This window comes from Streptomyces sp. TG1A-60 (assembly GCF_037201975.1).
GTDB lineage: Bacteria > Actinomycetota > Actinomycetes > Streptomycetales > Streptomycetaceae > Streptomyces.
The window spans coordinates 6,728,005-6,785,557 of sequence record NZ_CP147520.1; the positions used below are offsets into that span (position 1 = coordinate 6,728,005).

49 protein-coding genes and 7 pseudogenes (2 of these 56 running past the window's edge) are annotated in these 57,553 nt (G+C 71.5%); 38 read left to right on the plus strand and 18 right to left on the minus strand.

Translation table 11 applies throughout. From position 1 onward, the window contains the following. From WBG99_RS29430 to WBG99_RS29485, 12 genes and pseudogenes are all read left to right on the plus strand, one after another. On the plus strand, positions 1-853 hold the 3' portion of the coding sequence (locus WBG99_RS29430) for a WYL domain-containing protein (RefSeq protein ID WP_338899195.1). The gene continues 125 nt to the left of window position 1, outside the view; only the last 853 of its 978 coding nucleotides appear in the window; the start codon falls outside the window, past its left edge; the stop codon is at positions 851-853. Positions 854-867: 14 nt separating this feature from the next. After that, positions 868-1,889: pseudogene (locus WBG99_RS29435) on the plus strand (WYL domain-containing protein). 53 nt (positions 1,890-1,942) lie between these two features. Continuing rightward, positions 1,943-2,203: a hypothetical protein gene (locus WBG99_RS29440; protein WP_338900524.1), complete on the plus strand. Its 261-nt coding sequence runs from the start codon at positions 1,943-1,945 to the stop codon at positions 2,201-2,203. Positions 2,204-2,212: 9 nt separating this feature from the next. Continuing rightward, positions 2,213-2,407 carry a hypothetical protein gene (locus WBG99_RS29445; RefSeq protein WP_338899196.1) on the plus strand — a complete coding sequence of 65 codons (195 nt, stop codon included), beginning with the start codon at positions 2,213-2,215 and terminating at the stop codon, positions 2,405-2,407. 257 nt (positions 2,408-2,664) lie between these two features. After that, positions 2,665-2,952, plus strand: coding sequence for a Sec-independent protein translocase subunit TatA (gene tatA, locus WBG99_RS29450; RefSeq protein ID WP_338899197.1), 288 nt, complete (start codon positions 2,665-2,667; stop codon positions 2,950-2,952). A gap of 47 nt (positions 2,953-2,999) precedes the next feature. Beyond that, positions 3,000-3,959, plus strand: a complete 960-nt coding sequence (gene tatC / locus WBG99_RS29455; protein WP_338899198.1) for a twin-arginine translocase subunit TatC — start codon at positions 3,000-3,002, stop codon at positions 3,957-3,959. 141 nt (positions 3,960-4,100) lie between these two features. Beyond that, on the plus strand, positions 4,101-6,950 hold the full coding sequence (locus WBG99_RS29460) for a DEAD/DEAH box helicase (protein ID WP_338899199.1): 2,850 nt from the start codon (positions 4,101-4,103) through the stop codon (positions 6,948-6,950). A 650-nt stretch (positions 6,951-7,600) separates the two neighbouring features. After that, the gene (locus WBG99_RS29465; RefSeq protein ID WP_338899200.1) at positions 7,601-9,238 is read left to right on the plus strand and encodes an ATP-binding protein; all 1,638 of its coding nucleotides are present in this window, start codon (positions 7,601-7,603) and stop codon (positions 9,236-9,238) included. Then, on the plus strand, positions 9,235-9,642 hold the full coding sequence (locus WBG99_RS29470; RefSeq protein WP_338899201.1) for a roadblock/LC7 domain-containing protein: 408 nt from the start codon (positions 9,235-9,237) through the stop codon (positions 9,640-9,642). Before WBG99_RS29465 ends, WBG99_RS29470 begins: the two co-directional genes overlap by 4 nt. Further along, a complete protein-coding gene (locus WBG99_RS29475) occupies positions 9,639-10,049 on the plus strand; it encodes a DUF742 domain-containing protein (RefSeq protein ID WP_338899202.1) in 411 nt (136 codons plus the stop codon). Before WBG99_RS29470 ends, WBG99_RS29475 begins: the two co-directional genes overlap by 4 nt. Further along, positions 10,030-10,653 carry an ATP/GTP-binding protein gene (locus tag WBG99_RS29480; RefSeq protein ID WP_338899203.1) on the plus strand — a complete coding sequence of 208 codons (624 nt, stop codon included), beginning with the start codon at positions 10,030-10,032 and terminating at the stop codon, positions 10,651-10,653. The genes WBG99_RS29475 and WBG99_RS29480 overlap by 20 nt, the downstream gene beginning before the upstream one ends. A 134-nt stretch (positions 10,654-10,787) precedes the next feature. Continuing rightward, positions 10,788-12,263: a cytochrome P450 gene (locus WBG99_RS29485; RefSeq protein ID WP_338899204.1), complete on the plus strand. Its 1,476-nt coding sequence runs from the start codon at positions 10,788-10,790 to the stop codon at positions 12,261-12,263. A gap of 18 nt (positions 12,264-12,281) precedes the next feature. Here WBG99_RS29485 and WBG99_RS29490 read toward each other — a convergent pair whose 3' ends face one another. Both WBG99_RS29490 and WBG99_RS29495 read right to left on the minus strand, forming a co-directional pair. Beyond that, positions 12,282-13,223, minus strand: a complete 942-nt coding sequence (locus tag WBG99_RS29490; RefSeq protein WP_338899205.1) for an RluA family pseudouridine synthase — start codon at positions 13,221-13,223, stop codon at positions 12,282-12,284. Between the two features lie 46 nt (positions 13,224-13,269). Then, the gene (locus WBG99_RS29495; RefSeq protein ID WP_338899207.1) at positions 13,270-14,355 is read right to left on the minus strand and encodes a hypothetical protein; all 1,086 of its coding nucleotides are present in this window, start codon (positions 14,353-14,355) and stop codon (positions 13,270-13,272) included. 671 nt (positions 14,356-15,026) lie between these two features. Between WBG99_RS29495 and WBG99_RS29500 the strand changes: the two genes are divergently transcribed. Then, the gene (locus tag WBG99_RS29500; RefSeq protein ID WP_338899208.1) at positions 15,027-15,851 is read left to right on the plus strand and encodes an N-formylglutamate amidohydrolase; all 825 of its coding nucleotides are present in this window, start codon (positions 15,027-15,029) and stop codon (positions 15,849-15,851) included. On the opposite strand, the gene WBG99_RS29505 is transcribed toward WBG99_RS29500, so the two are convergent. Then, on the minus strand, positions 15,846-16,187 hold the full coding sequence (locus WBG99_RS29505) for a hypothetical protein (RefSeq protein ID WP_338899209.1): 342 nt from the start codon (positions 16,185-16,187) through the stop codon (positions 15,846-15,848). The genes WBG99_RS29500 and WBG99_RS29505 overlap by 6 nt on opposite strands. An 18-nt stretch (positions 16,188-16,205) precedes the next feature. Between WBG99_RS29505 and WBG99_RS29510 the strand changes: the two genes are divergently transcribed. Then, the gene (locus WBG99_RS29510; RefSeq protein WP_338899210.1) at positions 16,206-16,544 is read left to right on the plus strand and encodes a YciI family protein; all 339 of its coding nucleotides are present in this window, start codon (positions 16,206-16,208) and stop codon (positions 16,542-16,544) included. 268 nt (positions 16,545-16,812) lie between these two features. On the opposite strand, the pseudogene WBG99_RS29515 reads toward WBG99_RS29510, so the two are convergent. Together WBG99_RS29515 and WBG99_RS29520 are read right to left on the minus strand one after the other, a co-directional pair. Further along, positions 16,813-17,657: pseudogene (locus tag WBG99_RS29515) on the minus strand (siderophore-interacting protein). A gap of 176 nt (positions 17,658-17,833) precedes the next feature. Further along, positions 17,834-18,765 (minus strand): annotated as a pseudogene (locus tag WBG99_RS29520) (5'-3' exonuclease). Positions 18,766-19,320: 555 nt separating this feature from the next. Here WBG99_RS29520 and WBG99_RS29525 point away from each other — a divergent pair. Together WBG99_RS29525 and WBG99_RS29530 are read left to right on the plus strand one after the other, a co-directional pair. Then, positions 19,321-19,902, plus strand: coding sequence for an XRE family transcriptional regulator (locus WBG99_RS29525; RefSeq protein WP_338899211.1), 582 nt, complete (start codon positions 19,321-19,323; stop codon positions 19,900-19,902). Between the two features lie 192 nt (positions 19,903-20,094). Next, the gene (locus WBG99_RS29530) at positions 20,095-21,024 is read left to right on the plus strand and encodes a LysR family transcriptional regulator (protein ID WP_338899212.1); all 930 of its coding nucleotides are present in this window, start codon (positions 20,095-20,097) and stop codon (positions 21,022-21,024) included. 163 nt (positions 21,025-21,187) lie between these two features. Here the strand turns inward: WBG99_RS29530 and WBG99_RS29535 are convergent, their stop codons facing one another. The 3 genes from WBG99_RS29535 to WBG99_RS29545 form a co-directional block, all read right to left on the minus strand. Continuing rightward, positions 21,188-21,868 carry a gamma-glutamyl-gamma-aminobutyrate hydrolase family protein gene (locus tag WBG99_RS29535; RefSeq protein WP_338899213.1) on the minus strand — a complete coding sequence of 227 codons (681 nt, stop codon included), beginning with the start codon at positions 21,866-21,868 and terminating at the stop codon, positions 21,188-21,190. 29 nt (positions 21,869-21,897) lie between these two features. After that, positions 21,898-23,337, minus strand: a complete 1,440-nt coding sequence (gene eat, locus WBG99_RS29540) for an ethanolamine permease (protein WP_338899214.1) — start codon at positions 23,335-23,337, stop codon at positions 21,898-21,900. Between the two features lie 138 nt (positions 23,338-23,475). Further along, positions 23,476-24,222, minus strand: a complete 747-nt coding sequence (locus tag WBG99_RS29545; RefSeq protein WP_338899215.1) for an FCD domain-containing protein — start codon at positions 24,220-24,222, stop codon at positions 23,476-23,478. An 85-nt stretch (positions 24,223-24,307) separates the two neighbouring features. Here WBG99_RS29545 and WBG99_RS29550 point away from each other — a divergent pair, with 85 nt between their 5' ends. Genes WBG99_RS29550 through WBG99_RS29565 form a run of 4 tightly spaced genes read left to right on the plus strand, consistent with a single transcriptional unit; the run spans position 24,308 to position 28,862 of the window. Beyond that, entirely contained in the window at positions 24,308-25,666 is a 1,359-nt protein-coding gene (locus WBG99_RS29550) for a glutamine synthetase family protein (RefSeq protein ID WP_338899216.1), read from the plus strand. Between the two features lie 45 nt (positions 25,667-25,711). Then, positions 25,712-27,106 carry an aldehyde dehydrogenase family protein gene (locus WBG99_RS29555; RefSeq protein WP_338899217.1) on the plus strand — a complete coding sequence of 465 codons (1,395 nt, stop codon included), beginning with the start codon at positions 25,712-25,714 and terminating at the stop codon, positions 27,104-27,106. Further along, on the plus strand, positions 27,103-27,894 hold the full coding sequence (locus tag WBG99_RS29560; RefSeq protein ID WP_338899218.1) for a 3-oxoacyl-ACP reductase: 792 nt from the start codon (positions 27,103-27,105) through the stop codon (positions 27,892-27,894). Before WBG99_RS29555 ends, WBG99_RS29560 begins: the two co-directional genes overlap by 4 nt. A gap of 44 nt (positions 27,895-27,938) precedes the next feature. Beyond that, on the plus strand, positions 27,939-28,862 hold the full coding sequence (locus WBG99_RS29565; RefSeq protein WP_338899219.1) for a DUF2510 domain-containing protein: 924 nt from the start codon (positions 27,939-27,941) through the stop codon (positions 28,860-28,862). A 19-nt stretch (positions 28,863-28,881) separates the two neighbouring features. Here the strand turns inward: WBG99_RS29565 and WBG99_RS29570 are convergent, their stop codons facing one another. Next, a complete protein-coding gene (locus WBG99_RS29570; protein ID WP_338899220.1) occupies positions 28,882-30,084 on the minus strand; it encodes an amino acid deaminase/aldolase in 1,203 nt (400 codons plus the stop codon). 2,002 nt (positions 30,085-32,086) lie between these two features. Here WBG99_RS29570 and WBG99_RS29575 point away from each other — a divergent pair. Both WBG99_RS29575 and mycP read left to right on the plus strand, forming a co-directional pair. Then, a complete protein-coding gene (locus WBG99_RS29575; protein WP_338899221.1) occupies positions 32,087-32,911 on the plus strand; it encodes a hypothetical protein in 825 nt (274 codons plus the stop codon). A gap of 89 nt (positions 32,912-33,000) precedes the next feature. Continuing rightward, positions 33,001-34,179 carry a type VII secretion-associated serine protease mycosin gene (mycP, locus tag WBG99_RS29580; protein ID WP_338900525.1) on the plus strand — a complete coding sequence of 393 codons (1,179 nt, stop codon included), beginning with the start codon at positions 33,001-33,003 and terminating at the stop codon, positions 34,177-34,179. 197 nt (positions 34,180-34,376) lie between these two features. Here the strand turns inward: mycP and WBG99_RS29585 are convergent. Then, positions 34,377-35,105: pseudogene (locus tag WBG99_RS29585) on the minus strand (hypothetical protein); the annotation flags it as partial. A gap of 145 nt (positions 35,106-35,250) precedes the next feature. Here WBG99_RS29585 and WBG99_RS29590 point away from each other — a divergent pair. Further along, complete coding sequence (locus tag WBG99_RS29590; protein WP_338899222.1) at positions 35,251-36,012, plus strand: SseB family protein; 762 nt, start codon at positions 35,251-35,253, stop codon at positions 36,010-36,012. Positions 36,013-36,078: 66 nt separating this feature from the next. On the opposite strand, the gene WBG99_RS29595 is transcribed toward WBG99_RS29590, so the two are convergent. Next, positions 36,079-36,435 carry a DUF1844 domain-containing protein gene (locus tag WBG99_RS29595; RefSeq protein ID WP_338899223.1) on the minus strand — a complete coding sequence of 119 codons (357 nt, stop codon included), beginning with the start codon at positions 36,433-36,435 and terminating at the stop codon, positions 36,079-36,081. 328 nt (positions 36,436-36,763) lie between these two features. Between WBG99_RS29595 and infC the strand changes: the two genes are divergently transcribed. The 9 genes from infC (at position 36,764) to WBG99_RS29640 (ending at position 46,928) form a co-directional block, all read left to right on the plus strand. Beyond that, a complete protein-coding gene (gene infC / locus WBG99_RS29600; protein WP_338899224.1) occupies positions 36,764-37,480 on the plus strand; it encodes a translation initiation factor IF-3 in 717 nt (238 codons plus the stop codon). Between the two features lie 106 nt (positions 37,481-37,586). Further along, complete coding sequence (gene rpmI / locus WBG99_RS29605) at positions 37,587-37,781, plus strand: 50S ribosomal protein L35 (RefSeq protein ID WP_003977225.1); 195 nt, start codon at positions 37,587-37,589, stop codon at positions 37,779-37,781. A gap of 101 nt (positions 37,782-37,882) precedes the next feature. Next, positions 37,883-38,266 carry a 50S ribosomal protein L20 gene (gene rplT / locus WBG99_RS29610; protein WP_033531708.1) on the plus strand — a complete coding sequence of 128 codons (384 nt, stop codon included), beginning with the start codon at positions 37,883-37,885 and terminating at the stop codon, positions 38,264-38,266. Positions 38,267-38,567: 301 nt separating this feature from the next. Continuing rightward, positions 38,568-39,425 carry an RNA methyltransferase gene (locus WBG99_RS29615; RefSeq protein ID WP_338899225.1) on the plus strand — a complete coding sequence of 286 codons (858 nt, stop codon included), beginning with the start codon at positions 38,568-38,570 and terminating at the stop codon, positions 39,423-39,425. Positions 39,426-39,478: 53 nt separating this feature from the next. After that, positions 39,479-40,615: an ATP-binding protein gene (locus WBG99_RS29620; protein WP_338899226.1), complete on the plus strand. Its 1,137-nt coding sequence runs from the start codon at positions 39,479-39,481 to the stop codon at positions 40,613-40,615. 135 nt (positions 40,616-40,750) lie between these two features. After that, positions 40,751-41,881, plus strand: coding sequence for a phenylalanine--tRNA ligase subunit alpha (gene pheS, locus WBG99_RS29625; RefSeq protein WP_338899227.1), 1,131 nt, complete (start codon positions 40,751-40,753; stop codon positions 41,879-41,881). Further along, positions 41,881-44,385: a phenylalanine--tRNA ligase subunit beta gene (pheT, locus tag WBG99_RS29630; RefSeq protein WP_338899228.1), complete on the plus strand. Its 2,505-nt coding sequence runs from the start codon at positions 41,881-41,883 to the stop codon at positions 44,383-44,385. Before pheS ends, pheT begins: the two co-directional genes overlap by 1 nt. A 558-nt stretch (positions 44,386-44,943) precedes the next feature. Beyond that, complete coding sequence (locus WBG99_RS29635) at positions 44,944-46,284, plus strand: transcriptional regulator (RefSeq protein WP_338899229.1); 1,341 nt, start codon at positions 44,944-44,946, stop codon at positions 46,282-46,284. A 98-nt stretch (positions 46,285-46,382) separates the two neighbouring features. Continuing rightward, positions 46,383-46,928 (plus strand): NUDIX domain-containing protein, encoded by a 546-nt coding sequence (locus WBG99_RS29640; protein WP_338899230.1) that lies wholly within the window; start codon positions 46,383-46,385, stop codon positions 46,926-46,928. Between the two features lie 26 nt (positions 46,929-46,954). Here WBG99_RS29640 and WBG99_RS29645 read toward each other — a convergent pair whose 3' ends face one another. Beyond that, positions 46,955-47,212, minus strand: a complete 258-nt coding sequence (locus WBG99_RS29645; protein WP_338899231.1) for a hypothetical protein — start codon at positions 47,210-47,212, stop codon at positions 46,955-46,957. Between the two features lie 204 nt (positions 47,213-47,416). Next, entirely contained in the window at positions 47,417-48,292 is an 876-nt protein-coding gene (locus WBG99_RS29650) for a 3-hydroxybutyryl-CoA dehydrogenase (protein WP_338899232.1), read from the minus strand. A gap of 196 nt (positions 48,293-48,488) precedes the next feature. On the opposite strand from WBG99_RS29650, the gene WBG99_RS29655 reads away from it, so the two are divergent. Then, positions 48,489-49,727: a family 10 glycosylhydrolase gene (locus tag WBG99_RS29655; RefSeq protein WP_338899233.1), complete on the plus strand. Its 1,239-nt coding sequence runs from the start codon at positions 48,489-48,491 to the stop codon at positions 49,725-49,727. A gap of 28 nt (positions 49,728-49,755) precedes the next feature. Here the strand turns inward: WBG99_RS29655 and WBG99_RS29660 are convergent, their stop codons facing one another. After that, on the minus strand, positions 49,756-49,953 hold the full coding sequence (locus tag WBG99_RS29660) for a DUF1918 domain-containing protein (protein ID WP_338899234.1): 198 nt from the start codon (positions 49,951-49,953) through the stop codon (positions 49,756-49,758). Positions 49,954-50,044: 91 nt separating this feature from the next. Continuing rightward, positions 50,045-50,743, minus strand: a complete 699-nt coding sequence (locus WBG99_RS29665) for a DMT family transporter (RefSeq protein WP_338899235.1) — start codon at positions 50,741-50,743, stop codon at positions 50,045-50,047. A gap of 2 nt (positions 50,744-50,745) precedes the next feature. Between WBG99_RS29665 and WBG99_RS29670 the strand changes: the two are divergent. The 3 genes and pseudogenes from WBG99_RS29670 to WBG99_RS29680 all read left to right on the plus strand — a co-directional run. Next, positions 50,746-50,961: pseudogene (locus WBG99_RS29670) on the plus strand (PLP-dependent aminotransferase family protein); the annotation flags it as partial. Positions 50,962-51,023: 62 nt separating this feature from the next. Beyond that, positions 51,024-51,452: pseudogene (locus tag WBG99_RS29675) on the plus strand (GNAT family N-acetyltransferase); the annotation flags it as partial. Between the two features lie 168 nt (positions 51,453-51,620). Beyond that, entirely contained in the window at positions 51,621-52,196 is a 576-nt protein-coding gene (locus WBG99_RS29680; RefSeq protein WP_338899236.1) for a histidine phosphatase family protein, read from the plus strand. Here WBG99_RS29680 and WBG99_RS29685 read toward each other — a convergent pair. Further along, positions 52,141-52,658 (minus strand): annotated as a pseudogene (locus WBG99_RS29685) (DUF6314 family protein). The gene WBG99_RS29680 and the pseudogene WBG99_RS29685 sit on opposite strands and share 56 nt — an antisense overlap. 143 nt (positions 52,659-52,801) lie before the next feature. Between WBG99_RS29685 and WBG99_RS29690 the strand changes: the two are divergent. Continuing rightward, the gene (locus WBG99_RS29690; protein ID WP_338899237.1) at positions 52,802-55,285 is read left to right on the plus strand and encodes an alpha-L-arabinofuranosidase C-terminal domain-containing protein; all 2,484 of its coding nucleotides are present in this window, start codon (positions 52,802-52,804) and stop codon (positions 55,283-55,285) included. Positions 55,286-55,442: 157 nt separating this feature from the next. Here the strand turns inward: WBG99_RS29690 and WBG99_RS29695 are convergent, their stop codons facing one another. After that, a complete protein-coding gene (locus WBG99_RS29695; protein ID WP_338899238.1) occupies positions 55,443-56,225 on the minus strand; it encodes a LysR substrate-binding domain-containing protein in 783 nt (260 codons plus the stop codon). Between the two features lie 105 nt (positions 56,226-56,330). On the opposite strand from WBG99_RS29695, the gene WBG99_RS29700 reads away from it, so the two are divergent. Further along, positions 56,331-56,735, plus strand: coding sequence for a DUF5997 family protein (locus WBG99_RS29700; protein WP_338899239.1), 405 nt, complete (start codon positions 56,331-56,333; stop codon positions 56,733-56,735). A gap of 74 nt (positions 56,736-56,809) precedes the next feature. Here the strand turns inward: WBG99_RS29700 and WBG99_RS29705 are convergent, their stop codons facing one another. Continuing rightward, positions 56,810-57,553: the 3' portion of an SPFH domain-containing protein gene (locus WBG99_RS29705; RefSeq protein WP_338899240.1), read on the minus strand. 582 nt of this gene lie beyond the right edge of the window; the window shows 744 of its 1,326 coding nt (coding positions 583-1,326); its start codon lies beyond the right edge, outside the window; its stop codon occupies positions 56,810-56,812.

Sequence of the window (57,553 nt, forward strand, 5' to 3'; positions counted from 1 at the left end):
CAGCGGCGCAGCGGGCAGTGACGACTCCTTCAACCGCATGTTCGAGCGCGACAAGGACGATCTGCGCGAACTCGGCCTGGTCATCGAGACGGTGGAGAACCTCGACGGCGAGGTCGGCTATCTGGCCCGCCGCGACAGCAACAGCCTCCCGCCCATCACCCTCGACGCCGAGGAGGCCGCGGCCCTCGGTCTCGCCGCGAAGGTCTGGCAGCAGGCCCGCCTCGCCGGTGCCGCGAGCGGCGCCCTGCAGAAGCTGCGCGCGGCCGGGCTGCCCGAGGACGTCCATCCGTACGAGGCCCATGGCGCCCTGGAGCCGCGGATCCCGGTGCACGAGGTCGCCTTCGAGCCGCTGATGCTGGCCTGCCGTGACCGCCGTCCCGTCGTGTTCGAGTATCGCAAGGCCACCGCCGCCCGCCCCGAGACGCGGCATGTGGAGCCGTGGGCCCTCGAGTGCTGGCGCGGCCACTGGTACCTCGCGGGCTGGGATCGCGACCGGGGCGCCGAGCGTGTCTTCCGGCTCTCCCGGATCACGGGCAGGGTCCGCAGCCGGGCCGGTGGCTTCACCGTCGAGATCCCGGACGTCGTCACCGTGCGCGAGACGGTCGCGAGCTGGGCGGGGGAGACCGCCGACCGCTCCGCCCTGATCCGGCTGCGTTCCGGCGCCGGCTACCCGCTGCGGGCGAAGGCCACGACCGTACGGGAACTCGGAGACGGCTGGGACGAGTTGGAGATTCCGTACGGGCACGGTCTGGACGCCTGGCTGGTCGAGTTCGGGCCCGACGTGGTCGTCCTGGAGCCCGCCGAGCTGCGGGCCGACGTGGTGGACCGGCTGCGTGCCGTGGCCAAGGGCTGAGGGGACGTAAGAAAGTGGTGGGAAAACCGGCCCGGCCGGCGAACGCCATCGACCAGACCCGGCGGATGCTCTCCCTGGTGACGTATCTGCGGGAGCGGCCCGGCGCCCGGGTCGAGGATGTCGCGCGCGCTTTCGGGATCACCGAGGACGAGCTGGTCTCGGACCTCGATGTGCTGCCCATGTGCGGAACCAGCTTCCGCGGCGGAGATCTGCTCGACATCGACACCGACGGCGAGCGGATCTGGTGGCACAACCCGGCCGCCCTCGGGGCGGAGGCCGCCGAGCCGCTCAGGCTGGCCGCCGACGAGGCCACGGCCCTGTTGGTGGCCGCCCGCGCGGTGGCCACGCTGCCGGGGCTGCGTGAGAGCGACCGGCAGGCCCTGCTGCGGGCCACCGCCAAGGTCGAGACCGCGGCCGGGGAGGCGGCGGGCGCCAGTTCGCGTCTGTCGGTCACCTTCGAGGCAGAGGGCGGGGTCTTCGCGGACGTCGACCGGGCGATCTCGGAGCGCCGAAGGCTGTGGATCCGCTACTACTCGCCCGCGCGTGACGAGGTCACCGAACGCGAGATCGACCCGATCCGCCTGGTCAGCGTCGGTCACACCTATGTCGAGGCCTGGTGCCGGCGCTCCGAGGCCCGCCGCACCTTCCGGCTCGACCGGGTCGCCGAGATCAAGATCCTGGACGAGCCGTCCGCGCCGCCGGAGATCGAGCTGCGGGATCTGTCGGAGGCCCTGGTGCAGCCCGCGGCCGAGGATCCCGAGGTGGTCGTCGAGGTCGGCCCCGGCGGGCGCTGGGTCGCCGAGTACTACCCGCACGACAGCGCCGAGGAGCTGCCGGACGGCGGGCTGCGCATCAGCCTGCGCACCCCCGACCCCGCATCCCTGCGGCGCCTCGCGCTGCGCCTCGGGCGCGACGGCCGGATCGTCTCCCCCAGGACCTCGCCGACAGTGCCCGCCGCGCGGCCGGCGAGGCCCTGGCGGCCTACGAGGAGATCGCACCGGCGTACTACCAGGAAACGGAGGAGCGAGGGCTGTGAGTGGCGGGTCGGTTGTGTCCGGTGTGAAGTCGGGTGTGCAGGAGATCCAGGAGATGACCGCGGCTGTCGCCTTCGCGGGGATGAAGAGGGCGGTCGACGTGGTGTTCAGGGCCGGCTGCCCCGACTGCCGGGCCCATGTCGAGCTGGGCGCGAGCGCGCTGCGGCTGGCCATCGGCGCCACCAGCAAGACCACCTTCTACTCCTTCACCTGCCCCGAGTGCGGCATCGCCGTCCGCAAGCCGGCCGGCGAGCGGATCGTCGAGCTGCTGACGGGGGGCGGGGTGCGGACCCTGCGGCTGCATTCGCCGGGCTAAGGTCGGCGCATGTTCTGGGCGATGTTCGCGGTAGCTATGGGGTTCGTGGGGCTCGTCGTGCTCGGGGTGCTCGCCGTCCGGGTGTTCCTGGAGGCTCAGCGGCTGGGTCGGCAGGTCGCGGAGTCGGCGGAGCGGATCAACCGGGCGGCGGAGGACCTGGAGCGGGCGACGCTGAGCGCGGCCCGCTCTGCGGACACTCTGTGAGTTTCGGCCGAGGCCCCTGTGAGTTGACCGCCGGGTGCGTTTTGCGCCACTTCGCCCTGTCACCTTCATACCTTCGGCAGGTACGCTGCCTGTCGCGGCACGGAGAACGAGGCCCGGGTCGCGAATTGGGAGTACGCACAGGGATTGCCTCGCAATCACCCCTGAGCGTTACGATCGCTGCCAGCACGATCGGTCGGACACTTGGCCGACCAGTCGGACAGCCCCCACCCGCCGCCTCGGTGAGAAGGTAAAAGCATATGTTCGGAAGGCTCGGCCCCACCGAGATCATTCTCATCCTCGTCGTCATCATCCTGCTCTTCGGTGCGAAGAAGCTTCCGGACATGGCGCGTTCGCTCGGCAAGTCCGCGCGCATCCTCAAGAGCGAGGCCAAGGCGATGAAGTCCGAGGGCCAGGACAACACCACCGCCGCGTCCGCGCCTCCGCATGACGAGGCCGCGCCGGTTCAGCGCACCATCCAGGCCGCCCCCGGCGATGTGACCAGCTCCCGCCCGGTCGCCGAGCCGACGGACACGACCAAGCGCTGACGCAGGGCCGGTGACCTCCGGCCCGCCGCACGAGATGGGAACGTGGGTTGCTCAAGTCTGCCCGCAACAACGAGAAGGATCCCGAGGGGCGGATGCCCCTCGTGGAGCACCTTCGCGAGCTCCGTAACCGGCTGGGCAAAGCGATGCTGGCCATCATGCTGGCCGCAGTGGTGGGTCTGGTCTTCTACCAGGAGATCATCAACTTCCTCACCCGGCCCGTCCAGGAGTCCGTCGGCTGCACGCGGGCGTTCACGGAGCTCGCCAAAGAGAGGGATGGGGCCTGCGGCAACATCACGATGTCGGGTCTGATGGGTCCGTTCACGTTGATGATCAAGGTGTCCCTCACGGCCGGTGTGGTCATCGCCAGCCCCGTCTGGCTCTATCAGCTCTGGGCGTTCATCGCGCCCGGCCTGCACCGGCACGAGAAGCGCTACTCGATGGCCTTCGTCGCGGCGGGCTTCCCCCTCTTCATGACGGGCGCCTACTTCTCGTACCACGTGCTGCCCGCGGCTGCCGAGGTCCTGCTCGACTTCACTCCCGACAGCGCGGTCAACCTGCTGCCCTTGGATGAGTTGCTGGACCTCGTGACCCGCATGGTGATCGTCTTCGGGCTCGCCTTCGAGTTGCCGCTCGTGCTGGTCATGATGAACATGACCGGCATGGTCACCGGGCGCCGGATGCTGGGCTGGTGGCGGGGCATGATCATGGGCGTCACCGTGTTCGCCGCCTTCGCCACGCCGACGGTCGACCCGGTGTCGATGATCGCGCTCGCCGTGCCGATCATCCTGCTGTACTTCGCCGCCACCGCGTTCGCCCTGTTGAACGACCGCCGCAGGCGGCACCTTGAGGCGCTGGGGCCCGCCGACGACGAGGCCTCCGAGCTGGACCTCACCCCCGAGGACGTCGGCGAGGTCGAGGCCGTGTCGGCGCACCGCGCGCTGCCGTCACCCTCACCCTCACCGGAGACCGAACGTGACCGGATCAACGGCTACGACGACGTGACCTGAGCCGCCGCACACGCCGCGGCGTGACGGGACGACGCCAGTGGGCCCCACCGATGGCCTCGGTGGGGCCCACTGCCGTCGTCACGACTCCGGCTCGCGGGGCAGACCCCCTCGCCCCCGCCTTCCGGAAGCACGATCCGGATAATGATCGTCCTGTTGTCAGTGGGGGCCGGTAGTCTCGAAAGCACGATGACAGAGGATCTCTCACCGGCCGAGCGTTACGCGGCAGCACGTAGGCGCGCTGCCGAGCAGGCCACCGCGCTCGCGTCCTTCCGCGAGATGTACGACTTCGGTCTCGACCCCTTCCAGATCGAGGCCTGCCAGGCGCTCGAGGCGGGCAAGGGCGTCCTCGTGGCCGCCCCCACCGGCTCGGGCAAGACGATCGTCGGCGAGTTCGCCGTGCACCTCGCCCTCCAGCAGGGCAGGAAATGCTTCTACACGACACCCATCAAGGCGCTGTCGAACCAGAAGTACGCCGACCTGTGCCGCCGTTACGGCGCCGAGAGAGTCGGCCTGCTCACCGGCGACAACAGCGTCAACTCCGACGCCCCCGTGGTCGTGATGACCACCGAGGTGCTGCGGAACATGCTGTACGCGGGTTCCCGGACCCTCCTCGGCCTCGGCCACGTGGTCATGGACGAGGTGCACTACCTCTCCGACCGCTTCCGCGGCGCCGTCTGGGAAGAGGTGATCATCCACCTCCCCGAGTCGGTCACCCTTGTCTCCCTGTCGGCCACCGTGTCGAACGCGGAGGAGTTCGGAGACTGGCTGGACACCGTACGCGGCGACACCCAGGTGATCGTCTCCGAGCACCGGCCCGTGCCGCTGTTCCAGCACGTGCTCGCCGGACGGCGGATGTACGACCTCTTCGAGGAGGGCGAGGGCCACAAGAAGGCCGTCAACCCCGACCTCACGCGCATGGCGCGCATGGAGGCCAGCCGCCCCTCCTACCAGGACCGCAGACGAGGCCGCGCCATGCGCGAGGCCGACCGTGAGCGCGAGCGCCGACAGCGCTCTCGCATTTGGATCCCGAGCCGCCCCGAAGTCATCGAACGGCTCGACTCCGAAGGCCTGTTGCCCGCCATCACCTTCATCTTCAGCCGCGCCGCCTGCGAGGCGGCCGTCCAGCAGTGCCTGCACGCCGGACTCCGACTGAACAACGACGACGGCCGGCACAGGGTGCGCGCCCTGGTCGAGGAGCGCACGGCCTCGATCCCGCGGGAGGACCTCCACGTCCTCGGCTACTACGAGTGGTTGGAGGGCCTGGAGCGCGGTATCGCGGCCCACCACGCGGGCATGCTGCCGACGTTCAAGGAAGTCGTCGAGGAACTGTTCGTACGCGGCCTGGTCAAGGCCGTGTTCGCCACCGAGACCCTCGCCCTCGGCATCAACATGCCCGCGCGCTCGGTGGTGTTGGAGAAGCTCGTCAAGTGGAACGGCGAACAGCACGCCGACATCACCCCCGGCGAGTACACCCAGCTGACGGGGCGTGCGGGCCGGCGAGGCATCGACGTCGAGGGCCACGCCGTGGTGCTCTGGCAGCGGGGCATGAACCCCGACCACCTCGCCGGACTCGCGGGCACCCGTACGTATCCGCTGCGCTCCAGCTTCAAGCCGTCGTACAACATGGCGGTCAACCTGGTCGAGCAGTTCGGCCGGCACCGCTCGCGCGAGCTCCTGGAGACGTCCTTCGCGCAGTTCCAGGCCGACAAGTCGGTCGTCGGGATCTCCCGGCAGGTGCAGCGCAACGAGGAGGGGCTGGAGGGCTATCAGCAGTCCATGACCTGCCACCTCGGGGACTTCGAGGAGTACGCGCGCCTCAGGCGGGAGCTGAAGGACCGAGAGACCGAGCTGGCCAAGCAGGGCGCGGCCCAGCGGCGCGCCGAGGCGGCCGTCGCGCTGGAGAAGCTGAAGCCCGGTGACGTGATCCATGTGCCGACCGGCAAGTACGCGGGCCTGGCGCTGGTGCTGGACCCGGGGTTGCCCGCCGGGCGGTCCAACGGCCACCGGGGGTTCGAGTACCACGACGGCCCCCGTCCGCTGGTGCTGACCGCCGAGCGGCAGGTCAAGCGGCTGGCGTCCATGGACTTCCCGGTGCCGGTCGAGGCGCTGGAGCGGATGCGGATCCCTAAGTCCTTCAACCCGCGCTCGCCCCAGTCCCGCCGGGACCTGGCCTCCGCGCTGCGCACCAAGGCCGGGCACCTGGTGCCGGACCGGCACCGCAAGCGGCGGGCCGCCGCCGCCGACGACCGGGAGATCGCCCGGCTGCGCGCCGAGCTGCGCGCCCATCCGTGCCACGGGTGCGACGACCGCGAGGACCACGCCCGTTGGGCCGAGCGCTACCACCGGCTCAAGCGGGACACCGCCCAGCTGGAACGGCGCATCGAGGGCCGCACCAACACGATCGCGCGGACCTTCGACCGTATCGTCGCCCTGCTGACCGAGCTGGACTACCTGCGCGGCGACGAGGTCACCGAGCACGGCAAGCGGCTCGCGCGGCTCTACGGCGAGCTGGATCTCCTCGCCAGTGAGTGCCTGCGGGCCGGCGTCTGGGAAGGGCTCGGGCCCGCCGAACTCGCCGCGTGCGTCTCGGCCCTGGTCTACGAGGCCCGGGTCGGCGACGACGCGATGGCGCCGAAGCTGCCGTCCGGCAACGCCAAGGCCGCGCTAAGCGAGATGGTGCGGATCTGGGGGCGGCTGGACGCTCTGGAGGAGGAGTTCCGGATCACACAGAGCGAAGGGGTCGGGCAGCGGGAGCCGGACCTCGGCTTCGCCTGGGCCGCGTACATGTGGGCCTCGGGCAAGGGGCTCGACGAGGTGCTGCGCGAGGCGGAGATGCCGGCGGGTGACTTCGTGCGGTGGTGCAAGCAGGTGATCGACGTGCTGGGGCAGATCTCGGCGGCGGCTCCGGCCGGGTCGACCGTGGGGAAGAGCGCACGGAAGGCGGTTGACGGGCTGCTGAGGGGGGTTGTGGCTTACTCGTCGGTCGGGTAGGTCCCACGCTTCCCGCGCCCCTGAGGAACCAGGACGGTCAGTGCCGTCCCCGCCTCCACCCGGGTGCCCGGCCCCGGTGAACTCACGGCGGCCACCCAGGCCGCCCTCTCCGCCGCGACGGCGGCCTGCTGCCGGGCTCTGCGCTCCGTTCCACGGTCACGCCCGTCGCTCGCGTACGCCGGCGCACTCCTCGCCCGGGACGGTGCCCCCACCGAGGACCGCCTGCGGGAGCTGTGCCGGAGCCCACGTCGGCCTCCTGTCGGGCGAGCCCGCACAGCCTCGGGGCGCGCTCGCGAGAGCGAGCTGGAGCCGCGCCCCCGGCACGCCGCCCCCGACGCTGATTCACCCTGTCAAATGGCCCTTTCCGCACGCCCGTACGTCGTCACGCACTGTGTGCGAATGACGTCCCAGTGTGTAAATGAACAGAGCGTACTCCTGTCGCGAGGGTGATTTCAGGCGGTTGCTGAATATGACACAGCGATGATCCGGTCGGACTAAGCTCGCCCGCAGCGCACCGAGTTGGGGTGTATTCGTGCGCTTGTTCCAAAAAATACCGAAGATTCAGTTTGAGTCGCGGATGAATCCCAGCAACCCCCAGCAACTCCCCGCAAGTCCCCGACCTCCAGCCGATCCGTCTACAGAGGGCATACATGGTGAGTGTTCAATCGCCTCCCGGTGGCCGTGACCTTCCTTACGCGCGCGTGCTGCCGCTACCGGCGATACTGATGGCCGCGGCGACCGGGACCACCGTCTTCCTGGTGACGGGGACGGCCCGGCTCGCCGTCGGCTTGTGCGGAGCCGTCGCGACGCTCCTGCTGATCGCCGTCGCGGTCCTCGCACTGCGTGGCGGCCGTCGTGCGGTCCGTGAACTGCGCGCCGAACACCAGTGCCGGACCGCTCTTTTCGAACAGCGGATCGCCGCTCACGACCAGGAATTCAACCGGTTGGGCAAGGAGATCCTGCCCGCCGCGCTGTACCGGCTCCGCGGCGGAGAATCCCCCCGAGAGGTGATTCGCAATGTCGTCGACGGCGACGCGGAGTGGCACGAACTCCCCGAGTCCCAGCGCTACTTGCTACGCACCGTGCTCACCATCATCGACCGCGAGGAAGCGCTGCGCGACTCCTCGCAGCGGTCCTTCGTCAACATCGCCCGGCGCGTCCAGGCGATCGTGCACCAGCAGAACAAGGAACTGCGGGAGATGGAGGAGGACCACGGGCGCAACCCCGAGGTCTTCGACGACCTGCTGCGCATCGACCACGGCACCGCGCTGATCGGCCGACTCGCCGACTCCATCGCCGTCCTCGGCGGCGGTCGCCCCGGCCGTGTGTGGCCCAAGCCCGTCCCGCTGTACAGCGTGCTGCGCGGCGCCATGTCCCGCATCCTGGAGTACCGCCGTATCGAGCTCGACTCGATCGCCAAGGTCAACGTCGACGGCGTAGCCGTCGAACCGGTCATCCACGCCTGCGCGGAACTCCTGGACAACGCCACGCGCTACTCGCCGCCGCACACCAAGGTGCACGTCACCGCAGTGGAGGTGCAGACCGGCATCGCCATCGAGATCGAGGACGGCGGCATCAGCCTCAGCGAGGAGTCCCGCGCCAAGGTCGAGGACATGCTCGCCAAGGCCCAGCAGGGCATGGACATGCAGGACATCGGCGACAGTCCGCGCCTCGGTCTCGCCGTCGTGGGCCGGCTGTCGACGATGTACAAGATGCAGATCTCGCTGCGGCCCTCCGCCTACGGCGGCGTCCGCGCGGTCGTCGTCGTCCCCCGCAACATGCTCACCGAAGAGCCCGCACCCGGTCTCGCCCACGGTATCGGCGCCGCCGCCGTGCCGACCATGGACACCGGCGGCGTCGAGGGGCCCAACCGCAAGCCCAAGCGTCGCCGCCCGACCACCGGACCGCGGATCCCGAACTCCGCGGAGGACATGGGCACGGGCAGGGAGGACGACGTCCCCGTCGTCACCGAGTGGACGGCCAACGGCCTTCCGCAGCGCCGCAGCCGGTCGACGATCCCGCTCAGTCAGCGCTACGCCGAGGCCGCCGCGGCGGAGGCCGCCGCCGAGGCCGCCATGGCCGCCGCACCCGTGTGGGAGCCGGAGCCCGAACCGGAGAAGGAGCTGCCCCCGCCCGGCATGTGGGTCGAGGCGTTCATGGCCGGGTTCAAGGGCGACCCCGACCCGAACGCGTTCAAGGCCCCGGACGACTCGACGGCGTCCACCGCTCTCACCGCGAACACCGAGCCGGCCCGCACGGAGGCCGACGACGAGGGGGACCTCAAGTGATCCAGCAACGAGCCAACTTCGACTGGATGCTGAAGGATCTGGCCGACGGAGTACCCGGTATCCAGCAGATCGTCGTGCTCTCCGCCGACGGCCTGCGCATCGCCCGCCACGGTGGCGACCCCGACGCCGCCGACCGGGTCGCCGCGGCCTGCGCGGGACTGCAGAGCCTGGCCGGCGCCGTAGCCGGCGAGATCCCGCAGAGCGACGGCCACATGCGCATGGTCATCATCGAGATCAACGGCGGCTACTTCTACCTGATGGCCGCCGGCCCCAACGCCTATCTCGCGGTGCTCGCCAACGAGATCGCCGAGCCCGGACTGATGAGCAACCGCATGCGTGACCTCGTCGACCGGATCGGCTCCCACCTCACCAGTCCGCCGCGGCGGAACGGGCAGACCGTATGACGCCTCCGCAACGCCAGCGGCGCCAACCCAAGCACGAGCCACCGTCCCCGGCGCCCCGGGAAAGCACCGGGGACGGAACGGGGGAGCGCCCCCCCGAGCGGCTCTACATCCTCACCGGCGAGGACGGCGAGAGGGCACCGATCGACCTCGTCACATTGATCGTGGCGCGCGCGGATCCGCCACCCTCCGCCGCTCCGGAGCAGTCGGCGCTGCTCCGGATCTGTCAGGCACCCCTGTCCGTGGCCGAGATCTCGGCCTATCTCAACCTGCCGATCAGCGTGGTGACCGCCCTGCTCACCGAGCTGCTGACGGCCGAACTGGTACAGGCGCGCGCACCGGTCGTCCGGCAGGCGCGGGCAGACCGTTCCCTCCTCGAGGCGGTGATGCATGGACTTCAAAAGCTCTGACACCATCACGGGTCCACGGACCGAGGACCACCTGCCGCAGAGCGCGCAAGCCGCGGCGAAGATCGTGATCGTGGGCGGTTTCGGCGTCGGCAAGACGACCATGGTCGGGTCCGTCAGCGAGATCAGGCCGCTGACGACCGAGGAGACCATGACGCAGGCCGGCGTCGGAGTCGACGACAACTTCGGCTCCAAGTCCAAGACGGCCACCACCGTGGCCATGGACTTCGGCCGCATCAGCATCACGGACGAGCTGGTGCTCTACCTGTTCGGCACCCCCGGCCAGGAGCGCTTCTGGTTCCTGTGGAACGGCCTGTTCGAAGGTGCTCTCGGCGCGGTCGTCCTGGTCGACACCCGGCGGCTGGAGGTCAGCTTCGACGTCATGGACCGCCTGGAGGAGCGCAACGTGCCCTTCGTCGTGGCGGTCAACGACTTCCCCGACGCCCCCGGCTACGAGATCGAGGAACTGCGCCAGGCGCTCGACCTGGCCGAGGAGATCCCGATCATCCGCTGCGACGCGCGGCGCAGGGCGTCCAGCCGGGACGTCCTGATGACCCTCATGCGCTTCCTGCACTCCCTGACGATGTCGGGGGCGGCGTCGGCATGAGCCCCGTGTGAGCCACCCGCGCGTCCCGGACGCGCCCCTCGGCCGGGAGCCGTGCCGACCCGCACGCCTGTCTTCTCCCGGCCGCCCCTGCAACTCCCCAGACACCGGATCCACCTCAGTTCGGAGCGATCATCGTGACGCCTGAATCCCACTCCCCGACCGGCACGGACGACCCCGCACTCGGACCGCCCCCCGGTTGCCCCGCCCACGGCACGGGCCCCGGCGGGCTGCGCCGGCTGTACGGCCCCGAGGCGGAGGACCTGGGAGCCGTGTACGAGAAACTGCGGGCGGAGCACGGGGCGGTCGCCCCCGCACTGCTCCACGACGACGTGCCGATCTGGGTGGTGCTCGGCCACGGCGAGAACCTGCACATGGTGAGCAGCCCCTCGCAGTACTGCAAGGACACCCGCATGTGGACCCCCATGCGGGAGGGCACCGTCAAGCCCGACCACCCGCTCATGCCGCACTTCGCCTGGCAGCCCATCTGCGCCCACGCCGAGGGCGACGAACACCTGCGGCTGCGCGGCGCGGTCACCGGCGCCATGTCGACCATCGACTACCGGGGCATCCGCCGCTACATCAACCGCGCCACCCAGCACCTCGTCAACAAGTTCTGCGAGGACGGCAGCGCCGACCTGGTCGGACAGTTCGCCGAGCACCTGCCGATGGCGGTGATGTGCGAGATCCTCGGCATGCCCGAGGAGTACGGCGACCGGATGGTGCACGCCGCCCGTGACTGCCTGAAGGGCAGCGAGACCGCTCTCGTCAGCCACGCCTACGTCGTGGAAGCACTCGACCGGCTCACCGCCCGCCGCCGCGCCCAGCCCGAGGAGGACTTCGCCAGCCACCTCATCACCCACCCCGCCGGGCTCACCGACGACGAGGTGAGGGAACACCTGCGTGTGGTGCTCCTCGCCGCCTACGAGGCCACCGCCAACCTCCTCGCCAACGTGCTGCGCGTGGTGCTCACCGACCCCGGCTTCCGCGCCCAGCTGAAGGGCGGCCAGATGACGGTGCCCGAGGCGGTCGAGCAGTCCCTGTGGGACGAACCGCCGTTCAGCACCGTCTTCGCCTACTTCGCCAAGCAGGAGACCGAGCTGGGTGGCCAGCGCATCCGCAAGGGCGACGGGCTCCTCCTCGGCATCGCACCCGGCAACGTCGACCCCCGCCTCCGCCCCGACCTCACGGCCAACATGCAGGGCAACCGCTCGCACCTCGCCTTCAGCGGCGGCCCCCACGAGTGCCCCGGCCAGGACATCGGCCGCGCCATCGCCGACGTCGGCGTCGACGCGCTGCTGACCCGTGTTCCGGACGTCCAACTCGCCTGTGCGGAGCACGAGCTGCGCTGGCGGTCGTCCATCTCCAACCGGCACCTGGTGGAACTGCCGGTGACGTTCGCGCCGAAGGAGCAGCAGGACGTCATGCAGCCGCCCGCCGTCAGGCCGATGACGCCGCAGAACCCGAACAACCGGCGGGGCGGCCCGCCGCAGCAGCCACAGCCCACCTCCCCGGAACCCGCTGTACAGGCCGACGAGCCCGCCCCGGCGCCCGTACCGGACCGTCGGCCAGGCGTGTTCCGGCGCCTGGTGCGCTGGTTCGGCGGCAACTGAGCCGACCGGGCAGGGGGGCTACTCGGCCCACGCCTCGTACGACGACCAGGCCCGCAGGACACGCTGGCTTTCGAAGCGGTGCTCGCGCCCCGTGACCGGATCGGTGAACTCCAGGCTCCGCGCCAGCAGTTGCAGCGGTCGCCGGAAGTCACCGGCCGGCACGGGGGCATTGACCACCGGGTACAGGGGATCGCCGAGGATGGCAACCCCCAACCCGCTCATGTGTACGCGCAGTTGGTGGGTCTGCCCGGTACTCGGCAGCAGCCGGTACCGGGCCAGCCCGCTGCGGTGCTCCAACAGCTCGACCCGGCTGACGGCATTGGGTTCACCCTCGACCTCACGGGCCGTCAGCACGCCGCGTTCCTTGACGATCCGGCTGCGCACGGTGCGGGGCAGCTCCAGCCGGGGGTCGTGGGGCGCCACGGCCTCGTATTCCTTCAGAACCCGTCTGTCCCGGAACAGCGACTGGTACGCCCCGCGTTCATCGGGCCGCACGGTGAACAGCACCAGCCCGGCCGTGAGCCGGTCCAGCCGGTGTGCCGCGCCGAGTGTCGGGATGCCCAGCTCTCTCCGCAGCCGGGCCAGGGCCGTCTCGGCGACATGGCTGCCGCGTGGGGTGGTGGCCAGGAAGTGCGGTTTGTCGGCCACCACCACGTGCTCGTCCCGGTAGAGGATGCCGATCCCGAAAGGCACCCGCTCCTCGTCGGGCAGCTCCCGGTGGAACCACACGAACATGCCCGGCGCGTACCCCATGTCCCGTGGCACCGGACGTCCGGCGCCGTCCACGATGAGCCCCGCGTCGAGCATGCCGTCGATGACCCCCGCCCCGGCCGCGAGCCGCGCCACGAGATGATCCCGCACGGTCGCCCACGCGTCCCCGGCCGGCAACCGCACCCGCACCGGATCCACCCCGTCGCGCTGCGGCAGGGGAGAGGGCGGGGGCGGAGTGCGGCGTCTCATCACGATCAAGCATACGAGCGGCCCGGCAGCGGCCCTGGTCGCCCGGTCAGGCGGGGAGCCTCGTCGCCCGCGTCTCCTGGCGCCCGCTCGGGTGGAGGCGGTCAGGATGCTCGACGTCCTGCGTGAGAGGGTGACCGCACGACTCGGCGAGCCGGGTCCGGTTGGCCGCGGTGAACGCCTCCTCGAGCCACGCGTCCGTCGGCACCGGGCCGAAGAGCCGCTCCAGTTCGCGGACCATCGGCGGAGCCAGCGGGAACCGCCTTCCCTGCCGGCGTTCCTGGTAACGGTCCTGGATCTGCACGAAGAGGAACCCGCTGCGGCCGAAGTGCACCAATGGCTCGGGCGCACCGGTGAAGACCAGGTCGTCTATGAGATCGAGATAGATCGACCGGTAGCTGGCCTTCCGCTCGTCCGCCCGGTATGTGCCCGACGTCGGCTGATGGTCGTCCGTCGAGTAGATGCCCAGTGCGGACTTGCACAGATCCATGGAGAGGCAGTCGCAGATCGCGCTGTCCATGAGCCAGGGGAAGGACACCGGGCCCGTCGCGCTGCTCCGGGCCACCATGATGGCGGTCCCGTAGGCGTTTCCGGTGTTGCCCCGGAACAGGGCCCCGTCCCACATGTTGGGCGAATTGTTCAGGGCTGCCTGGAGACCGACGTGTTCGTCCCCGGGGCAAAAGTCCATCTTCTCCGCGTACTGGAAGACGGACTGCCGGACCAGCGACAGCAGCGCGTGGACCGCGTCACGCCCCCAGCCGGCCGTGTCCATCGCCCGCATCAGGTCCGGCACGGACCGGCCGTACATGCGGAAGCGGCCGTCGACCAGGTCGAACGGGGGTAAGCAGATGTCGTCGATGACGGTGGCAAAGGCTATGTAGTGCAGCCCCAGCGGATCCGCGCCGTAGTCCTCGCCGCACCAACAGGCCATCCACTGGATGGTGTCGCGACATGCGCGCGCCACGGTGTCGGCGGCTTGGGCGTCATGCTTCTTCGTCCAGTCCGAGTAGTGTTCGGGAATCCTGCCCCGTCGCTCCCCCACCGCGTCCCAGCGCTCGATGACCTTTTCCAGTAAGGGCCACACGTTCACCTGGTGGTATTGGGCGACCGGACCCGTGTACCCGTCCGCTCCCATAACGCCGTACAGGTGAGCGGTCTGCTTGTTGTAGCGCGACCTCGTGGCCGAAGGGCGGACATGCTTGACCGGGTTCCGCTGGTAATGCAGAAACGTGCAGGACGTGCTGCGCTCACATTCCGGTCCGCACCAGAAATCGTGCGAAAGATGAAGCAGTTCCTGAACGCCCCGTGTACCTGACAGCCGCTTCAGGGCCTCCTGCGCAGAGCCCTTCCACGCGAGCATGTCCGGGGTCACTGTCACGCCCTCTACGCCACCTGATGCCATAGCCCGAGCCTCCGCGAGAAACCCCACTTCTGGCTGCACATGCCAGCGTGCGCGCGACACCGTTCGCCGTGAAGGGGCGTACGGCGAGCGTACTGCGGCACATCAGGGGGCGAATTTAGTTGAAAATTGTTCATGAATGATACCCGCGATGACTGGAGATGTCCGGTGCTTCGATCGCGATTGTTCGCAGATCGGGGCTGCCGGTGGCTGGCGGTGGCCGGAGAGACACGGGAGCACGGTGAGGCGGCCGTCCTGGGGCGCTATTGAGTCGGCGGTGCCGGAACTGGAGCGCCTTCGGTCGCCGGCCTCGTCGGTGCCGGCGGCGGGCACGGTCCGGCGCGTGCCGCCGACCCTATGCTGAGCGGCCTCGGACAACCCGACAACCCGACAGCGAGGAACCCCGGATGAACGACGCGCCGCCCTCCCACCAGCTCATCCCGGGCGCGCCGGACTCACCCGTGCTCCTGCACGTGCCGCACGGCTCACGAGCACTGCCGGCGGCCGTACGGGCCGGGATCGTCCTCGACGACGCCGCGCTGGAGCGGGAGTTGGACCACATCACGGACGCGCACACGGACCGGATCGCCGAGGCGGCGGCCGACCGGTCGGCCACGCGGCCCTGGCGGTTCGTCAACCAGCTGTCGCGACTGGTCGTGGACCCCGAGCGGTTCCCGGACGAGCGGGAGGAGATGCTGGCCGTCGGCATGGGCGCGGTCTACACCCGCACCACGCACCGGGAGGCCCTCCGTCCCGCCACCGACGACGGCCGCCCCCTCGGCGGACAGCCGCTGCTCGACCGCTACTTCCACCCGTACGCCGCCGCGATGACCGACGCCGTGACGCACCGCCTGGAGACCGTCGGCCGGGCCGTGGTCCTCGACGTCCACTCCTACCCGACCCATCCCCTGCCCTACGAACTCCACGGCGACGGCCCCCGCCCGCCCGTCTGCCTGGGCAGTGACCCCTTCCACACCCCGGCCGACCTGCAGGCCGCCGCCGAGGACGCGTTCGCCGGTTTCGGCGGCACCGGCGTCGACAGCCCGTTCGGGGGCGCGTACGTCCCGCTGAAGTACTACGGGCACGATCCACGAGTGACCGCCCTGATGATCGAGATCCGGCGGGACGTCTACATGACGGAACCGGGCGGCCCGGCGGGAACGGGGTTGGGGGAACTCGCGGACGCGCTGGCCCGCCTGGTGGACGTGGTGACCACCGCGCCACGGTCATGACACCCGAACTCCGCACCGGGTGACGCGGGAGCGCGCCGCGTCGCGCCCCTGCTGCACACCCGCCTCCAGGTCGTGGTGGAGCGGTGCGAGCAGCAGCCGGGCCTCTTCGGCGTGCCCCTGCGCGAGGAGCAGCATGCCGATGTGCCGGCGCAGGGACACGAAGCGGGAGTGATGGCCGGAGCCCGGCCGCACGATTCCTTGGCATCCGCCTCCGGCCAGGCCGTCGCCGGAGGAGGCCGGTGTGGGCAGGACGTTGGCGACATGCTCATGCCATCTTGGCGCCCTGTGGACCAGCAGACGCTCGTCGTAGGGTGAGAGGCGGCCGAAGAAGGCCAACGACCAAGGGAGCCATGTATGACGCGGTACCTGATCTCGTTCGATGACGGCGCGATGGCCTTCCCCGAGGAGGAGTTGCCCGAGGTGGCCGAGGCCTCGCACGAGGTGGTGCGTGAGGCTCAGGACGCCGGTGTGTGGGTCTTCGGTGGTGGCCTGGAAAGGCAGCAGGCGAGCGTCGTGGCCACCGACGGGACCGTCACCAACGGCCCGTACCCGGAGACCAAGGCGGTACTCGGCGGGTTCTCGATCATCGATGTGCCCTCACGTGAGGACGCGCTGAAGTGGGCTGCCAAGATCGCTGCCGCGTGCCGCTGTGGGCAAGAGGTCCGGGAGATCATGCCCGACCCGACCGTCTGATCGAAGACGACCCGCAGCGGTTGGGGCCTGGTTCGGAAGTGGCTTGTGACCTGCGGGTTCGCCATGCTGCGGGCCTGTGGGCGACGCGGTTTGGGCGGCATGATCTGACGGACCAGGCGTGGGCGGTGGTCGAGGCGTTGCTGCCGGTCGCAGGGTGCGGTCGTCCGGCGCGGAACCTGCGTCGGCAGGTCGACGGGATCCGGTGAGCCGGGCTTTGTCCCGTGGAGGACGGAGCCCGGTCGCCGGTGGCCATGGCGGGGCACTTGGGTCACGCCTTGGTGGACACGCCCTCCTGCTCCGCTTCCACGCGCGCGTTCCACTGCTTCTTCGCCGCCTGCCAGCCGTCCTCGTCGTGACCGAGACGCCAGTAGCCGGAGACCGACAAGTCCTCGCGCGGGATGGCGAGTTCGACGCGCAACAGGCGGCGCAGCTCCTTCACGAAGCCCGCCTCGCCGTGGACGAACGCCTGCAGTCGGCCCTCGGGGAAGCGAAGCGCGCGTACGGCCTCGACGAGTGCGGCGCCGACGGGACGGTCCCCACGGTGCAGCCAGACGACCTCCACATCGGAGTTGATCTTCTGTTCCTCCTCGGGTCCGGCGACCTCGACGATCGCGTGGGCCCGGGCGCCGTCGGGCAGGGCTTCGAGGGAGGCGCCGATCGCGGGCAGGGCGCTCTCGTCGCCGACGAGGAGATGCCAGTCGGCCTCCGGGCTGGGCGCGTAGGCACCGCCGGGCCCCAGGAAACGGATCAGTTCGCCCGGCTGGACGCGGGTGGCCCAGGGGCCGGCGAGGCCCTCGTCGCCATGGAGCACGAAGTCGATGGTCAGCTCGCGCAGTTCGGGGTCCCAGGCGCGCACGGTGTACGTCCGGGTCACCGGCCACTGGTCCCGGGGAACTCCGCACGGACCCGCTCCAGGTCGAAGGGCTCCGGGTAGGTCACACCCTCGGGGCCGAACAGGAGCTTCACGTAATGGTCGGTGCTGCCGCGCGGGGAGAACTCGGCGAGGCCGTCGCCACCGAGGACGACCCGCTGCATGCGCGGGGTGAGTCGCTCCGTGCGGACGACTCGCGCGGAGTGGGGCTTCGGGGTCCTGCGTACCGGACGCTCTGCCATGACGGCCTCCCAATCACCTAGCTAAGGCTTACCTAAGTTAGCATCTCTCCCTGATGAACACCCCACGTGTGAGGCGTGTGCGAGGACTTCAGGGTGTGAATCGCACCTCAGAACCCTCGCTCTCGACGTGTCACCCCACCCCTCCGGCGTACGCCCCGTCCGCAGAGGCGCCCGCCTCACGCCTGAAGCGTCGTGAGCAGCCGTCGCAGCGATCCGCCGAGACCCCAGCGCGTCGCGAGCGCCTCCAGTGCCGCCGGGTCCCGCGGTTCGCGCGGCAGAGCCGTGTCGACGTCCGGCAAGGGTACGTCGGCCGCCACCCGGACGACCGTGGGGGCGACCGCGAGATAGGGTCGCGCCTCGTCAAGCCTCTTGCGCTGCGACGGAGTGAGTTTCGCCGCCGGGTCGTCGACCGCGGCCATGATCCCGGCCAGGTCGCCGAACTGGTCGAGCAGCTTCGCCGCCGTCTTCTCGCCGATGCCCGGCACACCCGGCAGGCCGTCGCTCGGGTCGCCGCGCAGCAGGGCCAGGTCCGCGTACCCCCGCCCGTCCACCCCGTACTTCCCGCGCAGCCACGCCTCATCGGTGAGCTGCAGCGTGCCCACGCCCTTCAGCGGATACAGCACCCGCACCCCGCGCCCGTCGTCGACCAGCTGATACAGGTCGCGGTCGCCGGTGACGATGTCGACCGGGGTCTTCGCGCGGGCCGTGAAGGTGCCGATGACGTCGTCCGCCTCGTACCCGGCGACGCCCACGCGTGCGATGCCCAGCGCGTCCAGAACCTCCTCGATGACCGGCACCTGTGGCGACAGGGTGTCCGGCACCTCCTCCTCGTCCGGTCCGGCCGCGTGCTCCTCGGCGACGCGGTGCGCCTTGTAGGAGGGGATCAGGTCGACCCGCCACTGCGGTCGCCAGTCCGCGTCCATGCACGCCACCAGGTCCGTCGGTCGGTGGTCCCGGGCCAGGCGGTCGATGAATTCGAGGAGCCCGCGCACGGCGTTCACCGGGGTGCCGTCCGGGGCCTTCACGGATTCCGGCACGCCGAAATAGGCGCGGAAGTACAGCGAGGCGGTGTCGAGGAGCATCAGGCGTCGGGTCACGCCCGCATCATGCCGTACGGCACCGACAGGCGGCTTTCCCGACCCGGTGGGGGCAGGCACGGTCCCCGAGCGGCGCCGGTCCGGGCCGGACCTTCGTCGTCATGGGCCTCCGGCTCCGTCAACCGCACACTGCCGCGCGAGTCGTACGAGGTCCGTGCGGACGGCATCAGCACGGTCTTCCGGCACTGCGTGCTGTTCTCTCCGAACGGGCGAGGTGATTGCGTACTGGCATGCGGAGAAAACGGGACAAGCCCGTCGCCGGCTCCGGGCGGGGCGGGCGTCTACACGCGGGCGAAGGGGCGCGAAGGAGGAGGTGGGACGGCTGTGCCACTGGCGAGAACGGTGGGCCCGGCCCCCTGCGAGTGTGTGGAGATGTGGCGGGCACGTGAAACGGTTTGCCGAACATGCGTAGGGTGCAGAGAACTCATCAGGGAGAAGTGCGCCCGATGAGTGCCGGACGGGTCGGAATCCGTAACCGGATCAGTAGCCGGATCAGCAAGGCGTGCAGAAGCCGAGTCAGTACGCGTCCGTGAGCCGAGCGACGAGCGAAGGAGGGAGCCGGAGCTATGGGCGACCACAAAGACCAGCCCCTGCGGGTGGGCGCGGCCGTCCGGCGGCGGCGCCGGGCACTTCAGCTCACCCTCGCCGTCGTGGCCGAGCGCAGCGGCCTGTCGGTGCCCTTTCTGAGCCAGGTGGAGAACGAGCGGGCCCGCCCCAGCAGGCCCTCCCTGGAGCGCATCGCCGACGCGCTCGGCACCACCGCCGTCGAACTGCTCGCCGCGGCCGACCCGGCGTGCAGCGTCGACGTCGTGCGGGCCGCCGACGACGACGGTTTCACACCCCCCGACTCCCGCTCGCGCTCCGTGGTACGTGGTCACCACCAGTTGCACGCCATGGAGTTCACCGGCGACCACGACGAGGGCCGCGAGGTCCAGCACCGCAACGACGAGCTGATGTACGTCGTCGACGGTGCGATCGAGGTCGAGGCCGAGGGCCGCGCCCACCGCCTGGGACGCGGCGACACGCTCTACATGTCCGGTGGCGTACGGCACCGGTGGCGGGCCACCGAGCCCGACACCCGGGTGCTCGTGGTCGCCGTCGCGGACCACATCGAGGCCCTGGAGGACCGCCACCGCCAGGGCGCCTGACGTTCGCCTGCCGGTCGGCGTCCGGCGGAGAGCGGGGCGGGCCCGACGGACTGGAAGGGCTGGAGGGGCTCGACGGGCTGGACGGGCTGGAACCCGACGCGCCGGACGTACCGTGGTGACCATGGTTGGACCGTCCCGCCGACGCGCGGCCCCCACCGGGAGTCCGATCGTATGGGGACATAAGCTGGGGTTATGAGCGAGAGTGAGCAGCGGGGCGGGCTGGCCCATCGGGTGCCGGATCTGGGGGCGCTCGAACTGCTGCTGGCCGTCGCGCGACTGGGCTCGCTCGGGCGGGCGGCGCGAGAGCTGGGGATCACTCAGCCGGCCGCGAGCAGCCGGATCCGGTCGATGGAACGGCAACTGGGTGTGGCGCTGGTCGACCGTTCGCCGCGCGGGTCCCGGCTCACGGACGCCGGCGCGCTCGTCACGGACTGGGCCCGGCGCATCGTGGAGGCGGCCGAGGCGTTCGACGTGGGCGCGCAGGCGCTGCGGGACCGGCGCGACTCCCGGCTCCGGGTCGCCGCCAGCATGACCATCGCCGAGTACCTGCTGCCCGGCTGGCTCATCGCGCTGCGCGCGGAGCGCCCGGACACGGCGGTGTCGCTGCTCGCGGGCAATTCGACGGTCGTCGCGGAACGCCTGCTCACGGACGAGGCCGACCTCGGGTTCGTCGAGGGGCCGACCGTTCCGGCCGGGCTGGACGCGGCCGTGATAGCCCACGACCACCTGATCGTGGTCACGGCCCCCAGCCACCCGTGGGCCCGCCGCCGCAAGCCCCTGGACGCGGCGGAGCTGGCCTCCACGCCGCTGATCCTCCGCGAGAAGGGGTCCGGTACCCGCCAGGTCCTGGAGACGGCGCTCGGCGGTCTGGCCCGGCCCCTCATCGAGCTCTCCTCCACCACGGCGGTCAAGTCCTCCGCGCTCAGCGGGGCCGGGCCCGCCGTCCTCAGTGAGCTCGCCGTCGGCGAGGAAGTCTCCGCCCGCCGCCTCGTCCGCGTCCCCGTGGACGGGGTCCGCCTGCGCCGGGCCCTACGGGCGGTCTGGCCGACGGGACACCGGCCCGCCGGGCCTGCGCGCGATCTCCTGGGCCTGACGCGGGGCGCGTCCGCCCCCGGCCGCTGACATCCGTACCCCGCCCGCGCCGCCGTACCTGCCCGTCGCCCCCAGGGGGCGCTGCCGCTTCGCCCCTACCCGGCGGCTGCGGGTTTTCGGCCCCCGTTCGCCGACCGCGAGTGCGTCGTGGCCTGTCGGGCAGTTCCCAGCGCCCCCGAAAGCCCCGACCGGCTCAGGACGCCGCTTCCGTGAGCGCGCGCATCACCCGTACGTCCGTGCCCATCTCGGGGTGCCACTGAACGCCCAACACCCACGCGGGGTCGGGCAGCTCGATGGCCTCCACCGTGCCGTCCGCCGCGTACGCCGACGGCAGCAGGCCCCCGCCGAGCCGGTCGACCGCCTGGTGGTGGTACGTGGGCACATCGGCCTCCTCGGGGGCGACGTCCGCGTACCGCGTCCCCGGTACCGGCTTGACCGGGTGGCGGCCGAAGACGCCCACCTCGACGACGTGGTCGTCGAGGTGCTGGACCAGCGTGCCGCCGAGGGCGACGTTCAGCAGTTGCATGCCCCGGCAGATGCCGAGCAGCGGCGTGCCGGAGTCCAGCGCCGCGTGGATCAGGGCCAGCTCCCACGCGTCACGCGCCGCCGACGGGGGACCGGTGCGCGGCTCGCGCTCGGCGCCGTAGCGGGACGGGTCGACGTCCGGCCCGCCCGCGATCACCAGGCCGTCGAGCCGGGCGACGGCCTCCGGCGCGTACGCCGGGTCGTCCGGCGGGAGCATCGCCGCGAGCCCGCCCGCCGCCTGCACGAGCCGGGGGTAGCCGACCGGCAGCAGGGCCGCCTCCAGCTCCCAGACGCCCCAGCGCGCGCCGGACTCCAGATACGTACTCACACCGATCAGCGGCCTGGTCACCCGTGCTCCTCACTCATGGAACGGAACATTCAGTCCCGTGCCAACTCTGCCTCGGCCGCCGCCAGCGCCGCGAACTCCTCCTCCGGGGCCTTCGCCACCAGATGCCTGCGGCTGTAGAAGCCGAAGTACGCCACCGCCACCGCGTACACCACGAGCGCGATGACCGCCGCCGTCACGTCCACCAGGAACGTCGCCACCAGCGCCGCACAGGCGAGGACGAGGGCGACCGAGGAGGTCAGCGCTCCACCGGGCGTGCGGTACGGCCGTTCCAGACCGGGCTCGCGGCGCCGCAGCACGATGTGCGACAGGGACATCAGCGCGTAGCTGATCGTGGCGCCGAAGACGGCGACGTTCAGCATGCGGGCACCGTCACCGGTGGCCGCCGCCAGCGCGAAGCCGATGGTGCCGGGGACCAGCAGGCCCAGGTACGGGCTCTTGCGGCGACTGGTGAGCGACAGGAAACGGGGCAGATAGCCGGCGCGGGACAGGGCGAACAACTGGCGGGAGCCCGCGTAGATGAGGGAGAAGAACGACGCCACCAGGCCCGCCAGGCCCGCGTAGTTCACGATCCGGCTCAGGACCGTGGCCTTGCCGTCCGGCTGGAGCGCCGCGACCAGTGGATTGCCGGCCTCCTGGATGGCGGCCGAGCCACGCGCTCCCGCCGCGGTGAAGAAGGTGACCACGGCCAGGACCACGAGGATGGCCATGGACCAGCGGATCGCCCGCGGCAGCGTACGGGCCGGGTCCCTGGTCTCCTCGGCGGCGAGCGGCACACCCTCCACGCCCAGGAAGAACCACATACCGAAGGGGAACGCCGCCCAGATGCCGAGCAGACCCATGGGCAGCCAGGAACTCGCGCCGAAGGCGGAGGCGTCCACCGGGATGTCGTCGAGCGACGAGGCGCTGAAGTCGGGGAGCGCGGCCAGGGCGAACACGACCAGGGCCACCACCGCCACGGCGGTGACGACGAAGCTGAAGCGCAGCGCCTCGCCCACGCCCCACAGATGGATGCCGATGAAGATCGCGAAGCAGACCAGATACACCGGCCAGCCGGACTCCAGACCGAACAGGCCCAGCGACTCGACGTAGTCACCGATGAAGATGACGATCGCGGCGGGCGCGAGCACGTACTCGATCAGGATCGCCGTGCCGGTCAGGAAGCCGCCCCACGGGCCGAGCGCCCGGCGCGCGAAGCCGTAGCCGCCACCCGCCGTGGGCAGGATGGAGGACAGCTCGGCGAGGGCGAACACCATGCAGGCGTACATCGTGCCCATGAGGACCATGGCGATGCCCAGGCCGCCGAAGCCGCCCTCCGCCAGACCGAAGTTCCAGCCGGAGTAGTCGCCGGAGACGACGTAGGCGACGCCGAGGCCGGTCAGCAGGACCCAGCCGGCGCTGCCCCGGCGCAGCGTTCTGCGCTCCAGGTAGTCGTCCGCCGCATCGGTCGTGCCCGTGGATTTCAGGGACATGGCGCAATCTCCCCACTCAAAGGAATGGATGCATACCTTTGTGGGGTTGGTGGCCGGAAAGCAATACCCGTGCGTTAAGCGCCCGTAAATACGCACCGAACCCGCGCGCGAGATCCGCGCCCGCCCAGGGGGCCGGGCTCACCCCAGGAAGCCGCGCAGCAGGGCCGCCGTGCCCGCGCAGTGCTCGCGCATGATCTCCCGCGCCGCTTCGGCGTCCTCGTCGAGCACGGCCTCCACCAGGGCCGTGTGCTGCTGCTGGGAGTGCTCCAGGTTCCGCACCAGCAGCGGGATGCAGTCGAGCAGGTCGTTGACCCGCGCCCGTACGGCCGCGTACTGGGCGGCGAGCGACGGGGAGCCGGACAGCTCGGCGACGGTGAGGTGCAGCAGGGTGTCCAGCCGGCGGTACTCCGTGAGCGGCGCGTTGTGCGTCCGGGCCAGGGCCGCACGCAGCCGGTCGGCCTGCTCGTCGGTCAGGCCGTGCGCCGCGCACAGACCGGCCGCGCCCACCTCCAGCACCTCACGGAAGCGCAGCGTGTCCTCGACGTCGATGTCCTCCAGGCGGCGGCGCAGCTCCTCCTCGCCGAAGGTCTCGGTGCGCGGCAGCACGAACGTTCCGCCGTACCGCCCCCGCCGCGCCTCGACCAGACCCTGGTCCTGCAGGACCTTCAGCACCTCGCGCAGCGTCACCCGGCTGATCCCCAGCCGCTCGGCCAGCTCCCGCTCGGCCGGCAGCCGCTCGCCGCCGGGCACCAGACCGAGCCGTACGACCTGCAGGATCTGCTCCAGGGCCTCCTCGAAGCCGTTGCCCGCCCGCACCGGCCGCAGCACGGAGGCCAGCCGGTCGTCGGCCCAGGGAGCCCGCTGCTCCGCGCCTGTCCGCGACATGTGGTCGTTCCCCCTTCCCAACTAATGGTTACCGGTAATACCTTATGGCTCCCGGATGGCCGAGAAGCCCCTAGGAGGCTTTCCCGTGGCAGACCGCACACCCCCGCTCGCCGTCGAGGAGCTGCACGCCCTCGTCGCGGGCGGTGAGATCGACACTGTCGTCCTGGCCTTCCCCGACATGCAAGGGCGTCTCCAGGGCAAGCGGTTCGCCGCGCGTTTCTTCCTCGACGAGGTGCTTGCCCACGGCACCGAGGGCTGCAACTACCTGCTCGCCGTCGACACCGAGATGAACACCGTCGACGGCTACGCGATGTCCTCCTGGGAGCGCGGCTACGGCGACTTCGCCATGCGGCCGGATTTGAGCACTCTGCGCCGGGTGCCGTGGAACGCGGGCACGGCGATGCTCATCGCCGACCTGGCCTGGAACGACGGCTCACCGGTCGTCGCCGCGCCCCGCCAGATCCTCCGCCGCCAGCTGGAGCGCCTCGCCGAACGGGGCTACACGGCCAACGTCGGCACCGAACTCGAGTTCATCGTCTTCAAGGACACCTACGAGCAGGCCTGGGACGCGGGCTACCAGGGCCTCACCCCGGCCAACCAGTACAACATCGACTACTCGGTCCTCGGGACGGGCCGCATCGAGCCCCTGCTCCGGCGGATCCGCAACGACATGACGGCGGCCGGCCTGACCGTCGAGTCCGCCAAGGGCGAGTGCAACCCCGGGCAGCACGAGATCGTCTTCAAGTACGACGAGGCGCTGGTCACCTGCGACCAGCACGCCGTCTACAAGACCGGCGCCAAGGAGATCGCCGCCCAGGAGGGCGTCTCGCTCACCTTCATGGCCAAGTACAACGAGCGCGAGGGCAACTCCTGCCACATCCACCTCTCGCTCGCGGACGCCGACGGCGACAACGCCATGGCCGACGGCCACGACATGTCGCCGGTCATGCGGCACTTCCTCGCCGGACAGCTCGCCGCGCTCCGCGACTTCTCGCTGCTGTACGCGCCCAACATCAACTCGTACAAGCGGTTCCAGCCGGGCTCCTTCGCGCCGACCGCCGTCGCCTGGGGCCACGACAACCGCACGTGCGCGCTCAGGGTCGTCGGCCACGGCCGCTCCCTGCGCTTCGAGAACCGGCTCCCCGGCGGTGACGTCAACCCGCACCTCGCCGTCGCCGGGCTCGTCGCGGCCGGGCTGTACGGCGTCGAGCACGAGCTGGAGCTGCCGGAGGCGTGCGAGGGCAACGCGTACACCACTGACTACGCCCAGGTGCCGACCACCCTGCGCGAGGCCGCCGAGCTGTGGGAGAACAGCCCGATCGCCAAGGCCGCCTTCGGCGACGAGGTCGTCGCGCACTACCGCAACATGGCCCGTGTCGAGCTCGCCGCCTTCGACGCCGCCGTGACCGACTGGGAGCTGCGCCGTTCCTTCGAACGTCTGTGATGCACCGAGCACGTCGGTGATTCACCCGCTGTGAGAGGTCCTGTCTTGTCCGAGCAGTCCCAGCAGTACGAGCAGCAGCTCCAGGTACTGAACCCCGCCACCGAGGAGGTCGTCGCCACCGTCCCGGCCGCCACCGCGGCGGACGTCGACGCGGCCGTCGTCCGGGCGGCGAAGTCCCAGCGGCGGTGGGCCGCCACGGCCCCCGCCGACCGGGCCCGGCTGCTGCGCCGCTTCGCCGTGACCGTGGACGAGCACATCGAGGAGCTGGCCCTCCTGGAGGTCCGCGAGGCCGGGCACACCATCGGCAACGCCCGCTGGGAGGCCGGCAACGTCCGGGACCTGCTCGACTACGCGGCGGGCGGCGTGGAGCGGCTCACCGGACACCAGATCCCGGTGGCCGGCGGCCTCAACGTCACCCTCCTCGAACCCCTCGGCGTCGTGGGCGTGATCGCTCCCTGGAACTTCCCCATGCCCATCGCCGCATGGGGTGTCGCCCCCGCGCTCGCGGCCGGCAACGCGGTGATCCTCAAGCCCGCCGAGGCCACCCCGCTCACCGCCCTCCGCCTCGCGGACCTGGCCCGCGAGGCGGGGCTGCCGGAGGGCCTGTTCCAGGTGCTGCCCGGCCACGGCCCCGTCGCCGGCGACGCCCTCGTCGAGCACCCCGGCGTTGCGAAGATCGTCTTCACCGGGTCGACGGCCGTGGGCAAACAGGTGCTGGCGAAGGGCTCGGCGCTGCTCAAGCGCGTCACCCTCGAACTCGGGGGCAAGAGCCCCAACATCGTCTTCGCCGACTCCGACCTGGAGGCCGCCGCGGCAGCCGCCCCCATGTCCTTCCTCGACAACTCCGGCCAGGACTGCTGCGCTCGCACCCGCATCCTCGTCCAGCGCTCCGCCTACGACCGCTTCCTCGATCTCCTCGCCCCCGGCATCGAGTCCGTCCGCGTCGGCGACCCGGCCGACGAGGCCACCCAGATGGGCCCGCTGATCTCCAAGGTCCAGCTCGACCGCGTCCGTTCGTACGTCGACGATGACGCCCCCGGCATCCGCGGCAAGGCCCCCGAGGGCCCCGGCTTCTGGTTCCCGCCTACCGTCCTCACCGGCGTCGAGCCCCACGCGCGCGTGGCCGCCGAGGAGGTCTTCGGCCCGGTCGCCGTCGTTTTCCCCTTCGACGACGAGGCCGACGCGATCCGGCTCGCCAACGACACGCCCTACGGCCTCTCCGGCTCCATCTGGACGAGGGACGTCGGCCGCGCGCTGCGCGTCTCCCAGGCCGTCCGCGCGGGCAACCTGTCCGTCAACTCCCACGCCAGCGTCCGCTACTGGACTCCCTTCGGCGGCTTCAAGCAGTCCGGCATCGGCCGCGAGCTGGGCCCGGACGCCCTGACCGCCTTCACCGAAACCAAGAACGTCTTCATCAGCACGGAAGGCCCCGCACAGTGACCTCAGAGATCTCGGAAAGCATCTGCCGCCGACTGGTCGGCCGGACCGCCGTCATCACCGGCGCCGGCAGCGGCATCGGTCTCGCCGCCGCGCGCCGGCTCGCCTCCGAGGGTGCCCACGTCGTCTGCGGCGACGTGGACGAGACGCGCGGCAAGGCGGTCGCCGAGGAGCTCGACGGGATCTTCGTGAAGGTCGACGTCACCGACGCCGAGCAGGTCGAGGCGCTCTTCAAGACCGCGTACGACACCTACGGCAGCGTCGACATCGCCTTCAACAACGCGGGCATCTCGCCGCCCGACGACGACTCCATCCTGGAGACCGGCCTGGAGGCCTGGAAGCGTGTCCAGGAGGTCAACCTCACCTCCGTGTACCTGTGCTGCAAGGCCGCGATCCCCTACATGCGGCAACAGGGCAAGGGCTCGATCATCAACACCGCGTCCTTCGTGGCCCGTATGGGCGCGGCGACCTCCCAGATCTCCTACACGGCCTCCAAGGGCGGTGTGCTCGCGATGTCGCGCGAGCTGGGCGTGCAGTTCGCGCGTGACGGCATCCGCGTCAACGCGCTCTGCCCGGGGCCGGTCAACACCCCGCTCCTCCAGGAACTGTTCGCCAAGGACCCGGAGCGGGCCGCGCGCCGGCTCGTCCACATCCCGGTCGGACGGTTCGCGGAGGCCACCGAGATCGCGGCGGCGGTGGCGTTTCTCGCCAGCGACGACTCGTCCTTCGTGAACGCCACCGACTTCCTGGTCGACGGCGGTATTTCGGGCGCGTACGTCACCCCGCTCTAGGACATGGAGAACACCGGCACAGATGGTGTGATTAGAGTGCCGGGATGAGCAGTTCGCCGCCGCCCGGCTGGTACCGCGACCCGTCCTACCCGCTCACCGAACGCTGGTGGGACGGGACCGCGTGGACCGATCACCGGCGCCAGCCGGAGCAGCCGCTACCGCCGGTGGCGCAGCCCCAGCCGCCCGCGGGCGGGAGACCCGGGCGCACCAAGGCCGTCGCGCTGGCCGTCGCCGGGGCCGTCCTGGTCGCCGGGGCGGTCACGGGCGGCGTCCTCCTGCTCGGCGAGGGCGGCGACAAAGGCCGGAAGACGCGGGCGGCGACGACGTCCCCGACCTCCGACAGCGACGGCGGCGACAGCCCGTCCCCCACAAAGTCCGCCACCGCCTCCCCCAGCGGCGACCCGACCGTCGTCGTGGACGACCTCAACGGCATCACCTTCCCGATCCTCGACGGCTGGATCGAGGGCGACGGATCCTACGAGGACGACGCCGTCCTGGTCACGGACGGCACGAACGACTGTCCCGGCGACGGCGGCGTGTGCCGCAGCGGAATCGTCGTCTCCCGGACCGTCACGGGCAGCGACGAGACCTCCCCGAAGGTCCTCGCCGAGAACGACATCGAGGACGCGGCGAACGACGCCTACGACCGCGACGTGCTGGACCGGCAGCCGTACAACGGCGTCACCGGCCACGAGGTCGTCGGCTCCGGCTCGGTCGCCGTCGCGGGCCGCGCCGGGTACTACGTGCGCTGGCGGGTGACGACCGGCGCCGGACCCGGCGGTTACGTCCAGTCCCTGGTCTTCCCGTCCAGCAGCGGCTCCGAGGCCCTGGTCCTCGTCCGGTTCGCCCTCGACGCGGGCGACGAGGGCCCGCCCATCGGCGACATCGACGAGATCGTCAAGGGCGTCCGGCCGGTGGGCGGCGCCGACACGGGCGGGGGAGTGGGCAGCGGTCTCGGGCCGTCGTGAGCCCGGGAGGGCGCCCGAGTCACAGGAACGTGTGGCCCTCGCCGCGGTACGTCGGCACGGTCGCCGTCACCTCGTCGCCCTCCACCAGGTGCAGCACGTCGAACCGCTCGCACAGCTCACCGGCCTTGGCGTGCCGGAACCACACCTTGTCGCCGAGCAGCAGGTCGTCCGCGGGCGCGCCGAGCAGCGGGGTCTGCACCTCGCCGGGGCCCTCCTGCGGGTCGTACTTCAGCCCTTCGGGCAGATACGGCACGGGCAGCCGGTCGGGGCCGGGCGCGCCGGAGGCCGGGTAACCGCCGCCCAGGACCGTGACGACCCCGACCCCCGGACGCCGCACGACGGGCATGGCGAACAGCGCGGCCGGACGCCCGCTGAACGAGGTGTAGTTGTCGAACAGCCGAGGCACGTAGAGACCCGACCCGGCACCGATCTCGGTGACCGCGTCCTCCGCCGCCGTGTGCTGCACACTGCCCGTGCCGCCGCCGTTGACGAACTCCAGGTCCGGTGCCACGTGCCGTACCGCGCGCACGACCTCGGCCCGCCGCGCGGCCAGTTCCTTCTTCGCGCTGGCCTGCATCAGCCGCACGGCACGCGAACGCACGGGCCGCCCGGCCACCGAGTCGCCCACACCGGCGATGTGGCCCTCGTACGCCATGACCCCGACCAGTTTGAATCCCGGGCGCTCGGCGACGGACCGGGCCATGTCGGCGATCTGGGTGGGTGAGTGCAGCGGGGAACGCCGGGCGCCGACGCGCACGCGCCCGCCGAGGAGCTTCAGCGAGGTGTCCAACTCCAGGCAGACGCGCACCACTTCGGTGCCGCCCCGCCGGGAGTTGTCGATCAGCTGGAGCTGGGCGGGGTCGTCGACCATGACGGTCACGGCGCCGGCGAGCTTGGGGTCGCCCGCCAGTTCGGCGAAGGCCTCGTGGTCGGCCGACGGGTACGCGAGAAGGATGTCCTCGAACCCGGAACGCACCAGCCACAGGGACTCGGCGAGGGTGAACGACATGATGCCCCGGAAGCCCTCACGGGCCAGGGCCCTCTCCAGCAGAGCCCGGCAGCGAACGGACTTGCTCGCGACGCGGATCGGCTTGCCGCCGGCCCTGCGGAGGAGGTCGTCGGCGTTCGCGTCGAAGGCGTCGAGGTCGACGATCGCGAGAGGTGCGTCGAGGTGAGCTGTGGCCCGGTCGTACCGGGCCCGGTCGGCGGCGCGCGCAGTCATGAACGAAGCCTGCCAGACATGATTACCGCAGGGTAGGGGGACGTTCCGGGCAGAAGCCACGGTCCCTCGGACTGGTTCCCGTTCGCCCCGGGCCAACCCGTAGAGTTGCGCGCACGCAGGGGCGACCTCGACGGGGATGCCGATCCGCTGCCACGGGTATGGCTTGCCCGTGGCGTCGGCCGACCGTCGGCGGGGCGAAACCCACGACGGCTCCGGGTACGAGGAAACGGGGGGAGCATGAGCACGGAAGCGCGCCGCGCCTCCCACTCTCCACGCCCGCCCATACCGCCGGACCACGACTTCTCGTCCCCGGCGTCGGGTCCCGCGACACCGGGCGCCCCGGCTCAGCCCTCGACGCAGCCGCCGTCACGGGAACCCGGGGCGGGTGACAGGACGCCGCCGGGTGCGCGTGCGTCCGGCGCGGACGTGCCGGGGCCGCGATCGTCCGCTGGAAGTGCTTCAGGGACGCGACCGTCCACCGGGGGTACGCCGGGACCGCTGCCTCCGCTCGGCTCCGGGCCGGTGTGGAGCGCGCCGGTTCCGCCGCCCCCTCCGGAACGCGCGCCCTCGACCGGGGGCGGGCCGGCCGTGCCGCGCCCTCCGCAGCGCCCGCCGACGGCGGGCGTACCCGCCCGGCCCACCACCCCACCCCGCCCCACCGCGCCGCCAGCGCCCCAGGACGCACGGCACCCGGGCGCGGCGGACGCGCAGCGCCGTCCGTACGCCCGCGACACGACGAACACGCCCCAGAACAGCCAGAGTCCCGGCAACCGGGTCGCCTCCCCGCCCACCCGCACACCCGGCTCCGCCCCGACGGCCGAACAGAACCCCTGGCACCACCCCGGGCGGGTGGCTGGGCCGGGCCCGGTACACGGTTCGGACGCGGCGGGTGGGGATGGCTTCTCGTACGGCTCCAGGCAGGCGCCTGGGCCGGGTCCCGCACGCGGTTCGGGCTCGGCGGCCGAGGGAGGTTCTTCGCCCGGCCCCGGGGGGCGGCCGGACTGGGCCCCGCCGGTGGTTTCGGCCCGAGGACCGGGGATGGCTTCTCGGACGGTTCCGGGCAGGCGGCCGGCCGGCAGGGCCCCGCACGTGGTCTCGGCCCGAGGGCCGGGCAAGGCGCCTCGGGCGAATCCCGGCAGACTGCCGGGCAGGGTCCCGTACGGGTTTCCGGCTCGGCCGCAGGTCAGGGTCCCGGTCCGGGCGCCGGGCAGGGCTCCGTACGGGGCTCCGGTCCGGCCGCCGGGCAGGATCCCGGCTCGGGCGCCGGACGCGGGCCCGGCCGCGAGCCCGCCTCGGATGGTGGCGCCCAGCGGCGTGTCGAGTATCCGCGCTTCTCCGACTTCCGGCGAACCGCCGGTCAGAAGGGCGGTGCCTCCGCCACCCCGCCGCCCCCGGCGGCCTCGGCCCGTTTCCCGGACGCCCTACCGAAAGCTTCGGAGCCCTTCTCAGGTGCCCCGCACAAGAATTCGGCGCGCTTCCCGGGCACCCCGCCTGAGACGTCGGAGCCCTTCTCGGACACCTCGCCCGAGAGTACGGCGGGCTTCCCGGGCACCCCGTCGGCCTCCGGTTTCCCGGACGGGGCCCCGCCTCCGGCCTCCGCGCGCTTCCCGGACGCCCCGCCCCCGGTGTGCGACGCCGGGCGACGCGCGGGGGACATCCAGCCCCCGGGCACCGGGGCCCCCGGCCGCCCACCCCGCCTCACCGGCGACGGCAAGCAGCCACGCCCGTCCGGCACCACCGCAGGCGGCACACCGCCCCTCTCGCCCGGGCATCCCCCGGCGTCGGCGCCCCGTACCGGCGTGGCGGCGTCCAGCGGTGCCGTACGCCCTCCGGCGGCGGCGCCGCGCCGGCCGCTGCCCGAGGAGGCCACCCCCGAGCCGACCCCCGACCGCGCCCCCTCACGCCGGAGTGGCCCGGTGGCTGGCAGCCTCCGTCGGGTCCCTCGCGGCGGTCCGCCGAGGCGGTCGACGCCGCGCTCGGAGCGGCTTCCGGGCGGCCCTTCGTGTCGTTCGCGGAGCCGGACACATCGCCGTGGACGCCGCCGGAGTCGCACGACGGGCGGCGCGGGCCGAGGCCCTCCCGAGCCCGTGCGGCGGCCGTGGCCGCGTGCGTGGTGCTGGGCGTCGGCCTCATCGGCGGTGCGGTGGCGGGGAGTTGGCTCACCGGGGGCTCCGGCTCGGACGGCTCCCGCGACCACTTCGCGGCGGCCGGTCAGCTGTGGCACGGCGTACCCGTGGACGAACTGTTCCCGCCCACCGTCCAGGGCGAGGGCGCCGGACCCGGCGGCACCGACCGCACCTGGACCCGCGTCGCCGTCGCACCCGACAGCGGCTGCGCCGACGCCTTCGACCCCCTGCTGCGCCAGGCTCTCGGCCCCGTCGGCTGCCTGCGGCTGCTGCGCGCCACCTACACCGACGCGACCCGCAGCAACATCACCACCGTCGGCCTGATGTTCACCAAGGCCGACGCCGCCGCCATGGCCGCCCTCAGGACCCGCTTCGAGAAGGAAGGCCTCGACCGCCGTACCGACCTGATGCCCCGCCCGTACGCGGCCGAGGACACCGTCGCCGCGGGCTTCGGCGACGGCCAGCGCGCCTCCTGGACGATCTCCGTCCTCACCGACGTCCCCGTCGTCGTCTACGCCGTCTCCGGCTTCGCCGACGGCCGTACCGTCACCGAACCGCAGTCCGCCGCGGACGCGATGCGGTCCGGCGCCACCACGGCCCCCGCCCAGTCCGGCCTCGGCCACGAGGCGAAGGGCCTCGCCGACCGCATCGAACGCGGTCTGCGCAAGACCGCCGCGTCCGCCACGGAGCAGCCCTCGTGAGAGCCGAGAGAACCGATACCGCCGGGAGCGCGGCGAAAACCGTGCCGGCCGGGGCCGCCGCGACATCCGCCCCCGGCCGGCGGCGCCCCCTGCGCGCCCTGCGCCTCGGCCTCCTCAGCGTCCCCCTGGCCGCCTCCCTGGCACTCCTGCCGTCCACCGCCGCGCACGCCGACGGCATCCGGGGCCAGCAGTGGGCGCTGGACGCGATGCACACGTGGGAGGCCTGGCGCACCACCAAGGGCGCGGGCATCACCGTCGCGGTCCTCGACACGGGCGTCGACGACGAACACCCCGACCTCGTCGGCAACGTCCTGCCGACGAAGGACATGGTCGGCTTCGGGGCGTCGCGCGGCGACCGCTCCTGGGCCCGACACGGCACCGCCATGGCCGGGATCATCGCCGGCCACGGGCACGGGGTGAACAACGCCGACGGCGTCCTCGGCATCGCCCCCGAGGCGAAGATCCTCCCCGTCCGCGTCATCCTCGAAGACGGCGACTCCGCCCGCTCCAGGGCCCGCAGCACCCGTGGCAACGCACTCGCCGAAGGCATCCGCTGGGCCGCCGACCAGGGCGTCGACGTCATCAACCTCTCCCTCGGCGACGACTCCGAGTCCGCCCACCCCGAACCCTCGGAGGACGCCGCCGTCCAGTACGCCCTCAAGAAGGGCTCGATCGTCGTCGCCTCGGCAGGCAACGGCGGTGAGAAGGGCGACCACATCTCGTACCCGGCGGCCTACCCGGGCGTGATCGCGGTGACCGCCGTCGACGAGGACGGCACCCGCGCCCCGTTCTCCACCCGCCGCTGGTACGCCACCGTCAGCGCCCCCGGCGTCGACGTGGTCATCGCCGACCCGGACCGCAAGTACTACGAGGGCTGGGGCACCAGCGCCGCCGCGGCCTTCGTCTCCGGCGCAGCCGCCCTCATCAAGGCCGCCTACCCGGGCCTGACCCCCGCCCAGGTCAAACGCCTCCTGGAGGACACCGCCCGCGACACCCCCGTCGGTGGCCGTGACGACTCCCGTGGCTTCGGCTTCGTCGACCCGGCCGCCGCCATCGAGGAGGGCGGCGGCCTCACCCCCGGCGACCTCAGACCGGCGTCGTACGGCCGCCAGTACTTCGGCTCCGGCCCGGACCGGGTGGAGGAGGACGACCCGGCCTCCGCCTGGACCGCGCCCGCCGCGGGCGGCCTCGGCGTGGGCCTGCTGGTCACCGCGGTGGTGGTCTGGCGCGGACGCGGTCGCAACCGGCCCGACGAGTACGCCGTCTGACGCTCACGAGGTCCTGGCCGCGCCCGCCCCGGCCGTGGCACCCCCGGCATCCCCCGCTCCCCCGACACCGCGACGGCCGCCCGAGCCGCCGCCTCCACCAGCGCGATCCCCCTCTGCTTCGCGGTGTTGCCGTTCGACACCACCGCGACCAGGAAGTCCCGCCCGTCCGCCGTGACCCGGCCGATGCTGTTGACGACCCACAGGCCCGTGGCGGTACGCGGCAACCACCCGTTCTTCAGAGCGAACCGGGACCCCGAGGACCCGCCCGACGCAGCCGCCGAGACACCCCAGTCCTGCCCTTCGGCGATCTGTCCCATCAGCTCCTGGCCGTACGCCCGCGAGACCGCACTCAGCTCGGCCGCGTCGTCGTTCCCGAACACGTGCCGGAGCAGAACGAGTTGATCGGCGGCCGTGGTCTGCGTCAGACCCCAGTACGCGCCTTCGCCGCCCTCGGTGTCCGTCAGTCCGAGCCGCCCGTTCGCGGCGTCGAGGCCGGCCGCCTGCCCGATGGCCTTCCACAGGGCCGTCGCGGAGGCGTTGTCGCTGTCGCGGATCATCGCGGAGGCGTACGCCCGCTCCCGCGCGGTGAGCTGCCGGCCCGCGTCCTGCGCCTGGAGCAGCAGGGCGGCCAGGATGTTCACCTTCACGATGCTGGCCGTGTCGAACCGGTCGCCCCCATACCCGGCCGAGCCCCCGGACGCCATGTCGAGCACGGCCACGGACACCGCCGCCCCCTCCTCGACGGTCAGGTCCGCCAGGGCTGCCGACAGCACCTGGTCGTGGCCCACCTCGGGAGCCGCCGCAGGTTCCACCGAAGCCTCCTCAGCGACCGCGACCGCGTCCGCCCCCGGCGCGGTGACAGCGGGGGCCGGGGGCGCTCTGGACGATGACGCCCACGACGATACGGCGGGAGCTCTCGCCGCCATGGGCCCGGGCCCTCATGTACACCGCCCCGGCGGCCGTGCCGCCCACGGGGACGCCGAGCGGCCGGCGCGACGCGCACGCGTGGGCGGTGTCACGTTCTCCGGCCCGGCGGGATCCCCCGACGTCCCCCCGATAGGGTCGACGACCGTGGCGAACAAGAACATCCCCGACCCCGGCTTCTCCGACGACGACGGCTCCGCCGACCCCCGGCTGAGCGCCGCGCTTGCCGCCTGGGCCGAGGACCGCGGCGCCGTGGGCCCCGTCCTCGAAGCACTCAGGGACGCCCGGTTGCTCGTCCCCGTCGTGGCCGTGCTCGGCGAGGCCGAGGTGGACGAGAGGGGACTGCGCCGCGAGAAGACCAGCGACATGGCCGTCCCCACCCTGAAGGCCGACGGCCGCACGGCCCTGCCCGCCTTCACCTCCACCGACTCCCTCGCCCGCTGGGACCCCGCCGCCCGCCCCGTCGCCGTACCCCTGCACCAGGTCCTGCAGGCCGCCGCGCACGAGAAGGCCGACACGATCGTGCTCGACCTCGCCGGGCCCGTCCCCTACGAGCTGACCGGCCACGCCCTGCTGGCCCTCGCCGAGGGACGCACCACCACCGACCCGCTCGCCGACCCCGCCGTCCGCGAGGCCGTACGCTCCGCCGTCGCCGCCGAGCCGGCCGTGGTCCGCGCCCACCTCGGCCCCGGCCGGGCCGACGGCACCCTGGCCCTCGTCCTGGACCCCTCCGCCACCCCGGCCGAGACCGCGCGGTCCGTCGCCGGACGCCTCGCCGCCGACGAGACACTGCGGGCCCGCCTGGTACGCGGCCTCGACCTGGCACTGCTGCCGGCCGGGGCGACGCCACCGGGCAAGCCCTTGTACGTACGCGAACTGGAGGAAGAGGAACCGGGGACGCGGCACTAGTGCCGCGTCAGGCGGCGTTCGCCAGTGAAGGAGCGGCGTCCGGTGCGCACGGTGCCTGCCGTGGCACTAGCCGTAGACAGGGCCCGTGTATTTCTCGCCCGGACCGTGGCCGGGCTCGTCGGGGACGAGGGACGCCTCGCGGAACGCCAGCTGCAGCGACTTCAGACCGTCGCGCAGCGGGGCCGCGTGGAAGGAGCTGATCTCGGTCGCGGACGCGTCGAGGAGACCGGCGAGTGCGGTGACCAGCTTGCGGGCCTCGTCCAGGTCCTTGTACTTGTCGCCCTCCTCGGTCAGACCGAGCTTCACCGCGGCGGCGCTCATCAGGTTGACGGCGACCGTCACGATCACCTCGACCGCGGGGACCTCGGCGATGTCGCGGGTCATGGAGTCGAAGTCGGCGTTCTCAGGAGGGGTCTCACTCATGCCCCACACGATAGGCCCCGGCGCGTCCGCCCCGACCTGCGGGAGCCCGCCGAGCCCGGATTGGCACCCCAGGTTTGAAACCGGTAGAGTGAGGTCTACGACCGGCTGGACACCTGTGTGTCCGGCCCGCAAGTGGAGGCTCCGAACTCCCACCTGACTGTCCTCCGGGGCGGCAGGTCATCCGGTCAGACGGCCCCCACCGTTCCGTACGGACGGTGGAGTCGTCCGAAACGCCCCGCGGCACATCGCTGCGGTGCTCCGGCAGTACATGGAGCCCCGCCTGTGTCCCGTCCGGGGCATTTTTCATGCACCGCGATGGTTGGTCCCCATGTCAACCAGACATACGCGGCGGTCCGCCAGACCGTCGTGTGGGTGCTACCGAGGAGGATCCATCAGCGCCGAGCCTCGCATCAACGACCGGATTCGCGTTCCCGAGGTGCGACTTGTCGGTCCCAGCGGCGAGCAGGTCGGGATTGTCCCGCTTGCCAAGGCCCTGGAGCTTGCGCAGGAGTACGACCTCGACCTGGTCGAGGTGGCCGCGACAGCGCGTCCGCCGGTCTGCAAGCTCATGGACTATGGGAAGTTCAAGTACGAGTCGGCCATGAAGGCCCGTGAGGCGCGCAAGAACCAGGCGCACACGGTCATCAAGGAGATGAAGCTCCGGCCGAAGATCGACCCGCACGACTATGACACCAAGAAGGGTCACGTCGTCAGGTTCCTCAAGCAGGGCGACAAGGTCAAGATCACGATCATGTTCCGTGGTCGCGAGCAGTCCCGGCCCGAGCTGGGCTACCGGCTGCTGCAGCGTCTCGCGGAGGACGTCCAGGAACTCGGGTTCGTCGAGTCGAACCCCAAGCAGGACGGCCGGAACATGATCATGGTTCTCGGTCCGCACAAGAAGAAGACCGAGGCGATGGCCGAGGCCCGTCAGGCGCAGGAGGCCCGGAAGGCGGAAGCGAAGGCCAACCCTGGCAAGTCGCAGAACGCCGCCGAGGCCGAACACGCCGACGCCGAGGCGCCGGCCGAGGCGCCTGCCGAGGCGTAAGTCCCGGGACGCGAGTCCAGGGTGTCAACCGAAAGAAATGACGTTCCGTCGTGCCCGGTTTCGCGACCGGGCACCGGAGCGCCACTGACGAGGAGAGAACGGCGCTATGCCGAAGAACAAGTCGCACAGCGGTGCCAGCAAGCGCTTCAAGATCACCGGCTCCGGCAAGGTGCTCCGTGAGCGCGCCGGCAAGCGCCACCTGCTCGAGCACAAGTCGTCCCGCGTGACGCGTCGCCTCACCGGCAACGCCGAGATGGCCCCGGGCGACGCCGCGAAGATCAAGAAGCTTCTCGGCAAGTGACGTGTGCGGCGCCCCCTGTGAGCGCCGTACCTCAGGACCGGGACCCAATCGATTTCGGGCTGTGTGCGGACAACCGCGGCCCCGCTACAAGGAGTTAACAAGTGGCACGCGTCAAGCGGGCAGTCAACGCCCACAAGAAGCGCCGGGCGATCCTGGAGCAGGCTTCCGGCTACCGCGGTCAGCGTTCGCGCCTGTACCGCAAGGCCAAGGAGCAGGTCACCCACTCGCTGGTCTACAACTACAACGACCGCAAGAAGCGCAAGGGCGACTTCCGTCAGCTGTGGATCCAGCGCATCAACGCCGCTGCCCGCGCCAACGGCATCACGTACAACCGCTTCATCCAGGGTCTGAAGGCCGCGAACATCGAGGTCGACCGCAAGATCCTCGCCGAGCTGGCCGTCAACGACGCCACCGCGTTCGCCGCGCTGGTCGAGGTCGCCCAGAAGGCGCTGCCGGCGGATGTGAACGCGCCGAAGGCAGCGTGAACGTCGCGCTCGCTTGAGCCGGGCGTGACGTGACCGGACCCGCAGGCTGTTCGCCGCCTGCGGGTCCGACCGTATTTCGGGTGGTTGTTCGGCTGCGGGTGGGTGGGGCTTCTCGCGCGGTTCCCGCGCCCCTGAAAGACAAGGACACGGCCCCGCGGGCCGAAAAGCGCGGGGCGCAGCCCCTGCTTCCTCAGGGTCGCGGGGAACCGCGCGACCACGACGAACCCGCACTCGCGACCCGACCGAACCCCAGCTCTCCGACGCCCGACCCACCCCCACCCGCCCGACCCGAAGGTGACCCATGCCCGCCACCCCCGAGCTGATCTCCCCGCGCTCCGCCCGTGTCTCCGCCGCGCGGCGGCTCGCGAAGCGGAACTTCCGGGGAAAGGAGCACCTGTTCCTGGCGGAGGGGCCGCAGGCCGTACGGGAGGCGGCCGGGCATCGGGTGGACGGTGCGCCCGCGCTGGTGGAGCTGTTCGCGACGGTCGAGGCCGCGGAGCGGTACGCCGACATCGTGGGGGAGGCCCACGCGGTCGGCGCCCGCGTGCACCTTGCCGACGAGGCGGTCATCGCCGACATCTCCACCACCGTCACCCCGCAGGGGCTCGTCGGGATCTGCCGATTCCTCGACACGCCCTTCCATGCGATCCTGGAAAGCCGGCCCCGGCTCGTCGCCGTCCTCGCCCACGTACGCGACCCCGGCAACGCCGGCACCGTCCTGCGGTGTGCCGACGCCGCGGGAGCCGAGGCGGTCGTGTTCACGGACGCCTCCGTCGACCTGTACAACCCCAAGGCCGTGCGCGCCTCCGTCGGCTCGCTGTTCCATCTGCCCGTCGCCGTCGGCGTGCCCGTCGAGCAGGCCGTGGCCGGGCTCAAGGACGTCGGCGTACGCGTCCTCGCCGCCGACGGGGCGGGGGACGACGACCTCGACGACGCACTGGACAAGGGGACCATGGGCGGGCCCACGGCATGGGTGTTCGGGAACGAGGCGTGGGGGCTGCCGGAGGAGACGCGGGCGCTGGCCGACGCCGTCGTCCGGGTCCCCATCCACGGAACGGCGGAAAGCCTGAACCTGGCGACCGCCGCCGCCGTATGTCTCTACGCGTCCGCCCGTGCACAGCGTGCCTTCGGAGGGTGCCGCGCCGTCACGCCCAGCTAGTAGGGTGACGGGCTCGGGGGCCCACTGCACAAAGCGAGAGGTGGGATACGGGGATGAGGGTCGGCAGGAGCAGCACACTGGGGGCCCGGGACGTGCGCGCCACATCCGCGGCCCGGCACGGTGATCTCGCCGAGCTCGGCATCGACCCCGACGACCTCCCCGACGGACTGGTCGTGGCCGACGACACCGGCCGTGTGATCTGCTTCAACGCCGCCGCCGCCCGGATCACCGCCACCCCCGCCGCCGAGGCCCTCGGCCGCCCCCTCGAATGGGCCCTCCCGTTAGAAGACCTGGAAGGCCGCCGCTGGTGGCAGCTGACCGACCCGTACGGAGGGCTCGCGATCCGGGTCGGACAGCCCGAGCGGAACCTGCTCCTGCCCGGCGCGCGCGAGATCCTGGTGTCGGCGCGCTACATCCGTACGAAGCCCACCGGGCCCGTCCGCCGGGTCGTCGTCTCCCTCCGTGACACCGAGGCCCGTCGCCGCACGGAGCGCAGCCACGCCGAGCTGATCGCCACGGTCGCCCACGAACTGCGCTCGCCGCTGACTTCGGTGAAGGGGTTCACCGCGACGCTGCTCGCCAAGTGGGAGCGGTTCACCGACGACCAGAAGAAGCTCATGCTGGAGACCGTCGACGCCGACGCCAACCGCGTCACCCGTCTCATCGCCGAGCTGCTGGACATTTCGAGGATCGACTCCGGGCGGCTCGAAGTGCGCAGGCAGCCCGTCGACATAGGCGCCGCCGTCGGACGGCACATCCAGGCGTACGTCGCGGCCGGGCAGCCCGCCGACCGGTTCCTGCTGCGGATCGGGCAGCCGCTGCCCGACCTGTGGGCCGACCCGGACAAGATCGACCAGGTGCTGAGCAACCTGCTGGAAAATGCGGTGCGGCACGGCGAGGGAACCGTCACGATTGACGTCACGGCCTCGGCGTCCCCCCGCGAGGGGGAGGACACCGGCACGTCGGTCACGGTGAGCGACGAGGGCACCGGCATCCCGGAGGAGTCCATGAACCGCGTCTTCACCCGCTTCTGGCGGGGCAGCAAGCGCGGCGGCACCGGCCTCGGGCTGTACATCGTCAAGGGCATCGTCGAAGCCCACGGCGGCGCCATCACGGTCGGACGCGCCCCCGGCGGCGGCGCCGAGTTCCGATTTACGTTGCCTGTGGCGGCGCCGGCCTACCTGGCCTGAGCACCACGGGCGCTTTCGCACACCTCAACCCCGTTAGACTCGGCCTTTGGCACCTTTGTGTCCCAAAAATCGTGACGATCTGTCCACGAGTCGGTACGGGGACCTTCAGCCAGCCAATCGGAAGCACGGGAAGAGATGTCGGCACCGAATAAGTCGTACGACCCTGTAGAGGTCGAGGCCTTGAAACCGGAAGAGATCGAGCGCATGCGGGACGAGGCGCTCGCCGCCTTCGCCGCCGCGGACTCCCTCGAAGCGCTCCAGGAGGCCAAGGTCGCCCACACCGGGGGCACCTCCCCGCTGTCCCTCGCCAACCGCGAGATCGGCGCCCTGCCCCCGCAGGCCAAAGCCGCCGCAGGAAAGCTGGTCGGCCAGGCCCGGGGTGCGGTGAACAAGGCGCTGGCCGGCCGCCAGAGCGAGCTGGAGGCCGAGCGCGACGCCCGGGTGCTGGTCGAGGAGGCCGTGGACGTCACGCTGCCCTACGACCGCGTACCGGCCGGCGCCCGGCATCCTCTCACCACGATGATGGAGCGCGTCGCCGACGTCTTCGTCTCCATGGGCTACGAGATCGCCGAAGGCCCCGAGGTCGAGGCTGAGTGGTTCAACTTCGACGCCCTGAACTTCGGCCCGGACCACCCGGCCCGCCAGATGCAGGACACCTTCTTCGTCAAGGGCCCGAAGGATGCGGACAGTGACGGCGAGTCCGGAGTCGTGCTGCGTACGCACACCTCGCCCGTGCAGGCCCGCTCGCTGCTCTCCCGCGAGCTGCCCGTCTACGTCGTCTGCCCCGGCAGGGTCTTCCGCACCGACGAACTGGACGCCACCCACACCCCGGTCTTCCACCAGATCGAGCTGATCGCGGTGGACGAGGGCCTGACCATGGCCGACCTCAAGGGCACCATGGACCACATGGTCCAGTCGCTGTTCGGCGAGGACATGAAGACCCGGCTGCGGCCGAACTTCTTCCCCTTCACCGAGCCGTCCGCCGAGATGGACATGCTCTGCTACGTCTGCAAGGGCGAGTCCGTCGGCAACCCCGACCGCCCCTGCCGCACCTGCTCCAGCGAGGGCTGGATCGAGCTGGGCGGCTGCGGCATGGTCAACCCGCGGGTGCTCACCGCCTGTGGCGTCGACCCCGAGAAGTACAGCGGATTCGCCTTCGGGTTCGGCATCGAGCGGATGCTGATGTTCCGCCACAACGTCGAAGACATGCGAGACATGGTCGAGGGTGACGTCCGGTTCACCCGGCCGTTCGGGATGGAGATCTGATGCGGGTCCCCCTTTCCTGGCTGCGGGAGTACGTCGACCTGCCGGCCACCGAGACCGGCCGTGACGTCCAGGCCAAGCTCATCGCGGCCGGACTTGAGGTAGAGACGGTCGAGCAGCTCGGCGACGGCCTCAAGGGCCCCCTCGTTGTCGGCCGGGTGCTGACCATCGAGGAGCTGACGGAGTTCAAGAAGCCGATCCGCTTCTGCACCGTCGACGTCGGCACCGCCAACGGCACCGGCGAACCCCAGGAGATCGTCTGCGGCGCCCGTAACTTCGCCGTCGGCGACAAGGTCGTGGTCGTCCTTCCCGGCGCCGAGCTCCCCGGCGGTTTCGCGATCAGCGCGCGCAAGACGTACGGCCGCAACTCGCACGGCATGATCTGCTCCAGCGACGAGCTGGGCATGGGCGACGACGGCTCCAAGGGCATCGTCGTGCTCCCGCCGGAGTACGAGGTCGGCACCGACGCGATCAAGCTTCTCGAACTCGTCGACGAGGTCCTCGACATCGCAGTTACCCCCGACCGCGGCTACTGCCTTTCGCTGCGCGGCATCGCCCGCGAGATGGCCACCGCGTACGGGCTGCCGCTGCGCGACCCGGCGCTCCTCGACGTGCCGGGCCCGAACGCCTTCGGCCACCCGGTACAGGTGTCCGATCCGCTCGGCTGCGACCGCTTCACCGCCCGCACGGTCACCGGACTCGACCCCGACGTCCACTCCCCGATCTGGCTCAAGCGCCGCCTGCAGAAGGCAGGCATGCGCCCGATCTCGCTGGCCGTCGACATCACCAACTACGTGATGCTGGAGCTGGGCCAGCCCCTGCACGCGTACGACCGCGCCCGCGTCCAGGGCGCCATCGGCGTACGCCGGGCCGAGGCGGGCGAGAAGCTCACCACCCTCGACGGCACCGTGCGCACGCTCGACGCCGAGGACCTGGTCATCACCGACGACCGAGGGCCCATCGGCCTCGCCGGTGTCATGGGCGGCGCCAACACCGAGGTGGACGAGACCGACGGCACGACCACCGAGGTCGTCATCGAGGCAGCGCACTTCGACCCGATCGCCATCGCGCGTGCGGCCCGCCGCCACAAGCTGGCCTCCGAGGCGTCCAAGCGCTTCGAACGCGGCGTCGACCCACTGGCCGGTGCCGCAGCCGCCCAGCGCACGGTCGACCTGCTGGTACTCCTCGCCGGCGGAACCGCCGACTCGGGCGTCACCGAGGTCATCGCGCCCTCCGCGCCGCACACGATCACCATCCCGGCCGACCACCCGGACAAGGTCGCGGGCATGGAGTACGGCCGCGAGACCGTCGTCCGCCGCCTCCAGGAGGTCGGCTGCGACGTCTACGGGCAGGACGAGCTGATCGTCACCGTCCCGTCCTGGCGGCCCGACCTCACCGACCCGAACGACCTGGCCGAAGAGGTCATCCGTCTGGAGGGCTACGAGAACCTGCCCTCCACGCTGCCGAAGCCCCCGGCGGGCCTCGGCCTGACCGAGCGGCAGCGGCTGCACCGCCGGGTCGGCCGTGCGCTGGCCGGCGCCGGATACGTCGAGGCGCCTAACTACCCGTTCATCGGCGAGCACGTCTTCGACCAACTCGGCCTGGCCGCCGACGACCGGAAGCGCCGGGTCGTCAAGCTGGTCAACCCGCTCTCCGACGAGGAGCCCGCCCTCCGTACGACTCTGCTGCCGGGCCTCCTCGGCGCGCTGCGCCGAAACGACGGCCGGGGCAGCCACGACCTGGCCCTCTTCGAGACCGGCCTTGTCTTCCACCCGCAGGACGAGCTGAGTGTGGCCGCACGCCTGCCCGTCGACCGCCGTCCCACCGACGAGGAGCTGGCCTCGCTCACGACCGCGCTCCCCGTCCAGCCGCGGCACGCCGCCGTCGTCCTCGCGGGCGCCCGTGAGCAGGCCGGCTGGTGGGGCAAGGGCCGTCCGGCCGACTGGGCCGACGCCATCGAGGCGGCGCGGCTGCTCGCCGGTGAGGCCGGGACCGAGCTGATCGTCCGCAAGGGCCAGTACGGGCCGTGGCACCCGGGCCGCTGCGCCGAGCTGGCGGTCGTCGTGCACGGCGAGGAGCGGGTCATCGGGTATGCCGGTGAGCTGCACCCCGGTGTTCTGAAGACCCTGGGACTGCCTGCGCGCACCTGTGCGATGGAGGTGAACCTGGACGCGTTGGAGACGGCGAGCGCCGGCGTGCCGAAGGGACCGAAGATCTCCACGTTCCCGGTCGCGACGCAGGATGTCGCCCTCGTCGTCGACGCGTTCGTACCGCACACCGAGGTCGAAGCCGCGCTGCGCGAGGGCGCGGGTGAACTCCTGGAGGCCATCCGGCTGTTCGACGTCTACGAGAACGCGGAGCAGTTGGGGGACGGGCGGAAGTCGCTGGCGTACGCCCTCCGCTTCCGCGCCGGGGATCGGACACTGACCGTCGACGAGGCGTCGGCCGCTCGGGACGCGGCGATCGCCCTGGCGGGCGAGCGTACGGGGGCCGTGCTGAGGAGCTAGGAGGCTTCAGGGGGCGGGGAACCGCGGGTCTATGGCGGCTGCGGGTGGTCCGTGGCTCGTCGCGCAGTTCCCCGCACCCCTCGCAGGGGCTACGCCCCATCGAGAGGCCCCGGTCCTCACTCATCCGGGGCACAACTGCGGGGGATATGGCCCGATCGGGGCATGCGGTCGGCAGAATCGGACCGGCCCTTCGGGGCCGTTACCGCTGTCAGAGCCTGTCGGGTGACCTTCGGTTGTCAGGCGAACGGGCCCTGCTGGGTGCGATCGCAAGGTGCTGAAGGGTGCGCGTGGCAGGGTTCGGGCGCCAGACCGGAGGTCACCCGACAAGCTGAGGGCAGTACACCTGGCTGCCCCGGCGTCCGCCCGGCGGGGCCGCCGCACTGTACGAGGGGGAGCCGGCGGCCCGGCCGGCCTCTTTCGAGGCAGTCCAGTCAAACGGGCCGGAACTCTCCGCGACAGCGCGCGTACGGTACGAATTCGGGCGTTCGCTTCACACCCCGTGCGAAAGGAGAGGCGCTACGCTGCCATTCGCCGGCACCGAGCCACCGGAGGGCCTCCATGCAGCCCAACACCCTGCTCGACGCGATCCTTGACGAGGCCGGTATCTCCCACGCCGGTCTCGCCGCGCATGTCAACCAGGCAGGTCGCGCCCGGGGACTGACGCTGCGGTACGAACACACGGCCGTGGCGCGGTGGTTGAAGGGGCAGCGCCCGCGTGGCCAGGTACCCGACCTGATCTGTGAGGTACTCGCCGGTCGACTGCACCGGACCGTCACGCTCGACGACATCGGCCTCGGCGTGCCGGGGGAGCCCGGCTCCCAGCACGGCGCCGGGCTCTCCGGTTTCGTGGAGCGGGCCACCGCCCTGTGGCGCTCCGACGAACAGCAGCGCCCGCATGTCCTCGGTGCTCCCGCCGTCACCGGGACGCCCGCCGTGATGCCCGTCTGGGAGTGGGAGAACCCACCGGAGGACGTCGATGTGTCCCGTGGGGGTCGACATCGCGTCAGCATGGCCGACATCGAGGTGCTGCGCGCGGCCCGTACGCACTACGAGCAGATGTACCGGAAGGCCGGCGGTGTCGCGACGCGGACGAGGATCGTCGGGTTCCTCAACGCGGAGGCCGCGCCCCTGCTGCGTGGCAGCTACACCGACGCCACCGGACGCCAACTGCACCGGGCCACCGGGGGGCTGGTGGCGATCGCCGGGATCTGCGCGTACGACTCCGACGCCCACGGACTCGCCCAGCGGTACTTCCACCAGGCGCTGCGGCTGGCGAAGGCCAGCGGGGACCGGGGGCTCGGGGCGTACGTCATCGCGCTGCTGGTCAACCAGGCGCTGTTCATGAGGGAGTACCGGCAGGCCGTCGCTTTCGCCGAGGCGGCGCTGCGCACCGCGGGCAAGGACATCACCCCGGCGCTCGCCTCCGATCTCTACGCGATGCAGGCCAAGGCGTACGCGCACCTGGGCGACGGAACGAGTGCGCTGTCCCGCATCCGGCGGGCGGAGCAGGCCGCCGAGCGCATCCGGCGCGGCCACGAACCCGATGAGACCGGCTACGTCCAGCCGGGCCTGGTCAACGTACAGGTGGCGGAGGCGTTGCTCAGTCTCGGCGACCTGACGGCCGCGGCCGAGCACGCCGCTGCCGCCGTCGACACCCCGGCCCACGACCGGGGCCGGGTGCACCGGCTCGCGATGCTCAGCCAGATCGAGCTGCGGCAGGGCAACGCGGACAGAGCGGTGCTCACTGCCGTGGAAATGGCCGAACGGGTGCGCGGAATGGAGTCCATGCGCCTGCGTGACAGACTGCGGGCGGTACGCGAACACCTCGTGCGCAGCGGCTCCGCGGGGACCGCCGAAGCCGCCGAACTGATCGACGGAGCACTGCGCGTACCGCTCTGACGCCGTCCGCGGGGCGTGGCCGTGCACCGGCTGTGCGCCTGCCGTCGGAAGGTTCCTGCTGCGATATTGCCACTTACTCGGCGGAAGGTGGCAGAACCGTGCAGTGGACGAAACAGAGCGAACAGACTGTGTACTCAAACCGTTGGTTCAGCGTCAATCTCGCGGATGTCGCTCTGCCGGACGGACGACACCTCGATCACTTCCTGATACGGCTGCGGCCCGTCGCGGTGGCCACCGTGATCAACGCGGCCAGCGAGGTACTGCTTCTGTGGCGGCATCGCTTCATCACCGACAGCTGGGGGTGGGAGCTCGCGGCGGGCGTCGTCGAGGACGGCGAAGCCATCGCGGAGGCCGCCGCCCGCGAACTGGAGGAGGAGACCGGATGGCGGCCGGGACCCCTGCGCCACCTGATGAGCGTCGAGCCCTCCAACGGGCTCACCGACGCCCGGCACCACATCTACTGGGCCGACGAGGGCGCGTACGTCGGTCACCCGGTGGACGACTTCGAGTCGGACCGCAGGGAATGGGTTCCCCTCAAGCTCGTTCCCGACATGGTCGCCCGCGGCGAGGTCCCGGCCGCCAACATGGCAGCCGCACTGCTCCTGCTGCACCACCTGCGCCTCGGACAGGACGCCAAGCCCTGAACCCCGTCGCGTCCCGCCCCGGGGAGCTAGCGGCCCAGTGCCTGCCAGATGGACACCACCAGGGCACCCAGGGCAGTGAGCGCCGCGACCGAGGGCAGCGGCCAGCGGGAGTGCTCCAGGGTGACGAGCCGTGTGTTCAGGTCGTCCAGTTCCTTGGCGGTCTGTTCGGCGCGGTGGCTCAGCAGGGTCAGCCCTCCTTCGACGCGTGCGTGCGCCACATCCAGGCGACGGCGTAACTCTGCGGTTTCGCCGTGGAGCACGGGATGCTCGGGGTCGATGGCCACAAGCCCGCTCCTCTCTGTAGTCGTCACATCCCTTGCATGCGCACGTGAAGTCAACTCCCCTGGTGGGCGTGTGGGGAGAGTGTGCGCACGGCATATGCGTGTCCGCCGCGCACACGGTGTGTGAATACGACGGGCCCGGCACCGTTGTCCGGTGCCGGGCCCGTGCGGAAAGGGAACCGACCGTCCGCAGCCGGTCGGCGACGATCAGGTGTACGAGTAGAAGCCCGACCCGGTCTTCCGGCCCAGCCGGCCCGCGTCGACCATGCGCTGGAGCAGCGGGGGAGCGGCGTACAGCGGTTCCTTGTACTCCTCGTACATCGAGTGGGCGATGGAGACGATGGTGTCCAGGCCGATCAGGTCGGACAGCTTCAGCGGGCCCATCGGGTGGGCGCAGCCCAGCTCCATGCCGTTGTCGATGTCCTCGCGGCCCGCGATGCCCGACTCGAACATCCGGATCGCGGAGAGCAGATACGGCACCAGCAGCGCGTTGACGACGAAGCCTGAGCGGTCCTGGGCGCGGACGGCGTGCTTGCCGAGCACCTTCTCGGCGAACAGCTGCGCCCGGCTGAGAGTGCCCTCGGAGGTGGTGAGCGCCGGGATCAGCTCGACGAGCTGCTGCACCGGGGCCGGATTGAAGAAGTGGATGCCGATGACGTGGTCGGGCCGGGAGGTGGCGACGGCGAGCTTCACCAGCGGGATGGAGGAGGTGTTGGAGGCGAGGATCGCGTCCGGGCGGGTCACCACCTGGTCGAGCACCTGGAAGATCTGCGTCTTCACCTGCTCGCTCTCCACGACCGCCTCGATGACGAGGTCACGGTCGGAGAACTCGCCGAGGTCGGTGGTGAAGCTCAGGCGTGCCTGCGTGGCGTCCCGCTCCTCCTCGGTGATCTTGCCGCGCTCGGCCGCCTTGGACAGGGAGTTGTACAGCCGGGTACGGCCGATCTCCAGGGCCTCGCCGTTGGTCTCGGCGACCTTGACGTCCAGTCCGGCGCGGGCGCACACCTCGGCGATGCCCGCTCCCATCTGGCCGCAGCCCACGACTCCGACTCGCGCGAGATCTCCCGTTGGGAAGTCCGTCACATCGTCCCTTTCACTGGTCCACGTGCCTGGCAGACACCCCTGGTGTGGGCCTGCGCCAAACCTGCACGTTACCCGCGACGGCTACCGCGCAGTATTCCGGGTGTCACATGGAAGGCTTGGTGCGAACGGTCCGCGACGGGGCGGACACGCACGGGAAGCGGCAGGCGGAGGTACGACGATGCATCGGAAGCCAGGGATGTCACGACGGGCGTTCTGGGCGACCGCGGTGACGACACTCGTGGCGGCGGGCGGGGTGGCGGCGGGCACCGCCATCGCCGGCGGGGAGCCGAGCCCCCGCCGGCGGCACGGCGGCGAGCTGCGCGGCATGTGGCTGGCCACCGTCGCCAACCGGGACTGGCCCTCCGGGCCCGGCCTGACCGCCGAGGAGCAGCGTGCCGAACTCGTCGCCCATCTCGACACCGCAGCGGAGCGCCGGCTCAACGCGGTGATCTTCCAGGTCCGGCCCACCGCCGACGCGCTCTGGCCCTCCCCGTACGAGCCCTGGTCCCAGTACCTCACCGGCATCCAGGGCCAGGACCCCGGCTGGGACCCGCTGGGCACGGCGGTCCAGGAGGCGCACGCCCGGGGCCTCGAACTGCACGCCTGGTTCAACCCCTACCGGGTCGCCAACCACACCGACCCGAACCGTCTCGTCGCCACACACCCCGCCCGCGAGAACCCGGACTGGGTCGTCCCCTACGGCGGCAAGCTCTACTACGACCCCGGCGTCCCCGCGGTCCGCACCTTCGTCCAGAAGGCCATGCTCGACGCCGTGCGGAAGTACCCCGTCGACGCGGTGCACTTCGACGACTACTTCTACCCGTACCCGGTCGCGGGCCAGGTCTTCGACGACGACGCGGCGTACGACCGGTACGGCGGGAGCTTCCCGAACCGGGCGGACTGGCGGCGCGACAACATCGACAAGCTGGTGCGGGAGACGGCGGCGAGGATCAGGGAGATCCGGCCCGGCACACAGTTCGGGATCAGCCCCTTCGGTGTGTGGCGCAACGCCGCGACCGACGAGCGGGGCTCGGACAGCCGGGCCGGAGTGCAGACGTACGACGACCTGTACGCGGACACGCGGCGATGGGTCCAGGAGAACTGGATCGACTACATCGTCCCGCAGCTGTACTGGAACATCGGCTTCGCCGCCGCCGACTACGCCAAGCTGCTGCCCTGGTGGGCCGAGACCGCCCGGGGCACCGGCACCCGGCTGTACATCGGGGAGGCCCTGTACAAGGCGGGCGACCCGGCACAGCCCGCGGCCTGGCAGGACCCGGCCGAGCTGTCGGCGCACCTCACCCTGGCCCGCGACCTCCCCGAGGCACGCGGACATGTGTTCTTCTCGGCCAAGGAGGTCCGGGCCGACACGGTCGGCGCGATGGCACGCGTGGTCGCCGACCACTACCAGCGGCCGGCCGAACCACCGCGCTGACGGGGCCGGGGCGAAGGACGCGGGGCGGCTACCGCTGATCCCCGGGATGCCGGACGACCGTGTCCGGGCCCGGGGCCATCAGTGCCTCGTGTCCGTCGTCCTCGAACCTGACCCGGTAGGGCGGGTTCCCGTCCTGGCCGAGCACCTCCAGGACCTCCGCGGTCCGGTCGTGGTGCCCGACGGTCCTGCCGTGCACCAGCAGGGTGTCGCCTACAGCTGCCTGCATCGGGGGCCTCCTCGTCTCGCACGCAAGTGGCGGTTCGCGACCGCAGTCCATTGCGGGCGGCGCCGACGGGAACCGGTGTGCGTACGGGGTCTCAGGCGGATGTGCGCTGGGTGACCGCGATGCAGACCAGCACGGCGGCGGCCGTCAGGGGCGCGGCCGGGGTGAGCTGCTCGCCGAGGAGCAGCACCGACCACACCAGTGTGAGCAAGGGCTGCGCCAGCTGCAACTGGCTGGCCTTCGGTATGCCGATCGCCGCCATGCCCCGGTACCAGACGACCAGCCCCAGGAACTGGGACCCGGCCGCCACCCACAGCACCCCGGCCACACTGTGCGCGGTCGGCTGGACCGGCTCGTACGACAGGGCCAGCAGCGCGCCCGGCAGGCTCAGCGGCAGGCACAGCACAAGGGCCCAGCCGATGACCTGCCAGCCGGGCATCACCCGGGCCAGCCGGCCGCCCTCGGTGTAGCCGGCCGCGCACACCAGCAGGGCGGCGAAGAGGTAGACGTCCGCGGTGGTGAGGGAGCCGCCGCTCTGCGTCACGGTGAACGCGAGGACCGCGGCGGCGCCGGCCAGGGCGGCGATCCAGAACGTGCGCGAGGGGCGGGTGCCCATGCGCAGCGCCGAGAACAGGGCGGTCGTCAGCGGCAGCAGACCGACCACGACGGCGGCGTGCGCGGTCGTCGAGGTCTCCAGGGCGAGGGTGGTCAGCAGCGGGAAACCGAGCACCACACCGGCGGCGACCACCGCGAGCCCCGCCCAGTGCCGACGGCCGGGCACAGGCACCCCCACGCTGGCTGCGCCTCCCCGACGGCACCGACGAGCCCGCTCTGGTCACCGCCGCCCTCCGCGCGGGCGTCGCGGTCACTCCCGGCCGCCCCTACTTCAGCGCCGAACCCCCGGCCGGGCACCTGCGGTTGAGCTTCGCCGGGGTCATCGGGGCGGGAGAGATCGCGGAGGGGGTGCGGAGGCTGAAGGCGGCCGTGAACGGTTCGACAACGGGCTCCTGACCTGCGAACGTCCGGCCATGAATGACGAGTTGAGCCTGCACGGCCTGACCGAGGGCAACGCCCTGACCGAGGGCTGTGAACTGCCCCAGGTTTACGAACTGTCCGACGACACCGAGCGCATCGACGTCGGACGCGTCCACCACTGGCTGTCCACCGACGCGTACTGGGCCGTCGGCCGTCCCCGTGAGAAGCAGGAGAGCGCGATCCGCGGGTCCCCCAACTTCGGGGTGTACAGGGTGAGTACGGGAGAGCGGGTCGCATAAGCGCGGGTGGTGACCGACCGCGCCACGTTCGCGTGGCTCTGCGACGTGTACGTCGCCCCCTCGGCGCGCGGGAAAGGCCTCGGCACCGCCCTGGTCGCGGCCGTGCGCGGGCACCTGCGGCCGTACGGACTGCGCCGCGTCCTGCTCGCCACGCATGACGCGCACGGCGTCTACGCCAAGCTCGGGTTCGAGCCACTCGCCGAGCCGGACCGGTGGATGGCGCTCGTCTCCGAGTGGGGAGCCGGGCGCGGTGAAGGGCGGCCGGAAGGGCCGGGCACGGTGACGGCCGGCCGGGGGAGGGGGCGCGTACGGGCCCGGGTGACGGCCCAGGGACCCCCGCGTAACTCCTGAGTAACGCCTCTTGACCTGCGCAGTCCCCCGCTCCACCATCACCGCATGCATCTTCGGGTCACGTTTGTCGCCGCCGCGCGCTGCTCCTCGCCTGTCGCGGAGCGTTTCGAGGACGACCGGCCGCTGGACCAGGCCGGCTGGGACGAAGTGCAGCGCGCCGCCCACGAGCTGGTGCCGCTGGCGGCGGCCGAGCTGCGCTACTGCTCGCCGACGCCCCGCAGCCGCGCCACCGGTGACGCCCTCGGCTACGCACCGCTGGCCCAGCCCGCGCTGCGGGACTGCGACATGGGCCGCTGGCGCGGGTTCACGCTCGGCGAGGCCATGGCCCGGGAGCCCTCGGCGGTGGACGCCTGGCTCGCCGACCCGTGTGCCACCCCGCACGGCGGTGAGTCGCTGATCGCCTTCATCTCCCGCGTGGGCGGCTGGCTCGACACCCGCCCGGCCGACGACGGTGGCCGCATCGTCGCCGTGGCCGAGCCGTCCGTGCTGCGCGCCGCCCTCGTCTACGCGCTGAAGGCCCAGCCGTCGTCGTACTGGAACATGGACATCTGTCCCCTGTCGACGGTCACCGTCGCGGGCCGTCCGGGCCGCTGGAACCTGCGGCTGGGCGCCGCGCGGTAGGCCCGTCCGGGTCCCCTTCCGGGGCCTCGCGTGTGTAGTCGGTGACCAGGAGCCGGTCCTTCGCGGCGCCGCCGACCCGCCACGTCGTACGCCGGCGGTCCGTGCCGTGCACCTCGAATCCGCCCCTGTGGAGGTCCGCGACGCAGGGGTGGGCCGTCCGCCGGTGACCGGTGGTGAGGTCCAGCTCGTGGAAGGGGCGGCCCCGGCGAAGCGGACGTCCGCTGTGCCCGGCGTGGCCCCCGGGAGGTAGCGCGGGGTGCGTTCGGCGGGGCGCGGGACGCCCTGCCGGAGGAAACTTCCGATCTCCCGGTGGTGGAGTCCACCCTCGTCCCAGGGGCTGAAAACAGTCGTCCCGGAGAACTCCCTCTCCATGCCGCTCGCGAGATTCCGCACCGCCCTCCGGACCCGCCACCTCCCGGACAGATAGGCCAACACATCGGGAACTGGCCGGAAGTCGCCCATGTCGGCCTCCCTTCCGGCGTATCCGTCGCTGCGCGACCCATTGACGCCTCGGAACCTCCTACCTATCTTGCCGTTCGATGTGCTGATCATTGTTCGATATTTCGAATAACTCCATGACCCCCACCCCGAGCCGCGGAGTATCCATGTCACGCAGCACCCGCACCCGTTGGAGACTCGGTCTCACCGCCACCGCCTTCCTGGTGGCCGCCGCCTCCGTCCCGGCCCCCGCGCACGCCGAGGACGTCACCGACTACGCCGTCACCGTCGACCCGGCCGCCAAGGGCGCGAAGATCGACGACACGATGTACGGCGTCTTCTTCGAGGACATCAACCGGGCCGCCGACGGCGGCCTGTACGCCGAGCTCGTGCAGAACCGGTCCTTCGAGTACTCGACCGCCGACAACCGCGCGTACACCCCCCTCACCTCCTGGACCGTCGACGGCACCGCGCAGGTCGTGAACGACGCCGGCCGGCTCAACGAGCGCAACCGCAACTACCTCTCCCTGGGCGCCGGTTCAGCCGTCACGAACGCCGGGTACAACACCGGCGTCCATGTCGAGAGGGGCAAGAGGTACGACTTCTCGGTGTGGGCGCGCGCCGAGAGCCGTACGACGCTGACCCTCACCCTCCAGGACGCCGACGGCCCGCTCGCCAAGGCTCGCCGGGTGGCCGTCAGGGGCGGCTGGGCCAAGTACCGGGCCACCTTCACCGCGACCCGGGCCAGCAGCGACGGCCGCCTCACCGTCGCCTCCTCCGGCGCCGCCGCCCTCGACGAGGTGTCCCTCTTCCCGCGCGACACCTTCAAGGGCCGCGAGAACGGCCTGCGCAAGGACCTCGCCGAGAAGATCGCCGCCCTGGAGCCGGGCTTCGTCCGCTTCCCCGGCGGCTGTCTGGTCAACACGGGCTCCATGCAGGACTACAGCGAGGCCTCCAACTGGGAGCGCAAGCGCTCGTACCAGTGGAAGGACACCATCGGCCCGGTCGAGCAGCGCGCCACCAACGCCAACTTCTGGGGCTACAACCAGAGTTACGGCCTCGGCTACTACGAGTACTTCCAGTTCTCCGAGGACGTCGGCGCGATGCCGCTGCCCGTGGTGCCCGCCCTCGTCACCGGCTGCGGCCAGAACAGGGCCACCGACGACGAGGCCCTGCTCCAACGGCACATCCAGGACACGCTCGACCTCATCGAGTTCGCCAACGGCCCCGTGACCAGCGAGTGGGGCAGGAAGCGGGCCCAGATGGGTCACCCGAAGCCCTTCCGCCTCACCCACCTCGGCGTCGGCAACGAGGAGAACCTGCCGAACGAGTTCTTCGCCCGATTCCAGAAGTTCCGGGCCGCCATCGAGGCGAAGTACCCCGACATCACGGTGATCTCGAACTCCGGCCCGGACGACACGGGCGCAACCTTCGACACCGCGTGGAAGCTGAACCGCGAGGCGAACGTCGACATGGTCGACGAGCACTACTACAACAGCCCGCAGTGGTTCCTGCAGAACAACGACCGCTACGACTCCTATGACAGGAACGGCCCGAAGGTCTTCCTCGGCGAGTACGCCTCCCAGGGCAACGCCTTCAGGAACGCCCTCTCCGAGGCTGCGTTCATGACCGGCCTGGAGCGCAACGCCGACATCGTGAAGCTCACCTCCTACGCGCCGCTCCTCGCCAACGAGGACTACGTGCAGTGGAGCCCCGACATGATCTGGTTCAACAACCACGCGTCGTGGAACTCCGCCAACTACGAGACGCAGAAGCTCTTCATGAACAACGTCGGCGACCGCGTGGTCCCGTCGACGGCCACCGGCACCCCCGCGCTGACCGCCCCGATCTCCGGCGCCGTCGGCCTCTCGACGTGGGCCACGACAGCGGCGTACGACGAGGTGGAGGTGACCGGGGAGGACGGCACGACGCTCCTCACCGACGACTTCAGCGGTGACGCGTCGCAGTGGAACCACACCGGCGGCGGCAGCTGGAGCATCCAGGACGGGCAGTACGTGCAGACGGACGTGGCCGCCGAGAACACCATGGTCACGGCCGGTGACACCGCCTGGCACGACTACGACCTGAAGGTGAAGGCCACCAAGAAGGCCGGCAAGGAGGGCTTCCTCGTCGCCTTCGGCGTCAAGGACACCGGCAACTTCTACTGGTGGAACCTCGGCGGCTGGAACAACACCACCAGTGCGGTCGAGCAGTCCGTGGACGGTGGCAAGTCCACGCTGATGTCCAGGCCGGGGACCATCGAAACGGGCCGCGCGTACGACATCGAGGTCAAGGTGCGCGGCCGGCAAGTGACCTTGCTGCTGGACGGCCAGGAGTGGGCCAGTTTCACCGACGACAAGAAGGCCGAGCCGTTCCGCCAGGTGGTGACGCGCGACGCGAAGACCGGTGACCTGATCGTCAAGGTCGTCAACGCCCAGTCCTCGGCGGCCCGTACGGCCATCGACCTCGGCGGTGCGAAGGTCCGCTCCAAGGCCCGGGTGACCACGCTCACCGCCGCGCCGGACGCGGTGAACACGGAGACGGCCACGCCGGTCGCTCCGGTGACGTCGACGTTCAGCGGGGTGGCCGAGGAGTTCAGCTACACCTTCCCTGCGAACTCCGTGACGTTCTTGCGGATCAAGAAGGGGTGAGGTGAGGGGCGGCCCGGACAGGTGTGCCTCGGGTGCGGGGTTCGCGGGGGCCGCTCGCGTGGTTCCCCGCGCCCCTCGCGGGCCGACCGGGGCCGACCCCTCAGGGGCTTCCGCCCGCTGAGACGGGCGACGGCCCGGACAACACCCGGGCAGCACCTCACGAGCGGCGGCGGGGCTTTGTGCCCTTGCCGCCGCTCTTCGGCTTCCGGCCGCCGCCGGAGCCGTCGCGCGGGTTGCGTTCGGTCGACCTGCCCGACGTGGGCCGGCCCCGGGTGCCGCCCCTGGCCGGACGCCCGGCCTTCGGCTGCTGCTTCTCCTCGGCGGGCTTGGCGCGGCCCCGGGAACTGTTGACCGTCCGGCCCCGGACGATGCCGATGAAGTCCTCGACCATGTCGGTGGTCGCCTCCCGCGGCCACGACAGGGCGACCCGCGACTCGGGGGCGTCCGTCACCGGCCGGTACGTGAGGTCCTTGCGGTGGTGCAGACGGGCGAGCGACTGCGGGACGAGGAGCAGTCCGATCCCGGCGGCCACCAGCTCGACCGCGTCCGCCGTGGTGGCGGGACGCTCGAACGCCGGCTCGCCCGGCGGGCGCTCCCAGCCGAGGGTGTCGTCGAGGGGGTGCAGTACCACCTCGTCCGCCAGGTCCTCGGTGGTCACCTCGTCGACCGCCGCGACGACATGGTCCTTCGGGACCACGACCACCGTGGTCTCGGTGTAGAGGGGGATCGCGCTGAGGTCGTCGCTGTCCACCGGCAGTCGTACGAACCCGGCGTCGGCACCGCCGTCCCGCAGTACGCCGAACGCCTCGCCGGCGGACACCTGCAGGAGGGTCAGGGGGATGTCGGGCAACCGCTCGTTCCAGATCCGCACCCACTTGGTGGGCGTCACTCCCGGGACGTACGCGAGCCGGAACGAAGGGGATGCTTCCGAGCCTGTCACACGACCAGGCTAGCGGCCCCGGCCGCCCGCGCCCGCCATGGACGGCGCCGGCCGCCTCCGTCGGCCGTGGTCGGCGGTCGCGCACACGGTCGATACCCTTGACCCATGACGTCGCACCAGACCACCCAGTCCATGAAGCCCGCCACCGCGGCGAAGAAGCTGGGTGTGTACCTCGAAGCCACTCCCGCCGAGTTCCGGGAGGGCGTCGTCACGCGTGCCGAACTGAACGCGTTGCAGACCGACCCGCCGGCCTGGCTGGAGGAGCTGCGGCGCACCGGCCCGCACCCCCGGCCCGTGGTCGCCGCGAAGCTGGGCGTCTCCATCGCGGGGCTCGCGCGCGGCGGGGTCACCGAGCCCCTCACCACCGAGCAGATCGAGGCCCTGAAGCAGGACAGCCCCGAGTGGCTGCGCAAGGAGCGCGCCACGCAGGCCGAGGTCCGCAAGGAAGGCGCCCGCATCAAGCAGCGCAACGCGGAACGGGCGACCCGGCCGGACGACCGGCGCTCCTGAAACGGCGGCTCCCGGCTCCGAGGAGAGCTTGGAGCCGGGAGCCGCCGGGTTGAGCGTGGCGGGTGACGCTCGCCTCAGGCGTCGTCGTCCCCGTCCGGCTGCCCGTCCTCGAAGTACCGCGTCGGAGCCGCGGGCAGCGCCGTCATCCGTGGCAGCAGCTGCGCGGCGAGCAGCGTCGAGAGCGCCGAGGTGTCACCGCTGCCGCCGTCGGTGCGTACGACCACCGGCTGCGGTGCCTTCGACGCCAGCTCCGCGCCCACTTCGAGGCGGCGGCGGGCCAGCTCGTACTGAAGCACCGCGCGGTTGTCGCGGTAGGCCTTGGCGAGGGCGCGCTGGGCGCGGGCCTCGTTCTCGGCGGAGATCAGGCCGCTGCGACCGCGGGTCTCGATCTCGAAACGGACCCGCTGGGCGTTGGTCTCCTGCTCCTCCAGCAGCTGGGCAACCTGTTCGCGGGCGTTGTTGAGCGCGGCCTTCACCTCGACGATGCGCGCGTCGCGCACCTTCTTGGCCCGCTCGATGTCCATGCCGAGGCTGTCGATACGGCGCTTGCGGGTCAGCCCCCACTCCTGCTCGTACGCCGTGCGCTCCTTGGCGACGCGCTCCCTGGTCGCCAGGTGCTGCTGATACTGCGTCGGCAGCTGGACGTCCGGGATGTTGGAGCCGGTGATGCGCACGCCGTAGCGCTCCAGCTGCCGGTTGAGCAGCTCCTGCATGTCGGCCACGTCCGAGCCGCGCAGGTCGTACGCCCGCTCGGTGCGCATCTTGCGGGCGCGCTGGCGGATGGCGTCCTGGACGGCGCTGGACAGGACCAGGTCGAA

Coding starts and splice junctions, on each gene's coding strand:
- WBG99_RS29440 (WP_338900524.1), top strand. CDS start 1,943: ATGACCGCGGCTGTCGCCTTCGCGGGGATGAAGAGGGCGGTCGACGTG.
- WBG99_RS29445 (WP_338899196.1), top strand. CDS start 2,213: ATGTTCTGGGCGATGTTCGCGGTAGCTATGGGGTTCGTGGGGCTCGTC.
- tatA (WP_338899197.1), top strand. CDS start 2,665: ATGTTCGGAAGGCTCGGCCCCACCGAGATCATTCTCATCCTCGTCGTC.
- WBG99_RS29460 (WP_338899199.1), top strand. CDS start 4,101: ATGATCGTCCTGTTGTCAGTGGGGGCCGGTAGTCTCGAAAGCACGATG.
- WBG99_RS29465 (WP_338899200.1), top strand. CDS start 7,601: ATGGTGAGTGTTCAATCGCCTCCCGGTGGCCGTGACCTTCCTTACGCG.
- WBG99_RS29475 (WP_338899202.1), top strand. CDS start 9,639: ATGACGCCTCCGCAACGCCAGCGGCGCCAACCCAAGCACGAGCCACCG.
- WBG99_RS29480 (WP_338899203.1), top strand. CDS start 10,030: ATGGACTTCAAAAGCTCTGACACCATCACGGGTCCACGGACCGAGGAC.
- WBG99_RS29490 (WP_338899205.1), bottom strand. CDS start 13,223: ATGAGACGCCGCACTCCGCCCCCGCCCTCTCCCCTGCCGCAGCGCGAC.
- WBG99_RS29495 (WP_338899207.1), bottom strand. CDS start 14,355: ATGGGAGCGGACGGGTACACGGGTCCGGTCGCCCAATACCACCAGGTG.
- WBG99_RS29500 (WP_338899208.1), top strand. CDS start 15,027: ATGAACGACGCGCCGCCCTCCCACCAGCTCATCCCGGGCGCGCCGGAC.
- WBG99_RS29510 (WP_338899210.1), top strand. CDS start 16,206: ATGACGCGGTACCTGATCTCGTTCGATGACGGCGCGATGGCCTTCCCC.
- WBG99_RS29525 (WP_338899211.1), top strand. CDS start 19,321: ATGGGCGACCACAAAGACCAGCCCCTGCGGGTGGGCGCGGCCGTCCGG.
- WBG99_RS29530 (WP_338899212.1), top strand. CDS start 20,095: ATGAGCGAGAGTGAGCAGCGGGGCGGGCTGGCCCATCGGGTGCCGGAT.
- eat (WP_338899214.1), bottom strand. CDS start 23,337: ATGTCCCTGAAATCCACGGGCACGACCGATGCGGCGGACGACTACCTG.
- WBG99_RS29545 (WP_338899215.1), bottom strand. CDS start 24,222: ATGTCGCGGACAGGCGCGGAGCAGCGGGCTCCCTGGGCCGACGACCGG.
- WBG99_RS29565 (WP_338899219.1), top strand. CDS start 27,939: ATGAGCAGTTCGCCGCCGCCCGGCTGGTACCGCGACCCGTCCTACCCG.
- WBG99_RS29570 (WP_338899220.1), bottom strand. CDS start 30,084: ATGACTGCGCGCGCCGCCGACCGGGCCCGGTACGACCGGGCCACAGCT.
- WBG99_RS29595 (WP_338899223.1), bottom strand. CDS start 36,435: ATGAGTGAGACCCCTCCTGAGAACGCCGACTTCGACTCCATGACCCGC.
- infC (WP_338899224.1), top strand. CDS start 36,764: ATGTCAACCAGACATACGCGGCGGTCCGCCAGACCGTCGTGTGGGTGC.
- rpmI (WP_003977225.1), top strand. CDS start 37,587: ATGCCGAAGAACAAGTCGCACAGCGGTGCCAGCAAGCGCTTCAAGATC.
- WBG99_RS29615 (WP_338899225.1), top strand. CDS start 38,568: ATGCCCGCCACCCCCGAGCTGATCTCCCCGCGCTCCGCCCGTGTCTCC.
- WBG99_RS29620 (WP_338899226.1), top strand. CDS start 39,479: ATGAGGGTCGGCAGGAGCAGCACACTGGGGGCCCGGGACGTGCGCGCC.
- pheS (WP_338899227.1), top strand. CDS start 40,751: ATGTCGGCACCGAATAAGTCGTACGACCCTGTAGAGGTCGAGGCCTTG.
- pheT (WP_338899228.1), top strand. CDS start 41,881: ATGCGGGTCCCCCTTTCCTGGCTGCGGGAGTACGTCGACCTGCCGGCC.
- WBG99_RS29635 (WP_338899229.1), top strand. CDS start 44,944: ATGCAGCCCAACACCCTGCTCGACGCGATCCTTGACGAGGCCGGTATC.
- WBG99_RS29655 (WP_338899233.1), top strand. CDS start 48,489: ATGTCACGACGGGCGTTCTGGGCGACCGCGGTGACGACACTCGTGGCG.
- WBG99_RS29660 (WP_338899234.1), bottom strand. CDS start 49,953: ATGCAGGCAGCTGTAGGCGACACCCTGCTGGTGCACGGCAGGACCGTC.
- WBG99_RS29680 (WP_338899236.1), top strand. CDS start 51,621: ATGCATCTTCGGGTCACGTTTGTCGCCGCCGCGCGCTGCTCCTCGCCT.
- WBG99_RS29690 (WP_338899237.1), top strand. CDS start 52,802: ATGTCACGCAGCACCCGCACCCGTTGGAGACTCGGTCTCACCGCCACC.
- WBG99_RS29700 (WP_338899239.1), top strand. CDS start 56,331: ATGACGTCGCACCAGACCACCCAGTCCATGAAGCCCGCCACCGCGGCG.